This is a genomic window from Candidatus Eisenbacteria bacterium (assembly GCA_018831195.1).
In the GTDB taxonomy this organism is placed as follows: Bacteria; Eisenbacteria; RBG-16-71-46; order CAIMUX01; family JAHJDP01; genus JAHJDP01.
The window spans coordinates 57,672-115,342 of sequence record JAHJDP010000119.1; the positions used below are offsets into that span (position 1 = coordinate 57,672).

A 57,671-nucleotide genomic window follows, 5' to 3' on the forward strand; every position below is an offset into this window, starting at 1 on the left:
GGGAATATTCTTGCAGGATCAGTTGATCGGCCAGCGTTTGCAGGTCCACCTTTGATTCCCGCCACCGGGCTGGCGGGTCATATTTGGCGGAAGCAAGGTGTATCGGAAACTGGATTGGATGAGCCGGCACGGCGGAATCGATCCGGCGGAACAGCCGCCTGTTTCCGGTCAGTGGTGTGAACAAGTTGCTGGAGCCGCCTATGGTCTCCGCGTTCCCTAGAAACAAGAAACCACCTGGGTTCAGGCTATAATGAAAGAGCGGTAAGAGTTTCTCTTGCAATTCAGGCGTCAGATAAATGAGGAGGTTGCGGCAACTCACGAGGTCGAGTTTTGTGAAGGGGGGATCCATAATAACATTTTGCGGGGCAAAGAGGATCATCTCGCGGATGCCTTTTGCCACCCGATAGCCATGTGTGACTCTATCGAAGTAGCGGTCCAATCTTTCCTCCGAAACATCGGTGGAAATGTTGGCCGGGAACAGGCCTTCGCGCGCTTTATCCGTGGCCTGTTGATCCAGATCGGTGGCGAAGATTTTCAGGCTGACGTTGTTTGCCGGTCTTATGTCTTCCAGCATCTCTCTGAAGAGGATCGCCAGGGAATATGCCTCTTCGCCGGTTGAGCAGGCAGGCACCCACGCCCGCAGCGTTTGATTCGAGCTGCAATCAGCCAACAGCGCCGGCAGCACATCGGCCTTCAACTGATTCCAAGCCTCCGGATCGCGGAAAAAACTCGTCACCCCGATCAACAATTCGCGGAACAGCAATTGCACCTCTTGCGGATTCTCCCGCAGAAGATGCACATAGTCGGCGATCTTGTCGGTTTGATGCAGCCCCATGCGCCGCTCGATGCGGCGATAGAGCATGTTCTTTTTATACAGTGAAAAATCCTGGCCCGTCTTCTCGCGCAGCATGATCACTACTTTATCAAGGGAGCCTTGCAGTGCCCCCCGGTGGACGTTTTCGGGTTTGATGATGAGCGACGCATATTTGAGATAGGCGATGATCTTGCTCCCCAATGTCTCCACCGGGGCGACCACATCGGCGTATCCAGCCTCAATGACGCTGCGCGGCATGCTGTCGAATTTAGCGGAAGCGGGATCTTGCACAAAGGCCGCCCCCGCATTTTCCTTAATGGCGCGCACACCCAGCGTGCCGTCCGAGCCCATGCCCGAGAGGATGACGCCGATCCCTCTCTCCATCTGGTCATCCGCAAGCGAACGGAAGAAGAAATCAATCGGCAGGCGCTGGCCGCGTGCCGCAATCGGGCGCAGCAGGTGCAGCACTCCGCGCAAGATGGACATGTCTTTATTGGGCGGGATGATGTAGATGCAGTCCGGCTTGACGCGCATCCGATCCTTAACTTGTACAACATGCATGGCGGTCTTGCGTTGGAGCAACTCCACCAAAATGTTTTTGTGCGTCGGGTCAAGGTGTTGGATGATCACAAATGCCAGCCCGCTGTCATTGGGCATGTTGGCGAAGAACGATTCCATCGCCTCCAAGCCCCCCGCCGAAGCGCCGATGGCGACGATGCCGAACGTGCAGCGCGACCAGCGCACTGCCTTCAGTGGGTGGGAGGGTGTTTCATCCCGTACAGGGTCGGCTGCTTTTGATTTGCGGCGGGAGGGTTTGTTGAGTTGCTTCATGGCTCAACCTCTCACAGGGGACTTCTATTTCCGCTGAATTGACTAACCTTTTGATTGTTAATGGGATAGGCGGGCTAACATTCGGTTCATTTGCAATGGCATACGTAGTAACCCTTGCCCACCAGCATCTTTCAATGAACCACGTTCTCACAAAAACGAAAAGGGATCCAAGAAAATCGCGGCGTAAAGCAAAAATCGGGGCGATGATGGAGTTAATCGGCGGTGTTCCCCAGCTGATCCCCTTCCAGCCGCCCGCCCTCGAGTTGAAGCAGCGTTTTCTTGGCCGGCAGGCCCCCGCCGTACCCTGTCAGACGCCGATTCCGACCGATCACCCGGTGGCACGGTATGATGATGGAGATGGGATTGGCTCCATTCGCCGCGCCCACGGCCCGCGCCGCTTTTGCGCGTCCCACACGTCGGGCCAACTCGCCATAGCTGACGGTTTCTCCGAACGGAATCTCGAGCAGGGCGGACCACACCGATAACTGAAACGCCGTTCCACTCGGGCTCAGCGGCAGATCGAACGCGCGGCGCCGGCCGCAGAAATACTCCTGCAATTGCTTCTCGGCATCGGCCAGGATCCGGGCGGCGGCCAAGGTGTCATCACCCATAGGCGCCGGCCGGCGCTGTCGATCGGCGAAGAGCAAATGTGTAAGTTCCCCTTCACGGGCGGCGAGGAGGATTTTTCCGACAGGGCTATGAATCAGCAGGGTTCCATGGCGGTTGATCATTGGGGGTCCTTTCGCGGAGGTGGTGTTAATGTGCGCCAGAGCAGCATGGCGGCATAGGCCCGCCAGGGCCGCCACACTTCGGCGCGTTCTCTCAGGGAGACGATACTCGGCCGTTGTCCAGCGGATCTGTCGCCGGCCCGATCGAAAGCGGAGGCCAGCGCCTTCTGCAATCCCAGATCGCCGGCGGGAAAAGCATCCGGCTCCCGCAGGGCCCGCATGGCGATGTACTGGGCGGTCCAGTCGCCGATGCCGGGCAGGGCGGTCAATCGCTCGATCGCCGTGTCCAGGTCCGGCGCCAATTCCAGGATCGGCTCACCGTCGCAGAGGGCTCGGGCCAGGGTCCGGATCGTCCGCGCCCGAGCGGCCGGCATCCCGATGGCGGCGATGTCGGCGTCGGCGAGGTCCTCGGGGTGGGGGAAGAATCGGCAGGGATAACCGGGCGAGCGAGCGGGCACATCCTGACCTTTGTATAACCTGGCATGGGAAAGCCCGAACCGACTTACCAATTTGCCGGCAAGCCGCGTGGCGCCGGCGACGGTGACTTGCTGGCCCAGGACGGCCCGCACGGCCAGCTCGAACCGGTCCCAGCAACCGGGAACGCGCAGCCCCGGATACCGGTCGGCGGCATCGGCAAGAAGCGGGTCGGCGCTCAACTGGGTCATGATGAGGGTGGGATCGGCGCTTAGATCGCAGAGCGCGCGCGCCCGATCGGCCATGGGCAGCAGGATCGGCGCCGCCTCGACCGGCGCGCGCAGGATGAGCGCCGCCGCCTTGCGCGGAGCCGGCTCCAATTCAATCACCCCGTGAAAGGGATCCATCGACACGCTCCGGCGATAGACCCGGCCCTCCACCTGCTCAACGCCCGGAATCGCCCGCGGCCTCATCCAGTCCAGCAGGCCGTTCCAATCGAAGGGTTCTCGATACGATAGGCGCAGCGCCACGGTTCCCTTGCGGGAGGAGGAACTGCCGGATGAGCCGGCGGTGTGGATGCGCCCGCGGATCTCACTCGGTGTGCTGTCGAAGGACTGGCGGATGGCGGCGTTGAAGCGACGTACATTTTGATAGCCCGCCGCGAAGGCGATGCGGGTCATCGACAAAGTGGTCTCCTCGATCATCCGTTTGGCGAAGTGGACGCGGCGCGTTTGCGCGATCGCCAGGGGGGAAGCCCCAAGATGCTCGGCAAAGAGGCGGCGCAGGTGCCGGTCGCCCATGCCGAGACGTCCCACCAGATCCTCCACACCCGCGTCGTCAAGCGCGCCATCCTCAATCAGACGCAGAGCGCGCGACACGGTCACGGAAGTTCCCCGCCAGGCGGGGGTGCCGGGCGCCGTCTCGGGACGGCAGCGGCGGCAGGGGCGGAATCCCGCCTCCTCCGCCGCGGCGGCGCAGGCAAAGAATGTGCAATGCGAGGCTTGTGGCGTGCGGGCCGGGCAGATCGGCCGGCAGTAGACGCCGGTGCTGGTCACGCCGGTGAAGAATCGGCCGTCGAAGCGGGCGTCGCGCGTGCGGAGAGCGCGATAGCAGATGTCGTGACTGAGTTCCATGAAGCACAGCATAGCATCTCCGCCAGGCGGGGCTGGACGTTTTCGGACATGTGGGTGAGCGGGGCGGGAGGCGGCGCATCAAGCCACGGCCTTTCCCCATCCGTCATGGCCTAGCGAATGAGGATGATCTTGCGGGAATCGAGGATGGTGCCATCGCGCAGTTGAACCCAGTAGACGCCGGGGGCGACGCCGCGGCCGGAAGTGTCCAGGCCGTTCCAAATCAATGTATGCTCACCGGCGTCGAAGCGCCGATGCGACAATGTTCTGATCCTGCGCCCTGACAGATCGAAAATCTCGACGGCGATTTTTCGCGGGTGATCAAGCGCAAAGGCGATTGCGGTTCGCGGATGGAAGGGGTTGGGCCTGTTCGGCAGCAGGCGGGCGTGGGCGGTCAAGGATGAGCCCGACGGACCGTTGGACAGAGGCCTTTCCTCGTAAGCGCCGATATCGACGCGTCCGCCGGCGACCCGCGGCCGGCCCGCGCGGTCAAGAGCGGGCAGCAGCAGCCCCGCCGTATCCGGCGCCGCGGCATTGATGCACGGCGAGCTGGATTGCAGGCTGTAAGGATCGTTCCCCGCCCCCGCAAAATCCGGGTCGAGGTCGATATTCCCCTCGCCCTTCCAGCCGCCATCGATATCCGACCAGGTTGTGTTGTAGGGCTTAACTTCCCAGAGTTGCGCGGGGATAAAATAATTCGTCGTGTTGTCCCACAGGATGCAATCGGTGATCCGGGGTTTTGAGAAGTATGAAAGGACGGCCGCCGCTTCGGTCATCGCCTCGGGATTCAGGTCATGATTATGAGCGATGGTACAATTGATGAGGCGGGGATAAGAATCGAGTGTGTAAACGGCCGCACCGCCGAGGAATGCATAATTATCGTAGATGAGGCAACCGGTCAATTGCGGCGAAGCGCAGTGAAAACAGAACACCGCCGCCCCGTAATCGGCGACATTGCGCCGAATCGTCGCGTTGACGACCCGCAATCCGGAATAATCATCGCAGACCAGCGGGCCCACGAAGATCGAATCGCGAATGGATTTAGCGTACTCGATCACGCAATACTCCAGCCGCGATGGATTATTGACCGCGCTGGTGCGCTCGAAGCGGAGTCCGTTCCAGGCGCCGTCGAGAGAGGCATCGATCTTGAAAGCGCCCGGGTCGCCGCTCGTCAGCAAAACGGGGTCTGATGCCGTGCCGAAGGCCAGCAGCCGGCCGCGCACATCAAGCCGGTAATGCCCCTGAAACTCTACTCGAACGCCGGCCGCTATCGTGAGGGTCACCTGATCGGCGATCTCGACATCGCCGACGACCCGTATCGTGTCCGCCTGCCAGCATGTGTCGACGGTGATCGGTCCGCTGACATCGACCCGCGCGCCGGCGGTGATGACGGCGGCCGGCTGTTCATCCTGTGGATGGCCGGCCCGCGGGTTGTTCTTATCATGGCTCGGGAATGTCTGGCAGCCATAGCCGGCGGCCGGCGATCCCGGTTGGAGGCGGAAGTCGCCGTTGCCGGGGTCGATCAGCTGCGGGTCGATCCCGATGACATTGTTGTAGGGTGGGTCCTCGGCGCCCGGCCAAGGTTCGGGTTCCGTTCAGGCGTATTCTCACAAGAAGGAGAAATGCGCGAGCATTTCATCATTGTCCTCTGGGTCGATGTGATAGCTCCAATTGTCTACGATATCCGCCCACCCAGCCGCCCAGCCTGTCGATATGTTGGTGCCGGTCGGCAGCCACTCCATCGAGATCCCCGTCGTGTAGATAAAATCGTTGCCGGTATCGACCGCGCTCACCACGAGGTTGCGTTCGATCGTAATCCCTGCGCCGGCCCGCTGCAGACGGATGCCGTAATCGTGCGGCTTAAACATTGTCACGTGGCGGACCGAACCGGTCGGAAGGATATTGACAATCCCCGTCAGGCCGCGAAACTTGATTGAACCGTTGATGACGACGCAATCATCGATGTCGAGTCTGTTTTCACAATATGAGATACACAGTTGCCCACCCTGCAGATCGATGATCGCCCCGTTGCCGATAATGCGGACATCCCGGCCCGGGCCGCCGGCGAGAATACCCGTGTACGGCACAAGGGAGGGGCCGATCATCAAGCTCCCGGTGTAGATCCGGCCGCTTTCCAATTCAATATACTTGTCATAGCCGGATGCGGGGCCTGCGGTCTCGTAAGCTTCCTGCAAGGTCGTCGCGCCGCCCATGGAGGGAATCAACGCCGCGGCCGCCAGCAGGCCAATCATTGCCCTGTGGATATTGCGTCGAATGAGCATCTGGACTCCTTGAATGGATTAAGCTCCCGAACGAGTTTCAGTATATCATGCTTTTGCCAGAACCGAAAACATCATCACGACATATCGAACGATTCAACAGGACGCTCCGGGAGGAGGCGCTGAACCACTTTATCTTTCTCGGTGTTGATCACATCCGCCGGGTTATTGTCAGTGACCAGGACAACTACGCCCTGCTTTTAGTCAGCTCCTGGGCCTTCCCCGAAGTTCCTACATGACGGATCCATAATCGAGAAACCAAACGACCGGGCAGCCCTTCGGAGATCGATCATCCCGGTCGGCGACCGGTGGTAGTGCCGATGGAGTTTTCGCGGATCACGGGCTTCCAGCTTCTAGCGGCTCCCCGGGTAGAACCGTTTCCTAAACATTCTCCATTTCAAGCTCAAACCTTCTCTCGCGGGAAGGGTATCTAATCACGATCACTTTACTTGTTGCCGAATTTTCACTTAAATGCGCCCCGCCTCGGTTGTCCCAATGCTCAGGTGTCCAATGCCGACAGTTGCTACTTCAGTGCCTTGATCCGCTTAATGTCCTCCGTTTGCCCCAGAATTAAGAGGATGTCGCTGTCCTTAATAACAAAGGTGGCCGATGGTACCAGGGTAAATCCTTGAGGTATCAGCTCCTTGATCGCAATAACGTGAACATTGTACTTGGCCCGTAGATTGAGTTCTCTTAGGCTTTTCCCGATGAACTCGTACGGTGGGCCAACCTGGACGAGGTCGAATCCCTCCGCAAGCGGGATGAAGTCCAGAATGTTCGGTCGGGACAGGGTCTTGGAAAGGCGCAGCGCCATATCCCTCTCCGGGTGAATGATCTCCGTCGCCCCCACCCGGCGAAGGACCTTTTCATGGTCTTCGTCGACTGCCTTCACCAGGATCTTCTTCACGCCCATCTCCTGAAGGTGAAGGCATATGAGGATGCTGGTACTGATCCTATTACCCGTTGAGACTATGACTGCATCCATGTTCTCCAGCCCGAGAGATCTCAGCGACTCATTATCCATCGCATCGAGGACCACCGCCTCCGAAGAGTACGTATCTATGCTCTGCACCCGGGACTTGTCCGTGTCTATTGCGACAACTTCATTCCCATCTTCGAATAGCGCCTTCGCCATATGAAACCCGAAATTCCCGAGACCTATCACTGCGAACCGTTTCATCTCGACTCTCCGTCCGACTATCCGACCATTAGATTCTCTTCGGAATATTCAATCCCGTTCTTCGGTCCCGTCCCTACTATGACGTATGCAAACGTCAACACGCCCACCCGACCGAGAATCATCATTCCAATTATCAAGCTCTTGCCCCACGCACTGAGCTCCGGCGTCACACCCATAGACAAACCCACGGTACCAAATGCAGAGACCGTCTCGAACATAAGGGCAAGAAAGCCCCGTTCCTGATCACCCACGCCGACTCCGCTTCCGTCTTCACTCGCCAACATCATGAACAGCACCACCCCAATGATCCCAATCGACACCAACACAAGTGCCACACTTCGGGAGACGGTTTCTGCCGGAATGCTCTTCTTGAACATATTGACTCGAGATTTTCTCCGGATGCGCCCAACGCTGAAGGCAACCAGCACCGCCAGCGTGGTCGTCTTGATTCCGCCGCCACACGATCCCGGCGACGCACCAAAGAACATGAGGACGATCATCATCGCAAGAGTTGCGTTCGTAAGCGAAGCTATGTCGACCGTGTTGAAGCCGGCCGTGCGGCAGGTAATCGACTGAAAGAGTGGAACCATCAACCGGTGGATCAGCGAATGTTGTTGGCTGCCGTGGGCCTGGCCCTCTAAGACCGCAAACATGGCCGCGCCCGCAATGATCAGAACCGCACTCGTAAGCAACACCGCTCTCGTCTGCACGGCGAGGCGGTGCTTTTCATTCCCGCGCCTTAGAACCTTCAGTTGAAGGTCATACAAAACAGGAAAACCGATTCCCCCCGCAATGATCAAGAAGCAGACCGTCAAATTTAGTAGCGCGCTGCCGCTGTACCGCACCATGCTATCCGGGAAGAGCGAGAAGCCGGCGTTGCAGAACGCAGACACCGCATGGAAGATCGCCGTGTACATCGCCCGCCACGTTCCGAGCTCTCCCGCCCAATGCACCGATAGAAGAATGGCCCCCACCACCTCCGCCCCAATCGTGAAGAGCAGTACGCTCTTGATGAGGCTAAAGATGTCTGCACGAGGTGTATGTGCGAACAGGTCCTGCATGACCATACGGCCGCGGATTGAGACACTCCTGCCGAGCCAACGAAAGAGGGCCACAGAGATGGTCATGACACCTAGACCGCCGATCTGAATCAGCGCGAGGATCACGCACTGCCCGAACATCGTGAAGTAGCTACCCGTATCCACGACTACAAGACCCGTAACGCATACCGCGGATGTGGCCGTGAACGCCGCATCCAGCCAATCGATATGCCCGCCCCTTGTCGACAATGGAAGCATGAGGATGAGCGCGCCCACAGTGATGGCCAGGAGAAAACTCGCCAGCACGATGCTTGCGGGGTGCGCTTTGAGGAGTCTCATTCGCAGCATCATGCTTTGACTCGCGGATTCAGGTAGTACTGGCAATCGCAATGGTCCTTTGTTTCACAGATCTTGCGCAGCCTGTGCCCGCCAAGGACCATTCGATCCAGATACGCCCCACACACGATCAGCTCACGATCCGCATCAATTTCCCTGTAGCGCAGGTAGGGACATACAGCCTCCAGCCGATGGGACAACCGATCATCCGCGCCCAATCCGTGAGAGATCTCAAGGGGTGTCCGCCGACCCTCGCTCTCATCCTCCGTGTATCTGGCGGAATCGACTCCAGCTATTTCCAGAGATTCAAGCAGCGAACGGTGCCTTGACGAAAGCAACGCCAGTACGGGACAGCTGGATGTATGGCTGTTGCGCTTCAACGCCTCGGCCAGTTCAACCAGCAATCCACGCTTGTCGATCGTCACATGCCCGAAATGAATCACGATGAGCTGGGGATGTCCGTCAACAGCTTGGTCAAGACATCGAATCGCGCTGGTTACGAATGTCACTCCAGGGCAATTCACTCCGGGGTCGCAGGCTGGGTCGCACCACAAAACCTGCCCCTGTGCGTCAGAGGACCCCTGATTCTGCGTTGCCTGACCGTCCATTGTCTCCTCTGCCTCTGCTCTTCATGCCACCGGAAGCGTGAATGTGAAAGTGCTTCCTCGACCAGGAACCGACTCGACCCAGATGGCGCCACCGTGAGCCCGCACGATCTCCTTACAGATGGCGAGGCCGAGTCCGGTTCCGCCCCCCTCCCGCCCCTTCACTTGGACGAACTTCTGGAAGATCTTTGATTGGTATTCAGCTGGAATGCCGGAACCATCGTCCCGCACTGCCACACGGACGTGCGGCCCGATCTTTTGCGCCGAGAGTTCGATATGGCCGCCCTTGCTCACATAGCGGAGGGCGTTGGAGACTAGGTTCGACAATACCCATGTGATCTTATTCGCATCCGCGCGGACAGGGACCAGTCCCTCCTGCAACGTCGTCTCCAGCGTCAGGTCTTTCATGTCCATCTGGCTTCTGAAGACAGAATCAACATGCTGAAACAGAGTCGATACCGGGACCGTTTCAAACTCCAAATCGATCTTCCCGGCCTCGATCCGCGACAGGTCAAGGAGGTCATTGACCAGTGTCTTCATCCTGTTGACTTCCTCGTGAGCCGCCCCCAGGAGCTCGCGCTCCTTCTCGCCAAGCCTGGGCGCTACATGCTCCAGGAGCAGGTCAACGCTCATTCCCAGGCTGGTTAGTGGGGTGCGGAGCTCATGAGACGCCGCCATGACGAACTCGCTCTTCAGCCTCTCCACTTCTTTCATGCGAGTGACATCCCTTAACAGGAGCAAAGCACCAGTGAGAGTCCTGTCCCTTCCGCGAATACCTGTTACGGATATGAGGAAGTGCCGGGTCCCCTGCTTGGATGGCAGGCTAACGATTCTCTGTTCGTCCGGGACGTCCGGCTGCGCTCCTGTCTCGATGGTGCTACGGACGAGATCCCGGATGCTTTGATCGGGTAGAATGTCCATACAGTGCAGAGAGGAACTCTCGGAGAACTCCAAGTCGAGTACGCGGCGGGCGCTGGGATTAATGCCGACGACCTTGAGTGCCGTATCAAACACTACGAGACCATCCTCAATGCTCGAGAGAATCGCTTCACCTTTGTTCTTCTCCGCAATGATCTGATCGATGTTCATCTCGTTATACCGGCCAAGCTGTTCGGCCATTGCATTGAACTCACCGGCTAGGTGCCCAAGCTCATCTCCGGTTTCCACTGGTATCTGAACGGTGTAGTCTCCCGAGGAGATCTTCCGAGATGCCTCCATGAACTGCCGAATCGGCCGAACAATCCGTCCGGCCAGCAGGAAGCTGAAGATCAAAGCAACAATCAGCGCGGATGCCGCCACGATCGCTGTAGACCAGATGGCTCGAGTCGCCACGGTCCGGGCCGTGAGGCTGGCGGCATACATCGTTTCCTCATTGAGATGACGAAGCTCAACGCAGAGATCACGGACCTGTTCGAAGAGAGGCTGTACCGACTCCTCGTAGATGGCGATTGGAGGATCCTGAGACGTCTTAGACGGATGGCGGATCTCCGTGAGTGTGGAAAACTGCTGTCGATATCCGGCATAATCCGCCTCAATGGATTGGACGATTTCTGCCTCGCCTTGAATTGTGATGTTGTCCTTCGCGCGGGCTAACCACTCCAGGAAGTCCGCCTCGTTGTCTCTGAATTGCGCGATTCCCTTCCCGGGATCACCCAGAAGCATGATGAGTATCCCGCTATCCTGCCGCTCCAAGACATCCACCATGTTCTCGGCAGCAAGGATGCTCCGATAGTTCTCACTCAGGATTGCGTCGGTTGCCTTGCCGAGAGACACCAGGTTCGCAACCGCCCACGCGACCACAAGGGCCATGAGTGTGAAGGCGACGCCATATCCAATCAGGATTCTCCTCTTCAACGTCATTATCCGTAGTCCTCCACTCGGTCACTGCAGCACCCATGCAGACTGCAAAGGTCGTGCCATGCTGCAATACCTGTAATATCAACTGGTTATGGTTATTGGGTCTGGAAGCGGCATTGAAAACTGAAAAGCCGGGGTCAAAGCGGCCTTGAAAACTGCAAGGCGCTAATCGATGAGGAGTAGGATCAGATTCCGTAGGTCCTCCTCCTGCGCCAAAGCGTCGCCTGGTCCATGCCCAGAACGTCAGCCGCTTCCTGGAGCGAGGAGGTGATGGCGAGGATTCTTCTGATATGCAACTCTTCGATCGTCGACATGGGCACCATCTCGCCGATGGCGGGTGTGCCCGTGGCCGGGCTCATTTTGTTAGGAAGATCGGATTTCCCAACCTGTTCGCCGCTGCCCAGGATCACGGCTCGCTCGATGGTATTGCGAAGTTCTCGGATATTCCCAGGCCATGGGTGATTGGTCAGCGCACTCTCCGCCTCCGCGGTGAACCCGAGCCGCCTCTTGTGGTTGACCCGGCAGAAATGGGCAAGGAAATCGGTAGCCAGCGGCATGATATCTTCCGGTCGTTCTCGCAGCGGCGGAATTGTCAGGCTGATGACGTTGAGGCGATAAAACAAGTCCTCACGAAAACGGCCCTCAGCCACTCGCTCTTCGAGGTTGGCGTTGGTCGCCGCGATGATGCGCACATCGGCCCTGCGGCTCTTGGCGTCACCGACGCGTTCGTACTCCTTGTCCTGGATGAACCTCAACAACTTCGCCTGAACCGCGGGGGCAATATCCCCGATTTCATCCAGCAAGAGCGTTCCGCCTTCGCAGGCGGCAATGCGACCCGGGTTGTCTCGCACGGCACCCGTGAACGCCCCCCTGATGTGGCCAAACAACTCGCTCTCGAGGAGGTCGGACGGCACCGAAGGACACGCCACAACTCCCAGGGGTTTCGACTTCCTCGGACTCCAGTGATGGATCGCCCTCGCAAATACCGACTTTCCCGTGCCGCTTTCCCCTTGAAGCAGGACAATCGCCTCTGAGGGCGCGGCTTTCCTTGCCGTCTCAATCACCCGTTGCATGCCGGCATTCTTGCTCTGAAGGCGATCCTCCGGACCGAGCCTCTGCATGTCTTCCTTGAGCGCGGCGAGCTCCGTCTCCAGTTCCCGGATCTTGCTTATGCGCTGGGTAAGGAGCTTGACTTGATCCGGGGTGAAGGGTTTGGCGATGTAGTCCGTGGCACCTCGCCTCATTGCCTCGACGACACTCTCGATGGATGCGTGGGCCGTGATAACCACGATCTTGGTCCAAGGTGAATCCGACAACAGCACAGGTATCAACTCCATGCCATCTTCAACGCCCAGCTTGAGATCCACGAAGGCCAGGTCGAAGGACCGTCTCCGGGCTTCCTCCAGAGCGTCGGCGGGATTGCTTACCGAAATCACGCTATGCCCTTCAGCCACCAGGCAGTATGAGAGCGTCTTTCGGATATTGGCCTCGTCGTCTACAACGAGGATGTTGAGGAGGAGACCCTTACCTTCAGTGTTCGTCGTCATCGGCTTTCTTGCCTTAAGATGGACATGCTCCTCCCTTTGCCCGCTCCTGGAGTCACACAGCCGCGGAAGTGCCGCGGTTCTATTTTCGTTCCCCCGGCATGACCGTCTCCGAAACTGTCTCTGTTTTTGGACTCAAGATCCAGGGCAAATATGAAGAGAGATATTGAGCTTCGTCAGGACATTCTGAGCTTCCGGGCATGAGGCGAGGATGCTCCAGGGTGGCTCGTAACAGCAAGTCCGGCAATGAGGGCGGGACCTACGTGAATGACAAGGGATCGGTCGACTTCCACCGGAATCGGTGGCCGGGTTGGAGCGGAACATGCGGTTACGGGTACAGCGGCCCAGTGTTGGCAAGCTTCGAGGTAAATCAACGTGGCCTGGAATGTCACTTTTCACCAATCTCATCAAGCGGCTTCGCTGTCCGCTGCCACCCAGCTTTCACCATATCTGCAAGTACCACGTATGAAGGTGAACCATGGTTCATCGTTGCTGCGAAATTATAATCTTTGACAAAGAGATCGAATACAGCGAGCAATTCCGGGGGCAGAGTATTTCGCGCCTTCTCATGCTTTTCGCTCCGGATTCCTTCCATGGAGTTTTTCTCCTTGCAGCAAGCGCAGACCTTTGTCTCAGAATCTTGACCGGCCGCGAGTGAGGCTGCTGTCAGTTATTGGCCGGAATCAACCTCCTCGCCGACTAAATCATCCTGGCTGTGATTGTTAACGCTGAGGCCCCAGATCCTTATAGATGTCATTCATTCTTTTTGGATTCTCGAAAGCTGGCCAGCAAATCCCTAAACGATTTCGGTTCATATTTCTCGAAGCCTTTTTGATCCACATAAACAAAGTCATATGCCACCCCCGAGTGCAACCGGTTGATGTCCTCGCACCACAGTCGCAACCGGTTCATCTTAAGTGGCACATCCAGATTCTCCTGCCCCTCAGCCTCGACAATGATAATGCGCTTGTCCGATAGTTCGACTATAAAATCAGGATAATAGTTGGAGATTTCGCCGTTGGCGTTCCGTTCACGTAGTCGAGCTAGAAATGAACCGCCAGGTAGTTCTTGACGTATGAGACTACATCGCCGCAGTCCTCCAAAAAGCCCACAAACTGAAGTTCGAAGTGACTGTCGCCGATGATGCGGTTGAAAACGCTCTTTTTCGGAATAAAGTAGCTCTGATCCCTGATCACAAAGGGGCGAGTCTTGCGCAGTTTGATGGTGTCGTAGATTTTTGCGTCACCCTTGTCCCGCACGGATGTCACCTGCAGCGGCTGATCGTACGGCTACTCTTCCTTCTTCTTCGACGCCGTCTCCCGCGTGATCGTCCGGCCGATGACCAGGCGCTGTATCTGGTTCGTGCCTTCATAGATCTGCGTGATCTTTGCATCGCGCATATACTTTTCAATCGGATAATCTTTCATATATCCGTTGCCGCCGTAGATCTGAACGGCATCGGTCGTCACCTTCATCGCCGTGTCGGTCGCGAAGACCTTCGCCATCGCCGAGTATTTGCCGAGATTCTTGATGCCCTGATCGGCCGCCCGCGCGACGGAATAGACGAGCTGGCGCGCCGCTTCGGTCTGCGTGGCCATATCCGCCAGCATAAAGTTGATCGCCTGAAAGGAGATGATCGGCTGACCGAACTGCACCCGCTCACTGGCGTATTGCGCCGCCAGGTCAAGCGCTCCCTGGGCCAAACCGACGGCTTGCGCCGCCACGCCCGGCCGCGCCAATTCGAGGGTTTGCATCGCTTGTTTGAATCCGAGGCCTTCCTTGTCGCCGAGCAGGTTCTTCACGGGCACCCGGCAATTGTCAAATTCCAATTCGACCACGGGCACACAGCGGATGCCCATCTTATCTTCGATCTTGCCGATCTTGAATCCGGGCGTGCCCTTCTCGACGACAATGGCGCTGATACCGCGGCTGCCCCGCTCGGGATCGGTGGCGGCGAAGACGGTGTACAATTCCGCAATCCCGCCGTTCGTGTTCCATTTCTTCACGCCGTTGATGACATAATGATCACCGTCACGGATGGCCGTCGTCTTCATCGAACCGACATCCGACCCGGCCTCGATCTCAGACAATCCAAAGGCAATGAGCTTCTCGCCGGTCGCCACCGGTCTGAGCCATTTCTCTTTTTGCTCTTCAGATCCGCTGAGAATGATGGGGAAAGAACCGAGGGCGTTGACGGCGTAGGCGATACCCATGCCGCCGCAGGCGCAAGAGATCTCTTCCGCGACGATGCAGAGGTTTAACAATCCGGAGCCATGTCCGCCGTACTCTCTCGGAATCCAGACTCCGGTCAGTTTCTCTTTCCGCAGCGCCTCCATATATTCCCAGGGATATTCCTGCAACCGGTCATATTTCGCCGCGATGGGACGGACATATTTCTCCGCGAAATCCCTGGCTTTTTGCCGGTAGTCTCGATTCTCTTGTGTCAAAAGTTCATCCATGATGATCCCTCCCCATCCTCACTGATCACTGCCCAATGATCACGACACCATGACCGCGCACAATGATCACTAAAATAAAGGCTATACTCCACCTGCCGGACTTGATTCTAAAAGACAACAGAGACGATTCAAGACCTTATCCCTGACCTCAGTCAAAGATCCGCTCATTTCAATACCGCTCGCGAAAGGATGGCCGCCGCCTCCGAACTCGGCGGCGATCCCATTGATACTGAGAATCCCTTTGGATCGCAGACTGACCTTCACCTCTGCGGGTGAGGTCTCCTTGAAAACGACGGCGATCTCGACACCGGCGACCTCCAGCAGCAGGGTCACGATATCGCGCAACGCCTCTTGTGTCACACCCGCGCCTTTAAATAAATCGCAGGGGATGTCGACATAACAGAGCCGGCCGCCGCAAGCGAAGGCGGTTTGCATCAGCAAGGTCCCCAGCAATTTAATCTTCTCGGGCGGGTTTGAGGCGAATACGTGCCGGTAGACACGGTCCGCATTGGCCCCGGCGCGGATCAGATCGGCCGCGACCTCCAGGGTCCGCGGCTGATTGCGGATATACTTAAACATATTCGTATCATAGGTGAGGCTGACATAGAGACACTCGGCCATCGCGGCATCAAGGGGAATATCGAGCAGGTGAATCAGGTCGAAGACCAACTCGCCGGTCGAGGAGGCTTCAGGGATGCAATAGCACTCGGTTCCCGGCAGCGAGGCGCGCTGCGGGTGATGATCAAGAAAGATATGGGGGATGGGAGATGCGGCGATCGGTTCCTCCAACCCGCCCAGCATATCGAGATTGTGCGTGTCGAGAACAAGGATGAGATCCACTTCGGGGAGCTGTGCGCCCTCCCTCCAGACAACGATCTGCTTGTCGGCATCCAGATACTCAAACCGGACGGGAGTGGGATCGCTATTGATAAGAATGACCTTGATATGGAGCTGTTCGAGGGCGCGGCCGAGGGCCAGGATTGAGCCGATCCCGTCGCCGTCGGGTTGCGCGTGGGTTGTCAGCATCACCGATGTGACCGATTGCAGATGCCGCGCGACTTCTTGCAGTTGCCTTGATGGGTTCATCGACACGAAGTACCACCTTTTATGATCTTAAAATCAACCGAATAGATGATCTTATGATTCCAGTGGCGGAACGTCAACCTGAAGCATAGGTCAGGCGGGCGATGGGAAGGAGGCCGTCCTGATCGGCGGTCGAGAAGGCCTCCGGCGCATGGCTATCCAGATCAAGAACGGCGCGGAGACGGCCCTGGGAATCATGCACCGGCAGGACGAGTTCCGAGCGGGCGCGGGGGTCGCAGGCGATATGACCCGGGAAGGCGTGGACATCGGGGACCAAAACCGGTTGCTCTTTCCCGGCGGCGGCGCCGCAGACGCCTTGTCCCTTTGAGATCCGCAGGCAGGCGACCGGTCCCTGAAATGGGCCGAGAATCAGCTCGCCCGAGGGGAGGGAGCGGTAATAACCGACCCATGAACATTTGGGATGACGCTCCTTGATCAAGGCCGCAATGACCGCCATCCGCACTATCTCGTCCCGCTCTCCTTTGAGAATATTGTTAAGATCGTTCAAGTCCTGCTTATAATTTTCCGCGGCCATCTTGAATCCCTCAAACCGATGAATCGCTTGGCAAGATCAATCTCTCAGTAAAACAATTCGGGTGGCGCTGCGCAGGCCGGGGGCCGTGAGTTTCAACCAATAGGTTCCGGCCGCGGGAAGGGCGCCATGGCTGTTTCTGAAAGAAATGGGATGCCCCGTCAATGGCACCGGTCCCCGCGAAGTCCAAATGAGGCGGCCGGTGACATCGTACAAGGCGAGGGCTCCCTTTAACTCTTCAGGCGGCTGAAACCCTTCCATCCATTTCAAGGTGACCGATCCGTCGCGGCTTGGATTTGGATGGACCTCAAAAGATTGTTCGTTTTCCGCGAGGTCCTCCGGCGTCAATGGAAGAACGGCGACCCCCCAATCGACGGCGTTTTCATTCAGGACGATCGGCTCGGCCGCGCGTTGAAAGAGCCTGCGGATATCGTCGAGTGTCCAGATGATGCGGGACATCCCGCCCCGCGGCGCCGCGGCCTGAAGCAGCGCCGCCGCACCGGCGACGTGGGGTGAAGAAGCCGAGGTGCCGGAGAAGGCGCCCCCCGAAGTGGCGACATTGGCGCTTGAGAGGATCTCCGGCTTTTTGAGGCCGGACAGAGTTGGACCCCAGGAAGAGTAACGCTCCAACGCCCCGGTCTGCCAATCGACGGCGCCGACGGCGATCACGCCGGGCACATCGGCGGGAATGATCAAGCTGCCGGCGGGATCATTGCCTTCCGGAAAGGGCTGGCCATCCAAGCGAAAGAGCTCGATATGCAGATCGGATACCGGCTCCAACTCATCATCACCCCGGTAGATTTTCAAGGTCAGGAGATCGGTATCATGATCGGCGACCCAGGCGAGGCCCCGGATCGCATAGGGATAAAAGCCATACTCCGCATAGGAAGAGACTATAAAATCCATCCCCTCCCAGAGCTGAAGATCGAGATGGAGATCGGATGATTCGGGCCACCGGCTCCACCAGAGAAGGAGGCTGACAACCCGGCCCGTGCGGTACGACCCGAGCGCGATTGTTTCCGAATCGATGTCATCGAGTTCCAGAAATCCGTTCCGATTCTGGTCAAGATACGACCCATTCCAATGCCCTTCGCCGTAGTTTCCCGCCGAGTTGATCCAGATGACGCCCTGATCCAAAGCGGCTTGAGCGATTGAAGCGATCTCGCCGGTGCCGTCCCGCGGCCCGTCGAACCATCCCACCGAGTGATTAATGATCTGCGCCCCTTCGGCGATCGCCCAATCAACCGCTTGTCCAAGTTCGGTGAGTGTGCCGAAATTGGTCAGCAGAAGTTCGGCGCCCGGGGCGATATCATGGATGATCTCCGCCACCAGCAATCCATGGTCCTGGTGGTCCCCCGAAATATCGACGCCGCCCCCTTGGGTGTGATAAAAAGAACGGACTTTTACATTCTTTGGAAGCTCTGTTCCCAGCATATATGTATAGCCGTAGAAACCGACATCGACGACGGCGACGGAAACATCTTCGCCGTTGAAGCCCTTATTCCAGTAGGCCGGCGCTTTAAGGATCTCCACCCCTTGGCTCTGTGATTGTGGAAAGGGGGAGGGGGGACGGGCGATGATTTCCGCATCGGGGAAACCCATGAGCTGTTCAATATCATCGATCGGGCAGACAACCTGCGCCCATCGGCCCCAGGATCCTTCCCAGAGGGCGTTGGGGATCCTTTCACTCAACCAAGTTTGAGCTGATTCGGGATCCGCAAGAGGCGCCGCGAGCTGGATCCGGCAGCGAACCATGCCCTGCTTTAACAATGCGGTGTCGTCCGCCAGTCCCGGCGGGGCGTTCCGGTGGCGGGCCTTCGCCAGATGGGTTTTAGCGAGACCGGGATCGAGAATGACATCCGCCGGCAGCGGGCCCGCGAGCAAGACCATCCACAACCCCGGGATCAGACCCATCAGGAGGGCGATGATCCGGTTCGATCCTCTATGCGGCGCCCTCAATGTTGAAATCCTCCTTAAAAGGCCACACCGAGACGGAAGCGAAGACCGCCAAGATTCATATCGCCGCTTTTTCGCGTTTCATTTTCAAGGATCTCAATCCGGTCGCCGGGCAGCCAAGACCATTGAAGATCGGAGAAGAGGTTGAACGCCCGGCCCGAGGAAAGAAAACCCAAGCCTGCGGCGAGTCCGAAACACCATTGCGCCGCCGACCGATCGATCTTGAGATCGGCGACATCGACATTGAATGTCTCCCGGTTCCATTGTACAACAAGCCCGATCGTGCCGTACGGCCGGACCGGCTTGGAGGAGGGATCGAACCGGAAGGCAAGGGTCATCGGAACGGCCCGCCAGGCGGCCTCGGCGCTTTTGACAAACGGACCGGCGATGGGTTCCCCTGAACCCCAGCGATAACCTGCGTCGAATTCCGCCCCACCCCATTTTGTAACCGGAAAGAAATAGGCGAGGCCGATTTCAGGCGTTCCGCCATAGAGCTCCGTAAACTCGCCGTCATTGGGAAGGCTGTAGCCGCCCCAGACCTGGAGGGCGCCGGCCGGACCCCATCCCCATCCGGCCGTCACCACGAGGAGCAGGACCAGCTTTTGCAAGGCGGCCCGGCTATGCGCCGCATGCCTCAAGTGATAATTCCCCTGGCGGCCGCCTCTTTCCGGATCGCTGTGAAGCCGTCGTCGAGATCGTTGAGAATATCCTGAGGATCTTCCAGTCCGACGCTCAACCGGACGCCGCCGGGATCGATGCTGGCGCCCTTCTGGCATTCGACCGGAACCGCCGCGTGGGTCATCGTGCTTGGTTTTTCAACCAGGGTTCGGATCTGTCCCAGGGAGACGGCCAGCGTGATTGTATAAGCATGCGTCGCCAGGTGATCGACAAAGAGATCACTGAGACGCTGCCGGACCTCTTCATCTCCCTTGAGGATGAAGTAAATCATGACGCCGGGCGCGAACTTTCCGTTCGGCGTCAGCATCTGTTTGCGGGCCAGCGCGCCCTGCGGGAAAGACTCCAAACCGGGATAAATGACCCGCTCGACGAGGGGGTGCTCTTCGAGGTAGCGGGCGATCTGCAGGGCGGAGGACTGCTCACGGTCCATGCGGATCTCAAGCGTGGGAAGTCCATGCACAAGGATGGACCAGGCTGTCTTGGCGCTCAGCGCCCCGCCGAAATCCTTCCGGAACATGAGGAGATCGCCTTCCAGCTCCTCGGAGGGGAGGATAACCACGCCGCCCATCTCGGTGCCGAATCCGCAAAGGTTTTTTGTTAAACTATGCAGAACGACATCGACTCCGAAGGAGAGCGGCCGCTGGCCGTAAGGGGAAGCGAAGGTGTTGTCGACGACGATCCGGATCTTATCCTCGAGGGCCCGCGTTTTATTCTCCTCCGCCACACAATCGACGGTCGCCTGCAGATCAATCAGATCGAGCGTCGGGTTGACGGGGGTCTCAAAATAGATGCAGCGGGTGGCCGGTGTGATCGCCGCCGCCAACCTATTGGTGTCGGTCAAATCGATGAACTGTGTTCCGATCCGCCAGCGCGGCATCCAGGTGGTCAGGAAGCTGTAGGTGCATCCGTAGAGTGTCTTATGCGCGATCACTTCATGTCCGGAAGAGAGGATCGTGCCCAGCGCGCCGGAAACGGCCGCCATTCCGCTGGAAAAGGCCACCGCCAGCTGCCCGCCCTCGGCCATCGCTATCTGATCCTCGAGCATCGCCCGGGCCGGTTCATCCAAACGCTCATAAATGAGAACCGAGCGGCGTGTATGGCGGTGGGTCGCCGGATCGGCGAATCCGACAAATCCCTCAGCGCCCCGCGCCGAACTTTCCAGACGGAATGTTGAAGAACTGCTGATGGGGGGGACGACATGATGCGTGTAATCCCACTTGGCCGTTCGAAATCTTCCATGGATCAAGAAACTCGAGAGGCCGACATTGTGCTGTCCTACCTGAATTTTGGGGTGCCGATCGTATGCGGGCTCCGGGGGGAGCTTCTTCGGGTCATTCTTGGATGAGGATCCATCGACGCTCATGACAACCTCCATTGGGATCGAAATCTGATTGCTCCAGCTCTCCATACTCTATTCTGGTCCGGGGCGTCTCACAAGGTCGGCGAGCCGGGGGCGGCCCAAGTTCGGCGAGACGGGGCGCATCGGATGTCGGGTGAGGGGCTCACGGCGGGAGAATGTCACGACTTTCTGAAGAGCGTCTCAGATTCTTGAAGGATTTTCCGCACGTTCGGATCGATCTTGGGCCGGGTTGGAATCGGGATGTGTCCCTAACGGCCTTTTATTCAAGCCGTTATCGCAAAGAATCAGTTGGATGCCGAGACAACGGTTTTTGGCACGTTCGCTGCATTATCAATGACCAGTTCCGGCGTTTACCGGAATACGAGGAGGGGGGTGGGGTGGCACTGCAGCTCTCCGTGGGCCCTCATACATGGGAGGCCGCCCCGCCAAAACCCAACCTCAAGGTGAGAAGTTTGGAGGCTCAACCTCATGTTTTCTGCCAGAAACAGATTGTAGGCTGGGTCGGTACTGTCGGGAGTCGTGCTGTCCAAAAAGTGAAGATACAGCACAAAAAAGCGGAGCAGCAAAATCCATAGACGGCAGGCCGACCTGGCCCCATTTTGGGACCAGGTCTTCATCTTTAACAAACATTCCATCCATCCCGCGAATCGGCGTATCTCGAAGGCTTCTTTCTGCAAACCCCATAAGCACATCAAGCGAAGGCTTCATGACCTGTTAAAGCCGCGCCGACGATCAATCCCTGTATATCGTGTGTTCCCTCATAGGTCAGAACCGATTCGAGGTTCGTCATATGCCGGCCGGAATGGTATTCATCGGTGATGCCGCCGGCCGCAAGAATCTCCCGCGCCGTTCGGGCGATCGCGCGGGCATGATAGACATTGTTGCGCTTCGCCAGGGAGACCCGGGCCGGCGTCGCCTTGCCCTGGTCCTTGAGTCGTCCCAGTTGCAGGGCGAGAAGCTGGCCCTTGGTCAATTCCGTCACCATCTCGGTCAGCTTGGTTTGAATCAGTTGGAAAGAGGCGACGGGCCGTCGAAACTGGATCCGCTGCTGTGCAAAAGCCATCGCTTCTTCGAGGCAAGCCGCCGCGGCGCCCAGCGCCCCCCAAGCGATCCCATAACGAGCCTGATTGAGGCACATGAGCGCCTGTTTCAAGCTTGAAGTGCCGGGCAGCATATTCTCCGCGGGGACGGCGCAATCCTGGAAGACCAATTCGCTGGTGACCGAGGCGCGCAGCGACCATTTATGACGGATCTCAGGGGCCGTGAAACCCTCAAACCCTTTCTCGACCAGGAAGCCGCGGATGCCTTCATCCGTCTTTGCGAAGACAACGGCGAGATCGGCGATCGAACCATTGGTGATCCACATCTTCGCCCCATTGAGGATCCAATGGTCGCCCACCCGGCGGGCCGTGGTTTCCATGGCGCCGGGATCGGATCCATGATCGGCCTCGGTGAGGCCGTAGCAGCCGATCGCTTCACCGCGCGCCAGTCGGGGGAGCCATCTTTGCTTCTGTTCTTCAGAACCGAAGGTCGCGATCGGGTACATGACGAGGCTGCCTTGTACGGAAGAGAAGGAGCGGAGCCCGCTGTCACCCCTTTCCAATTCCCGCTGGATGATGCCGTAGACGACATGGCTCATGCCGGGGCAGTCGTATCCCTCGATATTGGAGCCGAGGAGGCCGAGCTCGCCCATCTGGGGGATGAGCTCGACGGGGAATCGACCGGCCCGGTAATCCTCCCGGATTCTGGGCATGAACTTTTCCGTCACAAATTGACGAACCGTGTCCCGAACGGCGCGTTCCTCTTCGTTGAAAAGGGCGTCGACTTCGTAGAAATCCGAGAGCTGATGACTTTTCATATCGTCCTCATTAATGGGGGTTGGTTTGGGATTTTTTAGACTTCAACTGAAGCATCATGACGGGTCAAAGCGAATCTGACAACGGTGACCCGGGACTCAGGCGTTGGATAGGTTTTTAAGGAACTCTAAGAGGTTGACAGCCAACGCCTCCGCCGGTATTCTGCGTTCAGTATGTGAGGCTCTCGGAGCCCGCGCGGGTCTGTAAGGGCTTGTATTCCAGCGTGTTCCGTCGAAATGTCCATCACAATCAAACTTTGGAGAGGGGGTCGGGACACCTATGCCCGGTGTTCGGGTCAAAGAAGGCGAATCTTTCGAGAGTGCACTTCGTCGATTTAAGAAGAAGTGTGAAAAGGCCGGTATCTTATCAGATATCCGGAAGCACCAGCACTTCGAAAAGCCCAGTGAGCGGAAGAAGAGAAAAGCCAATGCCGCTCGTCGCAAAGTGGCGACCATGAGGGCCAAAGAGAGGCGAATGTAGCCCACTTAGGACGATTGCTGTCCAAAGTCCACATAAATCCTCCCGGTCAGCTTTTCCGGGGAGGTTCGTGAATAGCCATACGCTTCAAGCACTGGATTTCCAACGTCTATTGGAAATTCTGTCGGAGGGGGTTCATTCCTCTGCCGGACGCCGGGTTATCCTCAATCTGGCGCCTTTGGGGGATCATTTTGCCATTTTGGAGAGACAAACCACTCTCTCCGAGATGATGGGGTTGCTTCTCCAAACCCCGCAATGGCCGGGTCTCAATCTCGGCGATCCCGATCCCCTCTTGGAACAGCTCTCTGTGGCCGGATCGATTCTCGAGGCGGATGACCTTATACAAATCGCCCGGATCGGCGAGTTATCGCTGACCTGCCGGAAGCTTCTGTTACGGCAACCCGTCCGTGAAAAGTATCCGACCCTCAGTGAACAGATCGAGTTTTGCTGGGATGATGCGGAGCTGGTCAAAAGGACCCAAGATACATTTGATGAATCAAAAATGGTCAGGGACAGCGCCTCGCCGCAGCTAAAAAAAATCCGGCGCCATCTTCATTCGCTGCAGCAGGAGACCTCGATGGGAGCGGAGAAGGCGATGGGCCGTCTGGGGCCGGTACCCGATGGGGCGGAGGTTTATGTCACCCTGCGATCGGGCCGGTATGTTGTCGCCGTCCCCGCTTCGCAGTCGAAACGTTTTCCCGGTATCCTGCATGACCGGTCGGCCTCGGGGAAGACGCAGTTCATCGAGCCGATGGATCTGGTGGCCGCGAATAATGGGCTGACCGATTTGGAAAACGAAGAAAAGGCTGAGATCCGCAAGATCCTCGCGCATCTTACGGACGCCTATAGAGGGAAGCTGGAGAATCTGCGGATGACCTGCCGCGTTCTCGCCCGCTTCGATGCATGGGGCGCGATCGCCCGCTGGGCCTTCCGTCTAGAAGCGACGATGCCGGAGATCACCGAAGCGACCGATACCTTCCGCCTCGTCGGGGCCCGCCATCCTCTCCTCTGCAAGGCGCTCGGTTCGACCGAAGCGGTGATCCCTCTCGACCTCGAGCTGGATTCAAAAATGCGCTGTCTTGTTGTCAGCGGTCCCAATATGGGGGGAAAATCAGTTCTTCTCAAGACGGCCGGTGTCGTCTCGATTCTGGCCCTCTGCGGCTGTCCCATCCCGGTTAAGTCGGGATCCATCGTTCCCCTTTGGGATGACATTTTCGTCGATATCGGCGATGAGCAATCGATGGAAGCCGATCTTTCGACCTTCGCAGGGCACTTGAAAAATCTGAGGGAAATCGATGAAAAATCGACAGATAGCTCATTGGTGCTTGTGGATGAGCTGGGATCCGGCACCGATCCGCAGGAAGGCGCCTCCCTGGGGATCACCCTCCTGGAGGATCTGACCCGGCGCGGCAGCTTTTCGATCGTGACGACGCATATGAGCGCCTTTAAGGAGTTTGCCGCGCGCACGGAGGGGGCGGCCAATGGTTCGATGGATTTCGATCCGGTGACCCTGCGGCCACGATACCGCTACCTGCCGAATATACCGGGCCGCAGCCACGCCTTCGAGGTGGCGGCCCTTCAGGGGTGGCCGGAGTTTCGCTTGAAGGCGGCGCGCAAGCGCATGGAAGAGGCGGCCCGCGGCGCGGATGATTTGCTCCGCGATGTCGAGGAGCTGCGGGAGCAACTCCGGCATAAAAAGGAAGAGCTCGAGCAGATGACCGAAGAGCAGACGCGGTCGAAAACGCAATACCAGGAACTGACGGGCCGTCTGAGAGAGCGAATTGAGAAGATTCGCGTTGAGAAATCCCTCGAGGAAGATAAAAGGCTTCAGGAGATCCGGGAGCTGAATAAAAGATTGCAGGAATCGCTAAGAGGGGATGGGGGGAATGCTCCGGTGTCGCGCGAAATAAAAAAACGCCTGGTGAAGGAAACAAATGAGGTTCTGAATCGTCCTCCGATGAAGGTGCGTCAAAGGAGGAGCCAACCCGCCGTCACATGGAACCTGATTGCGAGTGGGCGGGAATTCTGGTGCGAGGATTTGAAATCCCGCGTGAAAATTGATACCAAGTCCAAGCGAAAAGATTGTTTGTGGGTGTGGGTCGGCCCGATGCGGGTCGAGGTCTCGATCAGCGCCTTGTCCGAGATCGAGAAACCGGAGGGGGGTGAGGGAGCGACCTATCAGGGAGGATCTGTTAATCCAAAAATCAACAAGTTCTTAGCCGAATCGCTTAATGTTGAGCCCGAGGTCGATCTGCGCGGCATGGCTCGGGAAGAGGGGATCGAGAAACTTGATCGGTATCTTGACAAGGCCCGCCTGGCGGGGTTGCAAAGGGTCCGGATTATTCATGGTTTTGGACGCGGCATCATGATGAAAGAGGTCGGAAAATATCTCAAGTCGCTTTCATTTATTGAGAAGACGCGGTTCGGCGAACCGGGCGAGGGAGGAGATGGTGTGACGATCGCATTCCTCGGTGAATCCGGTGGTGCATCCGGCGGTGCATCCGGCGGCGCACCGGGTGGCGGCTCCGGTCGCGGTTCCGCCGGCAGCTCCGGAAAAGACCGGCGGGGAGTGTGAGATGTCCGATCCGGTAGTGGAAAGGGTTCGAGCGGCGACCGACATCGTCAGTGTTGTAGGCGCCGTTGTCGAACTCAAAAAGGCGGGAGCCAGCTACAAAGGCCTCTGCCCTTTCCACCAGGAAAAGACCCCCTCCTTCACCGTAAATCCCGAGCGGCAGGTCTATCACTGCTTCGGGTGTGATACCGGCGGCGATGTTTTCAGCTTTTTAATGGCGACGGAGGGTATGACCTTTGGTGAGGCTCTTCGCCATCTCGCCGATCGCGCCGGGATTGAAATCCCTAAAAAGGGGATTTCTTCGGCGGCGGACAATCTACAAGAGATTATCGAGCTCGCACAAAAAACGTTTCAAACAACATTGGCCGGAAAATCGGGCGAGGCCGCGAGAAAATACCTTAAGTCGCGCTCGTTATCTGATGAAATAATAAAAGATTACGGCGTCGGTCTCGCGCCGGGTGGGTGGTCCCATTTGACCGATGCGCTCCGGCGCCGTTTTAAGGATGAGGAGCTGATTGAAGCCGGTGTCTCTGTTCGATCGGCGCAGGGAGATCGTATATATGATCGTTTTCGCAATCGGATCACCTTCCCGATTGCGCGCCCTCGCGGGAAGATCGCCGGATTCGGCGCCCGGGCCCTGGGTGACGACGAGCCGAAATATCTCAATAGCCCCGAGGGGCCGCTCTACAAAAAAAGTGAGATTCTTTTCGGTCTTCCGCAAGCTCGGGAGACCCTTCGCCGCGAGGGGATCGGAATCCTTGTGGAAGGTTACTTTGATGTCCTCTCTCTGGCGCAGGCCGGAATGCGAGCGGCACTCGCCCCCTGCGGGACCGCTTTCACAAAAGAGCAGGGTTGGCTGCTGCAGCGCAATGCGCCCAAGTGGATCCTTTTCTTTGATAGCGATCCAGCCGGGCAGAAGGCGACCTGGCGGGCGCTCGAGGTACTCCTGGCGTTCGAATTGCAAATAACGATCGCCATGGCGCCAGCCGGGAGTGATCCCGCCGATGTGGTCACCCAAGCGGGATACGAGGCCGCGGCAGAGATATTAAAGCAAGCGCAGGACCCGATTTCCTGGTTGGCCGGTCTGGCCCCGGGGGAGAAGCGCCGGCCCTGGCTTTTGGACCGGATCGCCACCCTCATCGCGCGGGCGCAGAATCCATTGACGCGCCAGCTCTGGGTTGAAGAGGCCTCCTCCAAAATCCGCATCCGGGAGGATGCCCTTTGGGAGGCGGTTCAGAATCGGCTGAAAAGGGGACCGGACCGGGCGGATGACGCTGGGGAGGCGGCCGCGCGAAAGAAAATCCGTCTCTCCCCTTTGGAACGGGATCTCATTCTGCTGGTGGCGGAGCAACCCCATGCGCGCGGTGATGTGGTGCGGGCGGTCAAAGGGTCGCCGGGGATTCAGTCTCCCGTGCGGGATTTCCTTGAATGGGTGGCGGGATCTAAAACAGCGCCACAGGTGTCAGAGATTGTTCGCCGGCTTGAAGAGATTCCCGGGATGGGTGGGATGACATCCTTCCTTCTCGATCCGCCGCCGGCCAGTCAGTCGGAAGGATTCCGGGATGATGTTCTTTATCGTTTGGGGCATAATGCGTTAAAGGATGGACTTATGAAGATCACTGAGAAGCTGAAGCGCCTTGAGGCACAAGCCCCGGGGGACGAAGAAACCGTTCAAGCCCTACTATTGGAGAAACAGCGCCTCCTAATGGAACTGGAAGCATTCTCCAGACATTAGACAATAGGCAGTAGAATGAAGTAGGACTTGCAATTCTGAAGTGAGAGGCGTAGCATCGGGAATTTGGCTGCTGGAAGATTTGCCGTTGTCGCGCCTGAAAGGAGTCGCCATTGATGAAGGCAACGAAGGATCCCGAAAGTGTCCTTCAGGAGCTTAAGACTTTGGCCGTGCGTCAGGGCTATATCACAGAGCCCCAAGTTCTTGAGCAAATCGGGTCGGGTCTCGAGATTGATCAACAAATAGACCTCATGGATCAGACCTATGCGATGCTCAGGGAACTGAATATCGGTGTCTATTCCTCAGAGGGTGAAGCTCAAGAACATTCCCGCCGAAACCGTCTTCTCCAACAGGACCGCGAGCCGAGACCCGAAGAGTCGCAGCCCGCTGTCCGTTATGACGATCCCGTCAGGATGTATCTCCGGGAGATGGGGCGTGTCCCCCTCCTCGATCGCGAGGGTGAAGTCCGGATCGCCAAGAGGATCGAATCGTCGGAGCATGAGATCTCAGGTGCGATGTTCATCTGCGCCCTTCCCGTTCGAGACCTCTCGAGCTATATGGATAAGCTCAAAGAGGGGCGTGTTCGTCTGGAGGATGTGATCCAGATCGATATGGGGAACTGGAACGCGGATTACGGCAGCAAGAAAGAGATCCGGCGGGCCCTCCAATCGACGACCAAGATTCAAGCCCATTTCAAGGAGCTGTGTGCCACGCGGGCGGACCTGGGCAAGCGAATCAGCCAAAAGAAACGGACTCAAATCGAAGCACAGGTCGAAAAAGATGAAAAGAAGCTTGTGGATGAAATCCATAAGCTTGGGATTTCAAGCAAGCTCAAAGACCGCCTGGTCGATCGCCTCAAGGTCGAGCAGCTGCGCCTGCGCGAGTTGGAACTCTCCATCAGCACGATTCAGGACGAGATTCAGAGGACCACCGACAAACTGGCGCGGCTCGGCGATACCAAACCGAGTAAGACCAAGACGAAGACGACCCTTGATTCAGAGGTCGAGCTTCTCAATGAGATTCAGGCCGATCGCCAGCGGGAATACCGCAATCTTCGCCGCCGCCTGCGACGGGTCGAGCAGGAAATCATGATGTCGGCGCCGCAGCTCCGGGATGTGATCCATAGGATCGAGCGGTCTGAAGCGGAGAGGGACCAGGCCAAGCGAGAAATGATCGAGGCGAATGTGCGCCTCGTCATTTCAATCGCCAAGCGTTATACAAACCGGGGTTTGGAATTCCTCGATCTCATTCAAGAGGGAAACAGCGGTCTCATGCGGGCGGTCGACAAGTTCGACTATCGCAAAGGCTACAAGTTCAGCACCTACGCCACCTGGTGGATCCGTCAGGCCATCACACGGGCGATCGCCGATCAAGCCCGAACGATTCGTGTGCCGGTCCATATGATTGAAGCGATCAATAAGGTCGTTCGGACATCGAGGAAACTAGTGCAGGAGCTGGGACGCGAGCCGACGGCGGAAGAGATCGCCGGTAAGCTTGATATTCCCCCTGACAAAGTCAAGAGTGTCTTGAAGGCGGCGCAAGAGCCGATCAGTCTGGATCGCCCCATTGGGGAAGACGACGACAGTAATCTTGGCGATTTCATCGAGGACACCAGCGCCATCTCGCCCGCGCATCAGGCAACTTATGCGATGCTGCGGGATGAAGTGAATGAAGTATTGGAAACGCTGACCAAGAGAGAGGCGCGGGTGATCCGGCTTCGCTTTGGATTGACCGAGGATGGATGTCCCCGAACCTTGGAAGAGGTAGGCGCCTTCTTCAACGTCACGCGGGAGCGTATTCGACAGATTGAAGCGAAGGCTCTTCGCAAGCTGCGCCATCCGACGAGGCGCCGGCGCCTTCAGTCATTTTTGGAGATGGTCTGATATGAAACCCATCGGGTTGTTGACCGGTGGGTTGGCACCGATTGGCTTGAGGAGCGGTTCCAAGGGAAGGATCAAAGGGCCCATAGCTCAGCGGTCAGAGCAACCGGCTCATAACCGGTTGGTCCTTGGTTCAAATCCAAGTGGGCCCACATGTTTTACATTTAATAACGGGCGAAATGAAGAAAGGGCGGGTAGCTCAGTTGGCAGAGCATCGGCATCACAAGCCGGGGGTCGCAGGTTCAAGTCCTGTTCCGCCCACCGAACGGATAAACCATAAGACAATCAGTGGGAAGGCCCGGATAAACCGGGCCTTTTCGTTTTAACCCTCATGTCCACTTGAGTGGGGGAAGGATGAGGTGCAATGGAATCTCAGATCCAAGTTCTTCAAAGCTTGATGAAGCTGGACAGAGACTACTTTCAGTATAAAAGCCGCATAGAGGAAATCCCTCCGGAACTGAAGGCGATCGAACAATACGAATCGGCGCTCCGGCAAGCCCTTCTTGGTGAGGAGGCTCAGTTATCAGAGCGGCAGAGAGAACGCCGGCAGATTGAAATCCAAATTCAGGACCAGATAACGATCAAGAAGAAATACGAAAACCAGATCTACGAAATAAAAGAGAACCGGGAACTCCAGAGTCTTCAACGCGAAATCGATTTTCTGAAACGGGGTCTCACTGAGTTGGAAGAAAAGGTCCTGACGAACCTGGAAGAAGAAGAGGAGCTGCAAAAGAGACTCGGAATCTTACGGGAAGAGACCACCAGGAAACTGGAAGAATTAGCGTTCAAGCAGAAGCGTCTCGCTGAGAAGAGCATTGAACTGGCCGCCTCGATGGAGGATATGGAAGAAGGGCGCAAGATGTTGATCGATTTGCTGAAGCCCCCGACCCGTTCCAAATACAGGCGGATTGTCAATGCCAAGGGACATGAGGCGATCGTATCGGTCAATGACGGCAGCTGCGGCGGATGCTTTTACAAGCTTCCCCCTCAGAAGCTGGCGGAAGTGAAGATCGGCCAACAGATGGCTCTATGTGAGGGATGCGGGAGAATCTTGGTCTGGGAAAACAATCATTAAAGAGACGTTTTAAGAATGGAGCCGGTGAATGGTCGCGGGGTCCTAAAGGGTCCTGAGGAAAGTCCGAGCTCCAAAGGGCAGGGTGCTGGGTAACCCCCAGTGGGAGCGATCCCAAGGAAAGTGCCACAGAAAATATACCGCCTCGCCGGGGTTCGCCCCGGCGTGGTAAGGGTGAAAAGGTGAGGTAAGAGCTCACCAGTACTGGTGGTGACACCGGTAGCTTGGTAAACCCCACTCGGAGCAAGACCAAATAGGGGAGGAGAGGCGGCCCGTCTCGTAACGACTCCCGGGTAGGTTGCTTGAGGCGGACGGCAACGTTCGTCCTAGATAAATGACCATTCAAGGGCTCGCGCCCTGGACAAAACTCGGCTTATAGCCGGCTCCATTCATCGACTTAGCAGCGCCCCGGCCCCGGCGGGGGAGGGTCGCCGGAGAGACGGATCTGATACCGGAACGCTGGAGACAGTTATCCCGCACCATGGCCTTCCTCGTGGGGGGGATCTATCTCGTCCTGGGCGTTGGACAGGTTCTCTCTCCATCGGCCGAACAGATCCCACTTACCGGCGATTCCCAAAGCTACCTCCGGACCGCTTCCGGCATCTCGCATTGTATAACCCACCCCGGCTGGACCATCGACCATCTCTTCAGCGGCGGTTTCAGTCCCGAGGAGAAACAGAACCTCGGTTTTGACGGATGGATCCTGCATCATGCCCCGCTCTATCTCATTCCCTTGGGGATCTCCCAGGCCATGGGGACGGGAGAGACCGGCGCCCGCATCGTCACCATTCTTTTTCTCGCCCTCCTCGGCGGGTTTGTCTTCGATTTGGGGCGGAGACTTTTCTCCCCACTCGTCGGCCTTTGCGCGGCGCTCATCACTCTTCTCGATCCGGCCACGCTGCTCTACGGAACGGCCGTCCTCACCGAAATCCCCCTCGCCTTCCTCGTCGTCCTCATTGGATGGATCTTTGTCCGCTGGGTTGAACAAAAAAATCCGCGCTGGTCTCTGATTCTGGGTCTGGGCTTCGGACTGCTTTATCTCGGCAAGATTACGTTTCGACCTCTTCTTCCCATCCTGGTTCTAATGGCCGCCGCCTATCTCTGGAAACGGCAGGACAGGGTGCGGCTGCTGGTTTTTCTTGGATTGGGTCTCGCGATCATCCTGATCCCATGGTGGCTTGGCCTGCTATCGCTCGATCTGCCGCTCAATCCGGTCGCCGAGAGCGGCGAGGATATGCTGTGGCTCTTCCGTGGGAATAATGTACACCTGCAGGGCTGGGAGACGGTGGGAGCCGGCGATGCCTCCACGCCGGAGCTTCAGCAGGCGGTGGCGGAGATCGCCGGTCAGAGCGATGTGCTCATACGAAAGGCGTATCAGCGGGCCCTCTTTCTTGGTATTCAACATCAGCCACTTCAATGGGCGGCGCTGGTGGGGCGCAAACTTGTCCTCTTCTGGACCCATCCGGCGGTTAAAAATTATACGTCGCATCCCTTCTGGACGATGCCGCCTTGGCTGATCCTTTTCCCGCTTCTGATCCTCGTCGCCTGTTTCGGCTGGCTCCTTTCCTTTGATGGACCAAGGCGGTGGATCCCGGCTGTTCCCATCCTTTATCTCTCCGCCGCGCATGCCTTGTCACATCTTGTCTCCCGATACAATGTGCCGACGCTTCCCATTGTCTATCTTTATGCCGCCGCGGCGCCCTGGATCCTGCTGCGGGCGCCATGGATCGGCACCTGGCGGAAGGCGGATTGGAGACCCTCGGCCGGATGGTTTCTCATCGGCGGGACCCTCGCCGCCTTGGCCCTTGGATTTTTCACGGCCCATCCTCTATGGCGTCCCTCGGCGGCCGATGTTCGGTCTCTCTCCTGGCTCGCATCACTCTTCAAGGCCCTGGGATTGGCCCTGGCCGGCTGGGCCGGGGCTTGGATTCTGAAGAGATCCACTCATGTCGGTCACCGGACCCCTTGGGGATTGATCTCAGGTGGAATCCTGGGGGGGATCCTGATTCTGTCGTGGAGGGGGAGCGATCCCGATTGGGATCTATTTTCCGTGCGCTTGGAGAAATCCGGCGATCGTGTGGTTCAAAGGATAGCCATTCCGCATACGCTGCCTCTTTCCCGGATCGAGAGCGGACATCTGGAGATCGATATGCTGCGATCGATCTCCTCGGAATTCACGCTGGAAGTCTGGGTCAATGGGCGGTTGGCGCATACTTATAATGGTGGCCTGGGCGCGGAGCCCTATGATTTCACCCTGAGTCCGCTGGTGCATGGTTATCAGGAGCGCTATCTCCGCATTATCGAAACATTGACCGATCATATGGAAGGGGATTTGGAGCCCCGGTATAAGGACCGCAATCCCGGTCTGGATGCCTATCGCCGCTGGGTCAGGGTCCCCCTGGAACCCGGTGATTATATGGGGCGGGATACGCTGAGTGTCAGCCTTGTCCTACAACGGGCGGGCCCCGGCGCCTATATCGAGATTTTTGGGGATCAGGTGATGGAATCGAGCCCGGGCCGTGTTCTGAGGGGGCCGGCCTTTTTCACCAACGCCTACCTCTTGTCGAATTATCGCTTCCGCGTTCTGGCCGGCGACCGGCGGGAGGCCGATGTCCGGCTGACGACGGATATCCCGCTCGACAGCTCCTGGTCCGAGTCCTCATTCTGGAAGGGGGATAGACCGAGCCGCGACCTCTCCCGGGATTTCGGAGTTCAGCGGGGGGAATACCGAATACGCCTCCGCTTAAGAATGCCGGGGAGATATGTTTGGAGGGAAGAGAAGGGGCAACCGCGGCTGAAATGGATCGCTAATCCCACAGCGGAGGACCGCAATCCGACCGGTGAGGAGGTGCGTCAGAAGATGATATACATCCAGGGTTATTTTGATGGGTTTGCGACGCTTTAACATTTTATTGATAGTCTTCCTGTTCTGCGCGCTGACGGCGGGCTCCGCGGCGCAATTTATAACTTTTGGGAAAAACAAGGTTCAGTATTCCCGGTTCGACTGGCAGATTTTGGAATCGAGCCACTTCCGTCTTTACTATTATCCCGAGGAAGCCCGCCTGGCGGAGAAAACGCTGGTTTGGGCTGAGGAGAGTTATGAGTCGCTGAGGAGATTTTTCGCCCGGGATGTAGGGCAGCCGGTGCCATTGATCATCTACAGCAGCCATCAGGATTTCGAGCAAACAAATGTGACCCCTTCCTTTCTGCCGGAAGGCGTGGCCGGGCTGACCGAGTTCACCCGGGGGCGGATTCTTCTGCCCTTTAACGGATCGATCAACGATTTTCGCGAGACCCTCCAGCATGAGCTGGTCCATGCCTTTCAGCTGTCGATTTACCGGGAAGCCTCGCGCTATACATCAAATCAATACGCCGTCAGTCCGCCGCTCTGGTTTACCGAGGGCATCGCCGTTCACTGGTCCGAATTCCGGGACGCCCGCGCCGACATGATCCTTCGCGATCTTTGTATCAACGGCCGGCTGCCCGGCATCGAGGATTTCTGGAGGTATCAGGGCTCGTTCATTATGTACAAGCTGGGCCAATCGATTCTTGATTATCTCGGCGAAACGTATGGAGAAGACCGGATAAGGGAGTTCTATTTGCGCCTGGGCGAGGTCCGGACTTTTAATGAGCTCTTTCCGCTCATCTACGGAATCTCGGTCGGGGAGATGTCGGATCGCTGGGAGTATTGGGTGCGGCAGCGATATTACCCCGATGTGGAGCTTGAAATACCGATTCTCTTTGATTCCAAGCTTCTGACGACGTCCGGCCAGGATTTCAAACCGACTCCGGTGCCGGGCCATATCAAGGGCTTTGAGCACCACTTCATTTTTATATCCGCCCGGACAGGGTATTCAAATATCTATGCGGCGGATGTCGACGCCGAAGAGAAGGATCTCGTAAAGATTTTGACCGGGCAGCGCCAGCCCGAATTCGAGAGCTTTCACGCCTTCTCGAGCCGGATGGATGTTTCCGCGGACGGAGAACTGATTTTTGTTTCAAAGCATGATGAGAAGGATGCGCTTTTCACATTAGATCTCGCGACCCACAAAATCAAAGATCGTTACGGGTTTGAGAATCTCATCGCGCTCTCGTCGCCTTCTTTGTCTCCCGATGGCCAACGGATCGTTTTTTCAGGCCTGTCCCGCGCGGGGCAGAATGATCTTTATCTATTTGATCGCCGGGCCGGTATTCTCCATCAATTGACGGATGACTTATACGATGACATCTCTCCCGACTATCACCCCGGGAGCGATCAAATCGTCTTTGTTTCAGATCGCGGACCGGACGGCAAGACCGGCGCGCGCAATCTCTTTCTGATGGATCTGAACTCGCGGGAGATCCGTTTTCTGACCTGCGGCCCCTGGGAGGATCTCTCACCGTCGTGGTCTCCCGATGGCCAGCAGGTTCTCTTCGCCTCAAGCCGCGCTGATGGTTTTGATCTTTTTACCGTTGATCTCACCGGCCGGGGACGCCGGCGGACACAAGCGTTGGAGGCGTTGTTGGATCCCCGCTGGCTGCCGGGAGGCGAGGAGGCCCTCTGCAGCGTCTATACAGAAAACAAATTCCGTTGCGCGCGGATCAAGCTAAAAGACGATCTCGAAGAGATCGAACTCGAGATCCCGCCCGATTGGGATACCTGGCCGGCGGAGACTGAAATGGCTCAGGTTCAATCGCGGCCTTCTAAATACGATTCGCGAATGAGCCTTGATGTGGCGCAGGGAGCCGTTGTCGCCGATCCGGCCTTGCGATACGGGGAGGGGATTCAAGCGGTTCTATCCGACCTGATGGGGAACCGGCTGCTCTACCTTCAATTGGGGAACTCCACCATCTCGACGGAGGATTTCCTGAGGAATTTCTCAGCCGGCGCTTCCCTTATGGATGTCGGCAGACGGCTGAACCGCGGAGTGAGCGCCTATTACATTTCAGGGGACTTCTACGATGCAGAGGGGCTGCCTTATTTCGAGCGGCGCAGCGGCGCCAGCTTCCTGTTCTCATATCCCTTTGACAAATTTCATCGCGTGGAGACATCCGTCGGCCTGGCCTACTCTGAAAAGGATTGGCCCCGCCGCGACTTGGCGCGCCGGGGACCGATCGCGAATCACTACCTCTCGTTTATTCGCGACAATAGCTTATGGCTCCCCACCGGACCGATTGATGGGGAACGGATGAATCTCACCGTCGGGATAACCATGAATCTGAGGCGCCAAAATACGGAGAATGCCCTCGCCATGTTGGATCTGCGCCGCTACTGGCGGATCCGTTTCCTCTCCGCCTATGCGGTCCGGTTTCAGGCCCGGATCTCCGAAGGTCCCGACCCCCAGCTCTTTGTTCTGGGGGGGACAAACTCGCTGCGTGGCTATCCGTATCGCCACTTCAGCGGAACCCGTTCGCTTCTTCTCAATCAGGAAATCCGCTTCCCGCTGGCCCGGGGCTTTGCTATCGGGTTGCCGATGGGCGTGATCGAATTGCCCGGTGTTCAAGGGGCTCTCTTTTTCGATGTGGGCAAGGCCTGGGAGGAGGATCAGAAACAGGATCTCGCAGGAAGTTACGGTATAAGCTTCCGGATGGGGTTGGCGGGTTTCATCGTTTTTCGTTTTGACGTGGCGGGGCGGACTGATTTCAAATCGGGGTCGAGCGGTACTCACACGGATTTCTTTGTAGGATGGAATTACTAGGTCCTATGCCGGTTCACAATCAAACAAGAGAGACATTCCCAAGACCTGAGAAAAACAGGGGGTCTCAAAACCGCACGGCTTTTCCGCTCGCTGTCTCGACGGCTTTATCAATCCTGTTGTTTTTTTGCGCTTGCAGCGGTGGACCGCCACTCGCGACCACGCCTCCGGAGATGGAACTTCAACCGGTCCGCAGCTGGAGAGTCGATCCCTCGCAGACCTTGGTGCTGCCACCCTTTCAGCGGATTTGGGAAGGAGGGATTGGGGGACGCATCGAGGGGGGCATGACGCATGCCGGCCGGCTGGTTATCGTGACCAGTCTCAACAGGCGGTGCGCGGCCTTTGACTTCCTCACGGGCCGGCGCGTGTGGCGCGTTAAACTTCCCGACCGGCCGGTCGGCCCCCCCGAGGTCGCCGGAGGTTGTGTTTGGATTATTGTCGGTCCCCAAAAATCGAGGCTGCTGGCCTTTGATCTCCTGACGGGCCACCGGATTCTGGAGCAGAGTATTCCTCCCAGCCTGGGCCCGGCCGTCGTCCAGGACAGCGTGGTGATCACGACAGCCTTATCCGGAGAGATCTTGGGATTTCGAAGAAGCTCCAATCGCCGGGGGGAATCCGACGGAGAACTTCACCTGCTGTGGAAGAAGACCCTTGAAGGCGGCTTCCGGAACGGACCCCTGGCTTGGAATGATTCCCTCCTCATTGCCGGCGCCCTGGATGGATCTATTGCGGGCCTACGGATTAAAGATGGCGAAATCCTCTGGAAGCTCCCGGTCGGCGGAGCTGTCTATGGTTTGACTCCCTATCGGGATGACCTGGTGGCCACCTTATACAATGGGGAGATCGTTGGATTCAGTCCCGAGGACGGGGAGCTTCTTTGGAAGCGTTCGGTTCAGGGTCCTCTGCTGACGCCGGCCGCCACCTCTGAAAATATTATTGTGACGGCCGCCACCGGCGGTGAGATCACGGCGATCGATCCGTATCGGGGAATACTCTGGGAAACGACGATGAAGCAGGTTGTCGTGACACGCCCGGTGATGACCTCTGAAGCTGTTCTGATAGCGACACGCCGCGGCGCGCTCGTCGGTCTCAACCGCTGGAAGGGCACCCGGGATTGGTCTTTAACATTTAAAAATCCTTTGCTGGTTCCTCCCTGTGTCACCCCGCAGCGACTGCTTATCGCCGATGGGCGGGGAGGGCTGCGGGCCTTTCATCATGGGGGTTCGACGGGAACGGTCATCAGTGAATCGCGCCAGAATGATATCGAGATGTCCCAGCTCGGTGTTCCGGCCGATTCGGCTTGGCTATCGGTTCAATCGATTCCACAGGGCCGCGGGATTCTCATCGATGGGGCGTTCGCCGGATGGACGCCGCTTGATTCGGTGCATGTCGCCTCCGGCTTTCACAGGATCGCGCTTCGCGACTCGGCGGGGCGATCCGCCGGTTTGCCTCTTCGCGCAAGGGACATGCAGCTGAGCGCCGACAGCCACGAGAGGGTCACATTTTATCCCGAGCTCACGATCCGGTTGGAAACATCCCCGACAGGTGTCTTTGTTTCTGAACAGGGCAATCCCATCGGTTCAACGCCGCTGGCCGTCCGTCAGAGAGAGGGAATGCCTCTGCGTTTAAGCTACCCTGGTTTCCAGGACACCCTGCTGACCATCGGGCCGCAAACATCATCGCCCCTCAGAATTCGCATGAAAGCATCCGATGATGCGGGACCGGGCTCCGGATGGAATGCTCTCCGCCGGAATCAGGCCGAGAGGCCATGGTATACAAAATCATGGGTGCGCTGGGGCGCGCCGGTGCTGGCGGTGGCCGCCGGCGCCGCGGCGGTTTATTTGCGGCGGCAGGGGAATGACGCCTACAACGATTATCGCGGGACCGGCGATACCGATGCGATGCGCCGCTATTTTGACAGGGCGGAACGTTTTGACCGGGGATCTATTGTTTCATGGGTTACGGCGGAGCTCTTCTTTGGTCTGAGTTTTTACAGCTGGATCCGGCATGATGAAGAATTGGAGAAGGCCGCCGATCTTCCCGGTACGCTGTCGCATCCGCCGGATTTCCGTCGACGGAAAGGCGGAATGCCATGAGCCGGCGCCGTGGAATCCTTCTTCTGCTGGTCTTCTGTTCGGCCGGCCTCCTGCTGCTGGGGTTCGGGTGTGAAAGCCGCGATCATGACAATCCGCTGGATCCTGAGAACACGGAAACACAGGGCGTGCCCGACATTTTAACAATTATTGCCGGCGATCATTCGGTCCGTTTGCTCTGGGATGATCTCGGTTATAGTGATCTCGAGTCGCAAATGATCCGGCGCCGCGAGAATGGCGGACCGGAGCACTCCATTGCCGAGGGATTGGCTCCATCCGTCTTGAGTTATGATGACACCTCTCTGGTCAATGGGTGTACATATACATATCGCCTCGAGTGGGATTTTACGGATTCCGATGCGCCGGTGATTTTGTCGCCCCAGAGCGCGCGTCCCGGTCCCGGTATTGTTTGGTCCATCGATGGGAACGGCGGAGGCCTCCTCCGTATAACCCCTGACGGCCAGCACGCCACCCAAAGGATCGGCGCGGGAAGATATATTTTGGATTTGGCCGTCGATCCGGAGACAGGCAGGGTGTGGGCGGCCGACTTTGATCGGGAACAAGTCCTCTCTTATGAGCCTCAGACGGATGAGGTGAGGACGTGGAATCAGGAGGGCGTTAATACGCTTTCGTATGATCCTGTTTCACGCATCTTGTGGGCCGGCGCCTATTACGCGGAAACCGTTTCCGCGCTGACACGCGAAGGTGAAGAATCCGTCCTCCTTTCCGAATTGGGCCATATCGAGGATGTCGATGCCCGCCCGGGAATCGGCGTTTACTATGCCGCCAAGGAAGGAACGGTCGGGCGGATATCACTCACCGGTGAGTGGGACGAGATTGTTGTCACCGGTTGGCCGGTTGCCGTCCAGTGGGATTCCCTTTCTTCCGGTCTTTGGATTCTTGACCGGGGGACGCGACAGGTGCTCTTCGCGCCCGATGATGGCTCGGCCCCCGATACGATTCTCGCCGGTCTCGGCGATCCCATCGATCTTGGACTCGATGGCGAAGGCCGGTGCTGGGTCGCGGACCGCGCCGGGCGGACGCTTCGATGTATCAGAGAGGGCGGAACCGACCTTGTGTTAGACCTAGACATAATACCCAGCGGCGTCACCGTTGATACGGCCACGGGCGAGGTATGGATCGCCTCGGTCACGCATCAGACACTGCGTCTGGTGGATCGGAATGGGGTGGAGCGCTTCCGTCTTCAAGGCTCCTTCGGGACAAAGAAGGTGGAAGGTGCCTGGAACCCCGGCGCCGGCCCGGCCATCGGGCGCCGGCCGCTTGACTTCACCACCCGCAAGGGACCCATACTTCTCACAGATTGATCAACCGACAGCGGGGAAATGTATGCTGGAAAAATGTGTCGATTTACGAAGTGATACGGTGACAAAACCGACGCCCGAGATGCGCCGGGCCCTGGCAGAGGCCGAAGTCGGCGACGATGTCTTTGGCGACGATCCAACCGTCAGACGGTTGGAAAGCCGGGTCGCGGAGATCTTGGGAAAAGAAGCCGCGCTCTTTGTCCCCAGTGGGACCATGGCGAATGAGGTGGCCGTTGCGGCCCACACGGAGAGGGGCGATGAGATCATCCTCGAAGGGCGGTCCCACATTTTTCTCTTTGAGGGAGGTGGACCCGCCCTGCTTTCGGGCGTACAGGTTTATCCTCTGCCGGGCGACCGCGGTCTCCCGACAATTGATGCCGTGAAATCCGCAATCCGTCCGGATAATTGTCATTTTCCGGTGAGCCGGCTGCTCGTGCTGGAGAACACGCACAACCGGGCCGGCGGAGTGGTTCTCCCGTTGGAGGCGCAGAATAAACTCTGCCGGTTCGCCCATGAAAACAATCTGAAGACACATCTCGACGGCGCCCGGATTTGGAACGCCGCGGCGGCCAGTGGAATTCCCGAGAAGCAATGGGCCGAGTCCTTCGACTCTGTGGCCGTTTGTCTCTCGAAGGGATTGGGCGCTCCCATCGGTTCTCTTGTCGCCGGTGGCCGCGAGTTCATCCGCAAAGCTCATCATTACCGCAAGCGCTTCGGCGGGGGGATGCGCCAAGCGGGGATTCTCGCGGCGGCGGGTTTGTATGCCGTCGATCACCACCGGAAACGTCTGACGGAAGATCATCGGCGGGCTCTCAAGCTGGCGACAAGCCTGGCGCCCCTTGCGGGGATCAGCGTCGATCCATCGCGGACGGAAACCAACATGGTCATGCTGCAGATCTCGAATGACGCTCCACCGGCGGACGTCTGGATCGAAAAACTCAAAGAGGAGGGGCTTCTCATTATCGCCATGGGTGAGCGGGCGATCCGCCTGGTCACCCATTTGGATATTGATGATGAGGGGATAGAGCGGGCCGTCACAGCCTTCACCCGCGTCGCCGGCGGTTTCGCTTCCTAGGGAGTTTCGGGGGAGACTTTCCGCCAGGTATGAGTGAGATTGTGCACGCGGCAATTCTCCATCGCCGCATTGCAGGTGGTGAAACACTCCATACAAATCGGATGCTGGGTTTTGGGCAACCCGAGGGAGTTTTCGCGGAATTTTTTGTACAAGGCTCCGTACCAGATTTCTGAAAAGGTATTATCGTGAATATTCCCCAGGATCTCTTCTTCGCAATAGCAACACGGAACAACAGCGCCGTCAGGGCCTATGACGCAGAAAGTCCATCCTTCATAGCATGGGATTTTTCTTTGCAGGGGATTGTCCTGCATTGTCTGCTGAGGGGCGAGCCGCGTCGTCAACTCCTGCTGAAAACGCTGGAGGTTATGGGTCACGCCGGCGGCTCTGAAAATCGATTCCCATTCCGCGCGATGCGACCGAAACATCTTTTCGTCGTCCGCGTTTAATTGAAGCTCCCGGGTCCCCGGCAACTCGCTCATTACAAGGAAGGTGATCTCGTTGACGCGATGGTCGGCGGCAAATTGGACCATGGCGCCGAAGTCACAGATATTTTCCCGTGTGATGACGTGGCTCAATATGATCCAGGGGTAGGGCGTCTGCAGGCGGTCCCGCTCCTTGAGCACGAGGTCGAGGAAGCGGACCATATTATCCCAAAGATCCTTGCGGCTGCTTTTCTGGAAAATCTCCCGGCTGCCCGCGTTGATGGAAAGGGTCAGCCGCGAGAGGCCGTTTTGTACAATAGCGGCCGGGAGATCAGGTTTCGCCAGGGTGCCGTTCGTCACCAGCGCACCGATCAAGCCGGCCTGGCCGATCGACTTGACGATTTCCGTCAGGTCGGGATGGGCGATGGGATCCCCTTTGCCGGACAATTCAACAATATCGACGCCGGCTGCGGCAAGCTCGCCGGTGAGCCGCTGAATCGTGGCCAAATCCATCATGGAGTTATTGTCGCGGTACGTGCGGGTGGCGGTAATCGGGAGTTTCTGCAGATGTCCATGCGATTCACAGAAGGAGCACTGAAGGTTGCAGTGGTGTGTCGTCTCCAGGCTGACCGTTTGCGGTCCCGTGAGGGGTTTCCCAAGCGCGGCGCCGAGATAGCGGCGGATGCGATGAGCCCTGCTCTTTGTTCTGAATTTTTCCATCCCATTCCTCCCGAAGGACGCGACACCTCATCCTACTTACCCTTTAAATCGTTGGAAAGATGGAACTTCATGAGGGAGAAAGGTCATGCGGCGCCTGATGTGGTGGATCTGGATCGAAGATAGGACCAGATCGCAAGGATCGAAAGACCGATATTCCTCAGAATCAGGAGGGGACCGACATGCGATGATCCCTCCCCAAAACACCCGCAATCGACATCCAGACCCCGGGCCCAAGCCGAAGCGATGGCGATAATAAAGACGATCAGTAGGCCCAGAAAAATCAGGGAGGCCCCCTTTTGAAGCGGTTTGATGAAGAGGGCAATGGATGCAATCGCCTCCAGTACGGGGAGGCCGATCGCAAGGAAGGGAATCAACGGCTCCGGAAGCATTCGGTAATTATAGAGGGCCTTGGCAAAGGCTTGGGGGTCGGCGAGCTTTCCAACCGCCGCCAAAATAAAGATTCCGGCCAGCAAAAGACGGCCGATCCAGACGAAAAATCGATGCATCTTCACCGGGCTTCCTCCGCATCCTCTTCCGACTCATCCCCCCCATACTCTTCCGACTCATCCCCCTCATACTCCTCCCAAGCCGGTTCGAGGACACCATCCGCCCCCGACTCGATCTTTCCGCCGTGATGCACCCAGGCATCCCAGCCATACGGGAACGCAGTCAGAGCGGTATGGCCGAGATCCTCCAGCTCCAAGAGAGCCTCATCGAGATCCGCGGCGTTTTCGACCTCTCCATAGAGACAGAGGCGCTGTCCCTGAGCCCAGGGGAGGAAGGTGTCATAAAGTTCACGCAGTCTTGAAACCGGCAGATTGATCGCCCCCGGAATATGGCCCTCACGGAAAGATTCTTCTTCACGAATGTCGACGAAGAGAAGATTGCCCTTGTTGTACAAATCAACGGCGCGGGAAGGCGACACCCATACGGCGCTGGACTCGATGGTCCATGCCTCAGAAGGAATCCGGGTGGGCAGCGGCTCGGCGCGCATCCGTTGCAGAAAGTAGGAAGCCACAATAGTGAGGATAACCAGGACGAACAGCTCCAGGAAACCCCGCCGGAGGTTCAAGTGCATGCTTTTACTTTTCCCCCCGGGCATATCCGATCACGGGCACCGTCAGGGTCGGTTGCGCCGGATCGTTCGTTTTAACGAGTATTTCCCCTTTGATCCTTCCCGGTTCGATATCAGGAGAGACATCGAGGAAAATTTCATAGGTGCCCGCGACCCGTCCGTCCGCCAGGCGGATTCTGACCTTGGGATTGTCCGACTCCGCCCCGACGACCTTGAATGCTTGCGTTCCTACAGGCCTGATGACGATAACCGGCGCCTGGACCATCCCGATTTTGAAGCTGCCGAGATTCAATGATGAGGGGGAGATTTGGAAATGATGAACGAGCTCGCCGCGGATGGGAATAATGATCGGTTTCATATCCTTAAAACCCGTCACGATCTTGATCTGTCCGCGGATCGCTCCCAGCGGCGCGCTTTCTTTAAGTTTGAATTTAATAACAACGACTTCACTATCCGGATCGGCGACATTCTGTATCTCCCAATCGAAAACATCCACTGAGACCTGGACATCCTCAACGGACAAATCCTGCCCCTTCTCTGAAGCCAGTCGAATCGTGGATTCGGCCGTCTTGCCGAATCTGACAAGACCGATATCAATGCGCTCGGGGGTGATGTTCACCAGGGCCTTGATAAAGGCTTTTATCCTTAACATTGTTTCCGGTTCGCCGGGATCGTTGCTCTTAACCGTGATGGTCTTTGTAACGGGGCCCTTGAATCGTTTGGTGTCGAAGCGGACATCGATCGTGCCCTTCCCATGGACCGGTATCACCGATTCCGTTGCCAATGCGGCGGTGCAGCCGCAAGAAGTTTTGACATCGAGAATCGCCAGCTCGCTGTCTCCGGCGTTCTGGAATGTAAAAACCGTATCCCGGTACGTCTTCTGAGGCAGAATTCCGAAATCGACCTCACGATAGTCAAAGCGGATGGCGGGACCCCCGAAGGGATCCGCCGGGACCGGCGCTGTTTCGAACAAGAAGATGACGGCAATGATGAGCATGCCAAGATTCAGAAGACGCTGATCCCTGACCATGTTTTTCCCCCTCGATCCTTGGTGGTTCCCCGGTGGGAGGATTCGTTTCCTCTGACAACGGATTCCCGCCGACGTAAGCCCATGTTACCCGAAGACGGATCCTTCGAAAATCTTTCCTTCATACACTTGGCCGCGGATCGAGGTTCTCCCCTTTGTCCGGTTTCTTCGGTACGCTCAGGGGAAGAGCCCCGCAGGATAGGGGGGATCCTATGAAATGGAAGGAGTTTACCGATGCCCGTGAAGATCGGCCCCTACGAGGTCCGGACGGTGATCACCAGCCGGTTCGGTCTTGACGGCGGGGCCATGTTTGGATCGATTCCCCGAGGGGTTTGGACTAAAGAGATCACGCCGGATGAAGACCACCGGATCCCCATGGTGGCCCGGACTCTGGTGATTCAGGGTGAGGGGATGACGATTCTGGTCGATACCGGCGTCGGTCATAGGTTCTCCGATGTGATGAAGGCGCACCTTAATTTGGATGCAGAGGTTCAGATCGGTGCGGAGCTTCGAAAGGCCGGTATTGAACCCGAGCAGGTGACCCATCTTTTCCTGACCCATCTCCACTTCGATCATTCAGGCGGGCTCTTTCGAGGTTCGATCGAGAAACCGGAGCCCAATTTTCCCCATGCGAAGATTCTGATCCAACGGGAGAATTATGAGCGCGCTTCCAATCCCGGGCCCAAAGAACGGGCCTCCTACCGCGCCCTCGAGCTGGAGCCCCTTTCAAAGAGCGACCTTGTTCTGTTGGATGGGGAGGCGGAACCTTTGCCTGGGATACGGGTCCGCGTCACGCATGGACACACCCGAGGACATCAGTCAGTCGAAGTCTTCTCTAAAAATGATTTTTTGCTCTATCCGGGCGATCTCGCCCCTACGATCTCGCATCTCCGGCTGGCCTTCTCCATGGGATTCGATATGCATGCCGAGGACCTCGTCCAGGACAAAGAGAGGTTATTGGATCTCTGTTTGCAGAGGGATGGGATTCTCGTCTTCGATCATGATCCCCGCGTCCCAGCCTGCAGACTGGGACGCACGGAGAAGGGTTTCCATGCAAAGAAATCTTATGATTTCTGAGATCGGGTTTCCTACTGGAGCCTGATCAATTTTTCCTGAACGCGATGATCGAGGCTCTGCAGGACGGCAAAATAGATCCCGCTGGGAACCAGGCGCCCCGACCGATCCCGTCCATCCCAACTCAAGGTCTGACCGCTGCTTCCGGCGGGGCCGTCGAAGAGGGTCCGGATTCTCCGGCCGGAGATGTCGACGATCTCCAGCTGCAGTTTCCGCCCGACCGCCGCCCCCGGAATCCTATAGGTTAATTGCGTTTGCGTTCCAAAGGGATTGGGGTGGCTCTGAAGCGAGATGCGGCGGAAGGGTCCCGGGTTTTCCGGCGCGGACGAGCCATGCGGGGGCCAATCGGGGAAGGCGCCGGTGCCGACCAAGGCGTAGGGCTGCCGGCCGCCTTGCGGTACATTGTGCGCGATGACGCGAATTGTATAGGTCAAGGCGCCGGGTGAATTGAGAAGAACCACTTCTTCAACATTAAGCCGATCCGCTGTCCCTCCCATGCCGGACTCGCCGTTATAAAAGACATTGCCCCGGAAAAGGCCGCCGCCAAGCACCTCAACCTCCAAATCAAGATCATTGACCAACTTTGTTCCGCTGCCGGTCGCAGCGGGGTAATCGGTCCAAACGAGAACGATTTCGAATGGTTCGCCGTCGTTCACCGTATATGAATAAATATCCACTTCACCTGTTTGAAGACCCACCGTTTCATCCTCAATCCGGAGGAAGCGGCTGTCGCCGGGGAAGTAAAGGGCGTTATCAAGAAGCAGGCGCCCCCATCCCTCGGTGTTATTGGGTATATCCGCCGCGCCCATATCCGCCGCCGAATTGATCATGGTCGCCTTGATCAATGCCGCCGACGGGATGAAGCCATCCTCGGAAACCGGGGCGCCCGAAGGGTACCATCCTTCGCGGTAGTATTGTCTCACCAAGAGTGCGCTTCCCGAGACGGCCGGAGCCGCCATCGATGTGCCCTGGAAGGGGCTTCCGACCACAGAACAGGTTGGACTGGGAGGGTTTCCCGTGTTGTTGTCAGCTGAAAATATAAAGTTGGGATCTTCTCCTCCCGGAGCCGTCAGTGTTGGTTTGTATCTGTTGTCGTCGGCCGGGCCGCGGCTGGAATAGCCGGCGATCGTCTCCTGTTGTGGGGCTTGCCGCGTGGCTCCAACAGAAATGCAGTTCTTGGCGGTCGCGGGGCTGCCCACGGTGCCCGATCCGGGGCCGTAATTCCCCGCTGCAAATACGGCGAGAAAGTCTTTATTGCTCCACATAAAATTATCGACGTCCCGCGCATGGGTGTCATAGCTGTTGGAGGATGACCCCCATGAATTGGTGTGGATACGGGATCCTAATGTATAAGCATCGCTGAAGGCGGACGTCAGGGACGAGGGAACCGAGAGAAGGCCGAGAAGGCAGGAAAAGAAGTCGTCATTCCCCACATCCTGAACGGTGATTCTGGCACGATAGGCCAAGCCGTTATAGTTGTCATTTCCGGGGTTTATGTAGGATTGGTCGCCGGTGCAGGTGCCGGCGACATGGGTGCCATGACCGGTTCCGCATCCGTCATAGGCGCTCCCGCCCCATGTCTTGTAATCGATGACCTTGCGATGATTCGGGTTGGGCGCTGCGTTCCCGTTCTCGCGAAACCAACAGCTGTTGTAGTCGAGACCGGTGTCCATCATCGTGACTATTTCATTTTCGCCGTGGAGATTGTGATCCCAAAGGGGTGTTTGTCCGGAGAGGTTGGACTGGACGACCCAGCGGGTGTTGTTGTTCTGCGTTGTAAAGTCCGGAACTTCTTCGATCCACCGCACCAGGGATTGCCGCGCCATAACCGGGATCATTTCGGGGAGGGCGCGGACCACCAAACGCGGTGTCCATAAATCGTCGACAACTTCAATAACCTCGAGGCCCAAGCCCTCTAATTCAACGGCGGCGAGTGATGGGTTTCCGAATACCTGAACGGTCAGCTTCTTGAACGGGTCATCTCTCCGCTCCGGATCCACAAGTTCGAATCCGCCTATCCGTGGACTTATACGATACGCCGGATGATAGGGTCCGACCCACCGAACGAAGGGAAGATGGGGCATCAGATCACCGGCCTGTTGATCCATCGTCACGAGATAGGCGAATTCCGGAATGTAATCGTGGATTGTGACGCCGATGGATTCGAGTTGCTCTCTCCATTCCGGAACGATCGGTCCCTGAAGCTGTACGAGGGCCGGCTGGGCTTTATCATTTGGGTCGATGGTCAGATCGGCGGGGAGCGGCGGCGCGCCGCCTTGCACCGGGTCAAAACGGTATCCGTTGAGATCGATCACCAGCCCCTGATCCAGGGCGACGCCGCCGCCGGCCAGGATCTGGATGACCAGCACCAAAATCAAGGAACCCCATCGGCTTATCTGACAATGGTCTTTCATCTCTCTCCCCCTCTTCCAACGCCCCGGCGCGACCTGTTCAGGTGAATGGATCAGATATCATAACGCATTTCATAACTTCCCGTTAGAGGATATCAATTCTGTGGCGGGAATTCAAGGTCTCTCTTCCGTCGGCGGGGCGGCCTTTGTCTCAAGAAGTTACGCCGGATCAGCCGATATGTGAGAAAAGAGCTGGTGCCTGAATTGCAACACACGGCTTCCCGAACGGCCACGGTTCCGGGGTTGGAGGAGTCTTGCTTATCCACATTATCCAAAGGCATTTATCTTCCCTGCACGGGAGGGTGGCGCTGCTGGTCTGGTCTGTTTGTGCCGCCAGCATGGCTCTCTATGTCGGTTTTCATTTGGCCTCCGAACAAAAAGTCTCACTGAAAAACGCCGCCCAGGAAATTGAAAGCCTGACAAAGATCATGGCCTCCAACGTCGGCGACGGTTCCAATCCGATGGCCAAAGAATCGATTCGTGAAACCCTTGAATCGGCCTTTCTCATGCCGGGGATTACCTATGCGGCCCTCTATGACGGCAGGGGGCTCCAGACGGTCATCCTGGGTGAAACCCCGGGAGAGATTGTCGTGAATCCCGGGAATCTCAGCGGCACCGAACTTACCCGGGAGGATGACAGCTTCCTCGTCCAATCGCCGGTGAGGAATGCGCACGATGAAATCATCGGCGCCGTCGTACTGAGACGATCGCTCGAGGATGTCAAAGCGCGCACGCATCATGTCGTGTCTAGAAATATCGCGCTGCTGCTGGCGATTCTGACAATCGGTCTTGCCGCCGCTATTTGGTTTGCCAAGGGTATATCAAAACCGATTATGGGACTGGCTCGCGCCGCAGAGATTTTCGCCGGCGGTGAAAAACCGACCGAGATGCCCGCCAAACAGGGAATTCTTGAAATCGATGTTTTGGCTGAAATGTTCAAGAGCATGATGAAGAGAATAGAGAAGCACCGGCTGGAAATCGAGGAGCAGAAACGGACCCTGGAAGTCAAAGTACAGGAGAGGACGGAGGAACTTAAACAAAAGAACATGGAGCTGGCCTTTCAGAATGAAAAGGTTATGGAAGCCAATCGCTTGAAGACGAGGTTTTTGGCCAATATGAGCCATGAACTGAGAACGCCTCTCAATGGTATTCTGGCGATTTCGGAGATGCTGAAAGAGGGAATGAGCGGGGAGTTGGAACCGGAGCAACAGAAACAGGTCGAAATCATCCACCGCAGCGGGACAACCCTTCTGACATTGATCAACGATACACTGGATTTGTCCTTGGTCGAGTCCGGCCGAATGGAATTCCGCCGGCGCAATGTAAAGATTGTGCAATATCTTAGAGAAGAGGTCGAGGCATTCCGTGTCCTTGCCGAAGCCAAGAATTTGATTTACGAAGTCGTCGAACAAAACGCCGGTGATGAAGAGGTTTTTGTCGATCCCGACCGCATACGCCAAGTCCTCATTAATATGATCAATAACGCCATCAAGTTTACCGATTCGGGTTCGGTTCGTGTCGTATTGGAACAGATTCGAGGCGGGCGCGTGCTTCGAGCGACGGTTCAGGATACAGGCATCGGTATTTCATCTGAAGACCAAGCGACGATCTTCCAGGAGTTCAGGCAACTGGATGCGACAGCAAGCCGCCGCCATGGCGGGACGGGGTTGGGGCTGGCTATTTGTAAGAGGTTGCTCAATTTAATGGGTGGGGAAATTTGGGTGGATAGTGAGGAGGGGATGGGTACGACCTTCTCCGTAGTCATCCCTCTGACTCAGGAGGAGGAGCGGGCGCCCGGAAAGGGTTACGCGGTGTCTCCGACAAGAGATGCCGTGCTCAGTTCCGTGGCGGGCCGCATACTGATCATCGATGAGGACCAAATCGGGTCCTCCAGGATTTCATCAATGTTTCGCAAACGAGGGATTGAAGTTGTTCTGGTATCCAACGGGGAAGAGGGCTTGCGGGCTCTCCGAAACTCAAAGTTTCATGCGCTGCTGCTGAGTCTCTCGCTTCCGCAGATGGATAGCATAACAATTCTAAAAGCGATTGAATCCTATCCTGACATCTCAAGCCTTCACATTGCTGTGACGGCCTCGAGAGATTTGACGAATGAAGAAAGTGAGTATCTAAAAAAACGTTCAATTGCGGTGTTCCGAACAGGTCAGATTGGATTGGATACCTTGATGGATGAGGTATGCAATTCACTTCCGGGAGTTCAGGCTCAGCGACCGGCCAAGAATGCGGCTTGAACAACTGGATAGATAGGGGAAAAGGATATGATTGAAACGAAAAAAGGGAAATACATCCTTGTGGCTGAAGATGATCCCACCAACCAGTACGTTTTCCGGAAGATACTTGAAAGGGCTGGTTATGATGTGGAGATTGCGGAACATGGTCAGAAGGCTTTGGAAGCCTGCAAGGCCAGGCGTCCCGATCTGATCCTGATGGATATGATGATGCCGATCCTTAACGGTTATGAAACCGTGGCCATCATGGTTCAGGATCCGAACCTTGATGATATCCCGATACTGGCATTGACCGCCAACGCCATGCGGGGCGATGAGATTAAGACAAGAGAAGCGGGATGCGACGATCATATCGCCAAACCGGTTCAAATGAAGGAGTTCCTCGATAAAATCGAGAGTTGGCTGAAGAGGGATCCCAAAACCTGGATGCCGGCGAGAATCGCGGGCCGTGAACCGCCGCTATCCGCTACCGGATAGAGATCGCTATATTATTGTCTTTCGAAGAAGGGGTTTCCCGTCCAGGGTTGGGAAGCCCCTTCACCATTTTTCGTTTATGCTGTACAAGTTAGAAGGGTGGCGGCATCGATTGAAAACGGGGAGGATGGTCCGACATTGCTTAAGGTGCACCAGCTCGCCAAGTCGTTTGGCGGGCAAATCCTTTTTAATGAGATTTCCTGGACTCTCGGTGGGTCGGACCGTGTGGGATTGGTGGGGGCCAATGGTTCCGGTAAGTCGACACTCCTGCGGATCCTGCTGGGCCAGATCGAGCCGGATAACGGAACGGTGGACCGTCCGGCGGCTGGATCGATGGGTTACCTGGCGCAGAATGATTTCACATTGACCTCGGGCCTGGAGGGCACCCCGGAAGAGGAGGCGTGGTCGGCTTTCCCTGAGATCTGTGACATCGAGAAGCGGCTGGATGAACTCCGGCGCGATGAGGGAGGCGATGCGCAGGAGGAGATGGATCTCATCCACCGCCGGCAAATTCTCGAGGTCGATGACGTCACATCCCGTATCTCCCGAACGCTGGCCGGCCTGGGATTCAGACAGGAAGAGATCCGGCGCCCCTTGCATACCTTCTCCCACGGCTGGCAAATGAGGGCGGCGCTCGCCAGATTGCTACTTATGGAACCCTCCCTGCTCCTGCTGGATGAGCCGACAAACCACCTCGATCTGGAATCCCGTGAATGGCTGGCCGAGTTTCTCGGCGCCTTTAAAGGCTCCCTGGTCGTGGTATCCCATGATCGCGATTTCCTGGATCAAACCGTAACGCGGATCACTGAAATTCTGGGCGGGGGATTGGAGGATTATCGCGGGGGATATTCCGATTACGAGCAGCAGAAAGTGGAACGCCACGCTCTGCGCTGGAAGGCGTACAAGCGGCAGACCGAGGAGATCAAGCGCACCCGCGATTGGATCGCTCGTTATCATGCGCAGAAACGACTGGCTTCCCGTGTTCAGAGCCGGATTCGGATGCTGGAGAAGATGGAGCGGCTGCCCTCGCCGGAAGCCCCGCCCCCTGAAATGAAAGCGCGCTTTCCAGATCCCTCCCCGACACCCCGTTTGATCTGCCGCCTGACCGGTATCAAGAAGAGCTATGGAGAAAAGAAGGTCCTCGATCATCTCGATCTTGAGCTGCACCGGGGTGACCGTCTGGCGATCGTCGGCTCCAACGGTGTTGGAAAATCGACCCTCCTGCGGATTCTGTGCGGCAGAGAATCCATCCAAGAGGGAAAGATTCATATGGCTCCCGAGGTCTCCCTCGGTCTCTTCTCCCACGATCAGATACAGGCTTGGGATCGCAGCACCACCGTCTTGGAAATGGCCGTCCATACGAAGCCTGATGAAGCGACGCAACGCCTCCGGACCCTGCTGGGAGCCTTTCTTTTTCGAAAGGATGATGTCGATAAACCGATCGGCGCCCTTTCGGGCGGTGAGAGAAGCCGGCTGGCCCTCGCTTGTCTTTTGTTAAAGGCTCCGAATTTGCTCGTGTTGGATGAGCCGACGAACCATCTCGATCTTGTTTCGATAGAAGCCTTGCTGAAGGCGCTGGAAGAGTATGCGGGCACCATTATTTTTGTCGCGCATGACCGGTATTTTCTCAAACGACTCGCGACCAAAGTCGCCTGGCCGCTCGACGGCCGATTCCAGATCTATCCGGGCCGGTATGAAGAATACCTTTGGGCTCGGCGGAACAGGCCTCAGTCTTTCGAAGCCGGAGGGGAGGAGGCTTCCGATCCCGCACCGGTCCCGGATGAGGATGCCGGCCAGCCCGGGCGGGAGGCCGCCGCTGAAGCGCCGGCCCCCCCTGATCCCCGCAGCGAAGCCAAACAACGGCAGCGTCTCGCCACCCGCAGAGCGAAGCGTCTCAAAGAACTGGAAGGGAAGATTCAGGAGTTGGAAGAACGAAAACGCCGCTACGAAGAAGCCTTTGCCCGGCCGGATTTTTTTGATGACGCCGACCGGAGCCGGCCCTACCTCGAGAGCCATAAGGAAACGGTGGCTGCGTTGGAAAAGCTTTTTGAAGAATGGATCGAGATTGAGAACGAGGAGATCGACGAGCCCCGCGACGAGAGGGGCTAGACGGCCTTCCCGGTAAGGAGCCGCAGGGTTTCCGGGCCGGAAAGATCGTGAAGCAGAAGGTCGGGTTTCAGGGCGGCCAGATCATCCGTTGAATAAGGGCCTGTCGCCACGGCGGCGATATGAACTCCGGAGATCCGTGCCGCTTCAATATCCTGGGGTGTATCGCCCACAAGCCAAACCGTCGACGGAAGCCATCTATGCGACCAATGCCTTTCAGCTCGTTTGACGGCGATGCCGACCAATTCGTGCCGGTGCAGGGAATGATCTCCATAGGCCCCGATCGGGAAATAATGTTCAAGTTGAAAATACTTCAGTTTGTACTGAGCGCCCTTTTCGGCATTTCCGGTCAATAGACCCAGGCAGATTTCAGGATCATCGCTGATTTCATCCAGCAAGGCCGGGATACCGGGACAAACGGTCAGCAGGTTGGCGTGCGGCACCTCTTCCGCCAGAAAACCGACATAGGCGTCGAGGATCGCCCTCATCAATAGCGGGTCGGGGGGCATCGGGTGTTCAAGCAGTCGAAGGGTCTCCATGAGGATAGAAAGATCCGTCCGTCCCGCATAATTGACATGAACCTGGGGGATTTCTTCCCCCAGGTATTTTTCCAAGGCCCGCCTGAAGGCCTTTTGCCCCGCTCCGCGGGTATGCAGAAGGGTACCGTCAATATCAAAGAGCAGCAGACGGCTGTATTCCGGCATATCAGTAGTGTTGTCTCACCTGCTGGGGAGGTGTGGGGACGGGCAAACCGGCCAATCGCAGGAGTTCCCTGTATTCATCCGGGTTTTCCGCCGTCCGGAGAAAAGATGTTTCGTCGAAATGACTATCGCTGATCGCTTCAGAATGGGCCAAGAGAATCGAACGATAATTATCTTCATCACCCAGGGCCCGCAGGGCCTCCAGATGCTCGGCGGCAAAAATGACCGGGTGGCCCGGGATACCTTGGGATACCGGAACCCCGATGGTGCCCTTGCCCTCTTCGAATTTCTTGAGGAGGCTCTGAAGAAGTTCCTTGGTCAGCAGAGGCTGATCACCGAGACCGATCATCAAGACTTGGGGTTCACTTTCAAGGCGTTCCAATCCCAGCTTGATCCCGAGACCGACTTTGCCCCTCGCATCGGGCACGGAAATAAGGTTTATAGATTCGACCGCCTTGCCGATCGATTCCTCGATTCTTTCCGCGCTATCAGCCGAGACGACAATGATCTCCTTGGGTTTCAATCCTATATAAGCTTGAAGCGTCCGCCCCAGGATCGAGGTATCGCCGAAGGGTAGCAGCGCCCGGGGTGTCTTCAGCCTCCGGGGATCAGTACTGGCCAACAATAGCACGCTGAATCCTTGCGCCATTGTCATTGCTCCTTTCTTCTCGCGGAATACGGGTCCGGTTTCGGACCGCCGGCATCTCGCAGTCTTTATCTCACGGCCTTTATCTCGCGGCCTTTATCTCAATGAGCTATAGAGGCATACCATAAGCGTCTGCGCGGGTTTTTTGCAAGCGGAAGGGAAAAAATCTTTCGGACCCCGCTTAACAGCATGACACCATGATGGTTCGGACGCCGGGCTCCCGCTTACAAGAAGGTCCGGTAGGCTCTATAGGTATCCGGATAGTAATCCCTGAAGAGGCGATCCATCTCATCGATCGCCTGATGAAGGACGGCGACCTTTTCGTCGTGGGGAATAAAAGCGCTCTTGAATCCGTTAATCAGGATCCGCCGCAGGTCATAAATCGAAAATCCAAAGGTCCGGCAGGCAAGATCCAACTCATTGGTCATTGTGGTCCGGGAGACGAAACGATTATCGGTGTTGAGGGTCACGCGCAAAGCGCTGTCGAAATAGGCCTTGAAAGGATGCGTTCCAAAGCTCTCGGTGGCTCCGGTATCGACATTGCTTGTTAAACACATCTCCAGAGGGATTCTGTGATCCCTGACGTAATTGTGAAGATCCGGATCTTCCATCAGACGGGTTCCATGTCCGATCCGGTGCGCGCCGCAGTAGTGTATCGCCTGGTTGATTGAGGCCGCTCCGAATCCTTCGCCCGCATGAACCGTGCAATTCACATTATTATTGAGGATTGTATAAAAAGCCTTCAAATGATCCTTCGCCGGATAATCTTTCTCTGCGCCGGCCAGATCGAAGGCGACTACGCCGCGTCCTTTGTAATTGACGGCGTGCCCCGCCAGGCGAAGGCTTTCTTCGGGGCTGATGGTGCGGATTCCGCAGAGAATCACGCCTGAGCGGATCCCCAGCTTATCTCTCGCTTCATTCATGCCCTCCACGACCGCGTCGATTATCTTTGTTGTCGTGAGCCCGGCATTGTGATGAAGGGTGGGGCTGAAGCGGACCTCCAGATATCTGACATTCTCATTATGCGCATCTTCGGCGAGTTCATATGAAACTCGTTTCAGGGCATCCGGCGTTTGTAATACTTTGAGAGTGGTTTCAAAAATCTCAAGATAGGTTGGAAGCGAACCATGCGCCGCATCGAGCCAACTATCCAATTCATCGAGTGAATTGACAGGAAGGGAAATCCGCTGCTCAGCCGCCAATTCCAGCAAGGTCGTCGGCCGCAGACTGCCGTCGAGATGCACATGCAGATCGGTTTTAGGGAGTTGCGCAATCAGGGATCGCGGAACACTTTGCTTTGTCATCCTCTTGCTCCTGCCGGGGGATCGCCCCTGTAATGTATGCCGCCGGTGCGGACCGGAATTGATGAAGGTTTCCAACCCAAGCGTTGAAGCAGGGCGCGCCTTTCCTCATCCGCCTTACCTATAATATCGGCCGGATTAAAACCCGGGTACTCGCCTTCACAATAAATCCGACGGCCCGCCATATAAACCTGCCGCACCCGGAGGGGATCGCCCTCTTGAACAATAACGTCATGTGGATCTGTATGATCCGATGGATCGCCCCAGGGCCAGAGAGCGATCAGATCCGCCCGGCGTCCCTCTTCAAGGCGGCCGATCTCATCATCCCAACCCAGCGCCCGCGCGCCGCCGAGGGTCGCCATCTCCAGGGCGTGTCTCGCCGTCAGGACACCGGGACCGGAGCGTATCGAGGAGACCAGAAGCGACCGCCGCATCTCCTCAAACATGTTCAGGCTGTTGCTGCACGCGGCGCCGTCGCATCCGAGTCCCACCGCAACGCCGGCGCTCCGGAGAGTTCCAATATCTGCAAGGCCCGAGCCCAGTTTCAGATTGCTCGAGGGGCAATGGGCGACGCGTGTTCCCGAGGCGGCGAGCCATTCCACCTCCCGCCGGCCGATCCAGATAACGTGCGCCAGAGTCATGCCGGTTCCCAGAAGACCCCGCGACTCAAAATAGGCGATGGGGGTGCGGCCGATCATTTTCCGGCTTGTCTTATTCTCCCACGGCGTCTCGCAGGCGTGGGTGTGAATTCTCCAACCCCGCCCTTCCTGGATTTCTCCGATCCTTTTCCAAGCCTTGCGCGAGACCGATAGGATGAATCGCGGGGCGAGGGAGGCCCGGATCGTTCCATTCCCGCGGCCATCCCATGCCTTCCCAATCTCGACCGCGCTGCTGATCGCGGCGTCGGTGGTCTCAATGAGCCCCTCAGGGACACCCTCACCCGTATCCATGAGCGCCTTGCCGATGACACCGGAGAGCCCCATTTCCTCCAAGACCAAACCGATCCGCTCTGTGTGATGGACGGTGCCCATATCCAGAACGGCCGTGGTCCCCGAACTGATCAGCTCCAAGGCGCCGAGGCGGGCCGAAGCCTCCAAGGAAGCCTCTGTATGAGCGGCTTCGAGGGGCCAGATGCGATTCTTCAGCCAATGGTGGAGGGGAAGGTCCTCAGCCATACCCCGGAAGAGGGTCTGGCAGAGGTGGATATGGCTCTGAACAAAACCGGGAAGTACCCAGGCCCCTTCAAGATCCATGACCTCGGTTCCCGGCCCCGGCTCGGGGAGATGGGATCCGATCGCCGATATCCGGCCTGCATCTATCTCAAGGTCGCCATGGATGACTTCCCAAGTGGGGCTCAGGTGAAAGATATGGATGTTCTTCAGACGGAGCAATGAAACCTCATCCGGGTGTCAATGAACCTTAGTATCGGGGCGGAATATTCTCTATATTCTTGTAGGACACCATGGCAATGTCAACCCGGGCAAATTCTATGAGAACTCTAATAAATACGGAAAGCATCGCCATCCGCACCCGTCAGCTGGCGGAAGAGATCTCGAGGGATTATGAGGGAAGGGTTCCTGTCCTCGTGGGGCTTCTCAAGGGATCGGTCTACTTCTTGTCGGATCTGATCCGCTACATGAGCTGCGAGCATGAGGTCGACTTCATCTCGATCTCGAGTTATGGAAGTTCCACCGAATCGAGCGGGATTGTGCGGATGCTCAAGGACTTGGAACGGGATGTCAGCGGCAGGGATCTCATCATCGTTGAGGACATTATCGACAGCGGTATCAGCCTGGACTATATCTGTCGGAATCTGGCCTCAAGAAATATCCGCAGTCTCAGGATTTGCACCCTGCTCGATAAGCGGGATAGGCGGGAGCGGGAGGTCGACGTCCATTACGTCGGGTTTATCATTCCCAATGAATTCGTCGTCGGGTTTGGGCTTGATTTTGCGGAACGTTTCCGGCATCTCAGCGAGATCGCCGTGATGGAATCCGAGGACCTCGAAAATATTTCGGAGTGAGGCATGCGCACCGGGCTTGTTTTAGGTAATCTGGTGGCGGAAATCCGCCATCCCGACCTGGCGGGACTCAAGCTGCTCTGGGTCGAGGGGCTGGATATCGATGGCCGTGCGACGGGCAAGCGGGAGCTTGCGGTCGATTGCGTTGACGCCGGCGCGGGTGACAGGGTTCTTATCTTCGATGAGGGGAACGGCGCCGCGCAGATTTTAAAGAGGTCGCGCGGAGCGATCCGGACTCTGATCGTCGGTGTGGTGGATGCGATGGAACGGACCGCGGAGGTTCCGGAAATCAACTCTTCGCCTAAATAGGGGGGGATGGTGGCGAGACGCATTCTAATCGGTATCGCCGGAGGAACAGCCTCCGGGAAAACTTTGGTGGCTCAGAGACTTGATGACGAGTTGGGTTCCAAAAAAGTCCGGATTCTAAAACTCGATTCCTACTATCGCGATATCTCTCATTTGTCAAAGGGAGAACGGAGCCGGCAGAACTTCGATCATCCCGATGCGTTCGAGATGAGCCTGCTGAGAGAGCATTTGAAAATCCTGCTCGAGGGCGGGAAGGTTCAGGTTCCCGTCTATGACTTTAGCAAGCATATGCGACTGAAAAACACCGTCGTCGCAGGGGGCGAGCAGATCTTTATCCTCGAGGGGATCCTGGTGCTGGAGGATCCCTTTCTGCGGCAATTGATGGATATCAGGGTTTTCATCGACGCCGACGCCGATATCCGATTGCTGCGCCGTATCCGCAGGGATGTGAAACTCCGCGGCAGGACGATCACATCGATCCTGGATCAATACGAACAAAGCGTCCGGCCGATGTATATGCAATTTATCGATCCATCAAAAAGGTATGCCGATATCATCGTGC

General features: G+C 57.2%; 47 protein-coding genes, 2 tRNA genes and 1 other RNA gene (2 of these 50 cut by a window edge). 21 read left to right on the forward strand and 29 right to left on the reverse strand.

All coding sequences use genetic code 11. The features are described from left to right. From KJ970_20855 to KJ970_20875, 5 genes are all read right to left on the reverse strand, one after another. A protein-coding gene (locus KJ970_20855) for a PAS domain-containing protein (GenBank protein MBU2693377.1) crosses the window boundary here: on the reverse strand, positions 1-1,645 show its 5' portion. The gene continues 974 nt to the left of window position 1, outside the view; 1,645 of the gene's 2,619 nt are visible here — the first part of the coding sequence; the start codon lies at positions 1,643-1,645; the stop codon falls past the left edge of the window. 212 nt (positions 1,646-1,857) lie between these two features. Further along, entirely contained in the window at positions 1,858-2,376 is a 519-nt protein-coding gene (locus KJ970_20860; protein ID MBU2693378.1) for a methylated-DNA--[protein]-cysteine S-methyltransferase, read from the reverse strand. Then, entirely contained in the window at positions 2,373-3,920 is a 1,548-nt protein-coding gene (locus KJ970_20865) for a helix-turn-helix domain-containing protein (GenBank protein MBU2693379.1), read from the reverse strand. The genes KJ970_20860 and KJ970_20865 overlap by 4 nt, the downstream gene beginning before the upstream one ends. A gap of 110 nt (positions 3,921-4,030) precedes the next feature. Next, positions 4,031-5,200, reverse strand: a complete 1,170-nt coding sequence (locus KJ970_20870; GenBank protein ID MBU2693380.1) for a T9SS type A sorting domain-containing protein — start codon at positions 5,198-5,200, stop codon at positions 4,031-4,033. 324 nt (positions 5,201-5,524) lie between these two features. Further along, positions 5,525-6,199: a hypothetical protein gene (locus KJ970_20875; GenBank protein MBU2693381.1), complete on the reverse strand. Its 675-nt coding sequence runs from the start codon at positions 6,197-6,199 to the stop codon at positions 5,525-5,527. Between the two features lie 47 nt (positions 6,200-6,246). Here KJ970_20875 and KJ970_20880 point away from each other — a divergent pair, with 47 nt between their 5' ends. Next, positions 6,247-6,435, forward strand: coding sequence for a transposase (locus KJ970_20880; protein MBU2693382.1), 189 nt, complete (start codon positions 6,247-6,249; stop codon positions 6,433-6,435). A gap of 284 nt (positions 6,436-6,719) precedes the next feature. Here the strand turns inward: KJ970_20880 and KJ970_20885 are convergent, their stop codons facing one another. The 15 genes from KJ970_20885 to KJ970_20955 all read right to left on the reverse strand — a co-directional run bounded on the left by KJ970_20885 (position 6,720) and on the right by KJ970_20955 (position 22,684). After that, positions 6,720-7,376, reverse strand: coding sequence for a TrkA family potassium uptake protein (locus KJ970_20885; protein ID MBU2693383.1), 657 nt, complete (start codon positions 7,374-7,376; stop codon positions 6,720-6,722). Between the two features lie 17 nt (positions 7,377-7,393). Continuing rightward, on the reverse strand, positions 7,394-8,767 hold the full coding sequence (locus KJ970_20890) for a TrkH family potassium uptake protein (GenBank protein ID MBU2693384.1): 1,374 nt from the start codon (positions 8,765-8,767) through the stop codon (positions 7,394-7,396). Beyond that, positions 8,764-9,360 (reverse strand): hypothetical protein, encoded by a 597-nt coding sequence (locus KJ970_20895; protein MBU2693385.1) that lies wholly within the window; start codon positions 9,358-9,360, stop codon positions 8,764-8,766. Before KJ970_20895 ends, KJ970_20890 begins: the two co-directional genes overlap by 4 nt. A gap of 21 nt (positions 9,361-9,381) precedes the next feature. Next, positions 9,382-11,217, reverse strand: coding sequence for a cell wall metabolism sensor histidine kinase WalK (locus KJ970_20900; GenBank protein MBU2693386.1), 1,836 nt, complete (start codon positions 11,215-11,217; stop codon positions 9,382-9,384). Between the two features lie 182 nt (positions 11,218-11,399). Then, positions 11,400-12,761: a sigma-54 dependent transcriptional regulator gene (locus tag KJ970_20905; protein MBU2693387.1), complete on the reverse strand. Its 1,362-nt coding sequence runs from the start codon at positions 12,759-12,761 to the stop codon at positions 11,400-11,402. Positions 12,762-13,146: 385 nt separating this feature from the next. Then, on the reverse strand, positions 13,147-13,353 hold the full coding sequence (locus KJ970_20910) for a hypothetical protein (protein ID MBU2693388.1): 207 nt from the start codon (positions 13,351-13,353) through the stop codon (positions 13,147-13,149). 448 nt (positions 13,354-13,801) lie between these two features. Beyond that, a complete protein-coding gene (locus tag KJ970_20915) occupies positions 13,802-14,017 on the reverse strand; it encodes a hypothetical protein (GenBank protein ID MBU2693389.1) in 216 nt (71 codons plus the stop codon). 30 nt (positions 14,018-14,047) lie between these two features. Then, positions 14,048-15,217 (reverse strand): acyl-CoA dehydrogenase family protein, encoded by a 1,170-nt coding sequence (locus KJ970_20920; GenBank protein ID MBU2693390.1) that lies wholly within the window; start codon positions 15,215-15,217, stop codon positions 14,048-14,050. A gap of 81 nt (positions 15,218-15,298) precedes the next feature. Further along, positions 15,299-16,303, reverse strand: coding sequence for a bifunctional oligoribonuclease/PAP phosphatase NrnA (locus KJ970_20925; GenBank protein ID MBU2693391.1), 1,005 nt, complete (start codon positions 16,301-16,303; stop codon positions 15,299-15,301). Positions 16,304-16,376: 73 nt separating this feature from the next. Then, positions 16,377-16,835, reverse strand: coding sequence for a GAF domain-containing protein (locus KJ970_20930; protein ID MBU2693392.1), 459 nt, complete (start codon positions 16,833-16,835; stop codon positions 16,377-16,379). Between the two features lie 36 nt (positions 16,836-16,871). Continuing rightward, positions 16,872-18,791, reverse strand: a complete 1,920-nt coding sequence (locus tag KJ970_20935) for a S8 family serine peptidase (GenBank protein ID MBU2693393.1) — start codon at positions 18,789-18,791, stop codon at positions 16,872-16,874. Positions 18,792-18,805: 14 nt separating this feature from the next. Next, positions 18,806-19,426, reverse strand: coding sequence for a hypothetical protein (locus tag KJ970_20940; protein ID MBU2693394.1), 621 nt, complete (start codon positions 19,424-19,426; stop codon positions 18,806-18,808). After that, a complete protein-coding gene (locus KJ970_20945; protein ID MBU2693395.1) occupies positions 19,423-20,829 on the reverse strand; it encodes a PLP-dependent aspartate aminotransferase family protein in 1,407 nt (468 codons plus the stop codon). The genes KJ970_20940 and KJ970_20945 overlap by 4 nt, the downstream gene beginning before the upstream one ends. Positions 20,830-21,264: 435 nt before the next feature. Further along, positions 21,265-21,534, reverse strand: a complete 270-nt coding sequence (locus KJ970_20950; protein ID MBU2693396.1) for a hypothetical protein — start codon at positions 21,532-21,534, stop codon at positions 21,265-21,267. Beyond that, positions 21,518-22,684: an acyl-CoA dehydrogenase family protein gene (locus KJ970_20955; GenBank protein MBU2693397.1), complete on the reverse strand. Its 1,167-nt coding sequence runs from the start codon at positions 22,682-22,684 to the stop codon at positions 21,518-21,520. The genes KJ970_20950 and KJ970_20955 overlap by 17 nt, the downstream gene beginning before the upstream one ends. A 277-nt stretch (positions 22,685-22,961) precedes the next feature. Between KJ970_20955 and rpsU the strand changes: the two genes are divergently transcribed. The 13 genes from rpsU (at position 22,962) to ltaE (ending at position 40,580) form a co-directional block, all read left to right on the forward strand. Then, entirely contained in the window at positions 22,962-23,162 is a 201-nt protein-coding gene (rpsU, locus tag KJ970_20960; GenBank protein ID MBU2693398.1) for a 30S ribosomal protein S21, read from the forward strand. A gap of 67 nt (positions 23,163-23,229) precedes the next feature. After that, positions 23,230-25,734, forward strand: a complete 2,505-nt coding sequence (locus KJ970_20965; GenBank protein ID MBU2693399.1) for a Smr/MutS family protein — start codon at positions 23,230-23,232, stop codon at positions 25,732-25,734. Between the two features lies 1 nt (position 25,735). Next, positions 25,736-27,466: a DNA primase gene (gene dnaG, locus KJ970_20970; GenBank protein MBU2693400.1), complete on the forward strand. Its 1,731-nt coding sequence runs from the start codon at positions 25,736-25,738 to the stop codon at positions 27,464-27,466. Between the two features lie 113 nt (positions 27,467-27,579). Next, positions 27,580-29,346, forward strand: coding sequence for an RNA polymerase sigma factor RpoD (rpoD, locus tag KJ970_20975; GenBank protein ID MBU2693401.1), 1,767 nt, complete (start codon positions 27,580-27,582; stop codon positions 29,344-29,346). Between the two features lie 76 nt (positions 29,347-29,422). Next, positions 29,423-29,495: transfer RNA gene (locus KJ970_20980), tRNA-Ile, on the forward strand. 36 nt (positions 29,496-29,531) lie between these two features. Beyond that, positions 29,532-29,604 (forward strand) — tRNA-Val (locus KJ970_20985). A gap of 103 nt (positions 29,605-29,707) precedes the next feature. Then, entirely contained in the window at positions 29,708-30,418 is a 711-nt protein-coding gene (locus KJ970_20990) for a hypothetical protein (protein MBU2693402.1), read from the forward strand. A gap of 16 nt (positions 30,419-30,434) precedes the next feature. Continuing rightward, positions 30,435-30,807, forward strand: an RNA gene (gene rnpB, locus KJ970_20995) — RNase P RNA component class A. A gap of 89 nt (positions 30,808-30,896) precedes the next feature. Then, on the forward strand, positions 30,897-33,320 hold the full coding sequence (locus tag KJ970_21000; protein MBU2693403.1) for a glycosyltransferase family 39 protein: 2,424 nt from the start codon (positions 30,897-30,899) through the stop codon (positions 33,318-33,320). Beyond that, entirely contained in the window at positions 33,301-36,093 is a 2,793-nt protein-coding gene (locus tag KJ970_21005; protein ID MBU2693404.1) for a BamA/TamA family outer membrane protein, read from the forward strand. Before KJ970_21000 ends, KJ970_21005 begins: the two co-directional genes overlap by 20 nt. 170 nt (positions 36,094-36,263) lie before the next feature. Continuing rightward, positions 36,264-38,186: a PQQ-binding-like beta-propeller repeat protein gene (locus KJ970_21010; protein MBU2693405.1), complete on the forward strand. Its 1,923-nt coding sequence runs from the start codon at positions 36,264-36,266 to the stop codon at positions 38,184-38,186. Further along, positions 38,183-39,508 (forward strand): hypothetical protein, encoded by a 1,326-nt coding sequence (locus KJ970_21015; protein MBU2693406.1) that lies wholly within the window; start codon positions 38,183-38,185, stop codon positions 39,506-39,508. Before KJ970_21010 ends, KJ970_21015 begins: the two co-directional genes overlap by 4 nt. A gap of 22 nt (positions 39,509-39,530) precedes the next feature. Next, entirely contained in the window at positions 39,531-40,580 is a 1,050-nt protein-coding gene (ltaE, locus tag KJ970_21020) for a low-specificity L-threonine aldolase (GenBank protein MBU2693407.1), read from the forward strand. On the opposite strand, the gene KJ970_21025 is transcribed toward ltaE, so the two are convergent. The 4 genes from KJ970_21025 to KJ970_21040 all read right to left on the reverse strand — a co-directional run bounded on the left by KJ970_21025 (position 40,577) and on the right by KJ970_21040 (position 43,827). Beyond that, positions 40,577-41,722, reverse strand: a complete 1,146-nt coding sequence (locus tag KJ970_21025) for a radical SAM protein (GenBank protein ID MBU2693408.1) — start codon at positions 41,720-41,722, stop codon at positions 40,577-40,579. The two genes, ltaE and KJ970_21025, sit on opposite strands and share 4 nt — an antisense overlap. A gap of 83 nt (positions 41,723-41,805) precedes the next feature. After that, positions 41,806-42,234 (reverse strand): DoxX family membrane protein, encoded by a 429-nt coding sequence (locus tag KJ970_21030; protein ID MBU2693409.1) that lies wholly within the window; start codon positions 42,232-42,234, stop codon positions 41,806-41,808. After that, positions 42,231-42,800 (reverse strand): rhodanese-like domain-containing protein, encoded by a 570-nt coding sequence (locus KJ970_21035; protein MBU2693410.1) that lies wholly within the window; start codon positions 42,798-42,800, stop codon positions 42,231-42,233. The genes KJ970_21030 and KJ970_21035 overlap by 4 nt, the downstream gene beginning before the upstream one ends. Positions 42,801-42,804: 4 nt before the next feature. Further along, the gene (locus KJ970_21040; GenBank protein MBU2693411.1) at positions 42,805-43,827 is read right to left on the reverse strand and encodes a DUF1573 domain-containing protein; all 1,023 of its coding nucleotides are present in this window, start codon (positions 43,825-43,827) and stop codon (positions 42,805-42,807) included. 231 nt (positions 43,828-44,058) lie between these two features. On the opposite strand from KJ970_21040, the gene KJ970_21045 reads away from it, so the two are divergent. After that, entirely contained in the window at positions 44,059-44,901 is an 843-nt protein-coding gene (locus tag KJ970_21045; GenBank protein ID MBU2693412.1) for an MBL fold metallo-hydrolase, read from the forward strand. A gap of 11 nt (positions 44,902-44,912) precedes the next feature. On the opposite strand, the gene KJ970_21050 is transcribed toward KJ970_21045, so the two are convergent. Next, complete coding sequence (locus tag KJ970_21050; GenBank protein ID MBU2693413.1) at positions 44,913-47,312, reverse strand: S8 family serine peptidase; 2,400 nt, start codon at positions 47,310-47,312, stop codon at positions 44,913-44,915. A gap of 251 nt (positions 47,313-47,563) precedes the next feature. On the opposite strand from KJ970_21050, the gene KJ970_21055 reads away from it, so the two are divergent. The 3 genes from KJ970_21055 (at position 47,564) to KJ970_21065 (ending at position 52,138) form a co-directional block, all read left to right on the forward strand. Continuing rightward, positions 47,564-49,558 (forward strand): response regulator, encoded by a 1,995-nt coding sequence (locus KJ970_21055; GenBank protein MBU2693414.1) that lies wholly within the window; start codon positions 47,564-47,566, stop codon positions 49,556-49,558. 27 nt (positions 49,559-49,585) lie between these two features. Continuing rightward, positions 49,586-50,032, forward strand: a complete 447-nt coding sequence (locus KJ970_21060; GenBank protein ID MBU2693415.1) for a response regulator — start codon at positions 49,586-49,588, stop codon at positions 50,030-50,032. Positions 50,033-50,167: 135 nt separating this feature from the next. Next, positions 50,168-52,138: an ABC-F family ATP-binding cassette domain-containing protein gene (locus tag KJ970_21065; GenBank protein MBU2693416.1), complete on the forward strand. Its 1,971-nt coding sequence runs from the start codon at positions 50,168-50,170 to the stop codon at positions 52,136-52,138. On the opposite strand, the gene KJ970_21070 is transcribed toward KJ970_21065, so the two are convergent. From KJ970_21070 to KJ970_21085, 4 genes are all read right to left on the reverse strand, one after another. After that, positions 52,135-52,839: an HAD hydrolase-like protein gene (locus KJ970_21070; GenBank protein MBU2693417.1), complete on the reverse strand. Its 705-nt coding sequence runs from the start codon at positions 52,837-52,839 to the stop codon at positions 52,135-52,137. The genes KJ970_21065 and KJ970_21070 overlap by 4 nt on opposite strands. 1 nt (position 52,840) lies before the next feature. Further along, a complete protein-coding gene (locus tag KJ970_21075; protein ID MBU2693418.1) occupies positions 52,841-53,485 on the reverse strand; it encodes an NTP transferase domain-containing protein in 645 nt (214 codons plus the stop codon). A gap of 221 nt (positions 53,486-53,706) precedes the next feature. After that, on the reverse strand, positions 53,707-54,786 hold the full coding sequence (gene add / locus KJ970_21080; protein MBU2693419.1) for an adenosine deaminase: 1,080 nt from the start codon (positions 54,784-54,786) through the stop codon (positions 53,707-53,709). Continuing rightward, the gene (locus KJ970_21085; GenBank protein ID MBU2693420.1) at positions 54,783-56,174 is read right to left on the reverse strand and encodes an amidohydrolase family protein; all 1,392 of its coding nucleotides are present in this window, start codon (positions 56,172-56,174) and stop codon (positions 54,783-54,785) included. The genes add and KJ970_21085 overlap by 4 nt, the downstream gene beginning before the upstream one ends. A gap of 77 nt (positions 56,175-56,251) precedes the next feature. Here KJ970_21085 and hpt point away from each other — a divergent pair, with 77 nt between their 5' ends. The 3 genes in view from hpt to udk are tightly spaced (at most 9 nt apart) and all read left to right on the forward strand, a layout consistent with a single transcriptional unit that may run on beyond the window. After that, complete coding sequence (hpt, locus tag KJ970_21090) at positions 56,252-56,806, forward strand: hypoxanthine phosphoribosyltransferase (protein MBU2693421.1); 555 nt, start codon at positions 56,252-56,254, stop codon at positions 56,804-56,806. Between the two features lie 3 nt (positions 56,807-56,809). Next, positions 56,810-57,112, forward strand: coding sequence for a EutN/CcmL family microcompartment protein (locus tag KJ970_21095; GenBank protein ID MBU2693422.1), 303 nt, complete (start codon positions 56,810-56,812; stop codon positions 57,110-57,112). Between the two features lie 9 nt (positions 57,113-57,121). Continuing rightward, positions 57,122-57,671, forward strand: the 5' portion of a protein-coding gene (gene udk, locus KJ970_21100; protein ID MBU2693423.1) for a uridine kinase. 182 nt of this gene lie beyond the right edge of the window; only the first 550 of its 732 coding nucleotides appear in the window; it begins with the start codon at positions 57,122-57,124; its stop codon lies off the right edge, out of view.

Coding starts and splice junctions, on each gene's coding strand:
- add (MBU2693419.1), bottom strand. CDS start 54,786: ATGACAAAGCAAAGTGTTCCGCGATCCCTGATTGCGCAACTCCCTAAA.
- ltaE (MBU2693407.1), top strand. CDS start 39,531: ATGCTGGAAAAATGTGTCGATTTACGAAGTGATACGGTGACAAAACCG.
- KJ970_20900 (MBU2693386.1), bottom strand. CDS start 11,217: ATGACGTTGAAGAGGAGAATCCTGATTGGATATGGCGTCGCCTTCACA.
- KJ970_21015 (MBU2693406.1), top strand. CDS start 38,183: ATGAGCCGGCGCCGTGGAATCCTTCTTCTGCTGGTCTTCTGTTCGGCC.
- dnaG (MBU2693400.1), top strand. CDS start 25,736: ATGTCCGATCCGGTAGTGGAAAGGGTTCGAGCGGCGACCGACATCGTC.
- KJ970_20990 (MBU2693402.1), top strand. CDS start 29,708: ATGGAATCTCAGATCCAAGTTCTTCAAAGCTTGATGAAGCTGGACAGA.
- KJ970_21025 (MBU2693408.1), bottom strand. CDS start 41,722: ATGGAAAAATTCAGAACAAAGAGCAGGGCTCATCGCATCCGCCGCTAT.
- KJ970_20895 (MBU2693385.1), bottom strand. CDS start 9,360: ATGGACGGTCAGGCAACGCAGAATCAGGGGTCCTCTGACGCACAGGGG.
- KJ970_20860 (MBU2693378.1), bottom strand. CDS start 2,376: ATGATCAACCGCCATGGAACCCTGCTGATTCATAGCCCTGTCGGAAAA.
- KJ970_21060 (MBU2693415.1), top strand. CDS start 49,586: ATGATTGAAACGAAAAAAGGGAAATACATCCTTGTGGCTGAAGATGAT.
- rpoD (MBU2693401.1), top strand. CDS start 27,580: ATGAAGGCAACGAAGGATCCCGAAAGTGTCCTTCAGGAGCTTAAGACT.
- KJ970_20865 (MBU2693379.1), bottom strand. CDS start 3,920: ATGGAACTCAGTCACGACATCTGCTATCGCGCTCTCCGCACGCGCGAC.
- KJ970_20950 (MBU2693396.1), bottom strand. CDS start 21,534: ATGAAGCCTTCGCTTGATGTGCTTATGGGGTTTGCAGAAAGAAGCCTT.
- KJ970_21040 (MBU2693411.1), bottom strand. CDS start 43,827: ATGGTCAGGGATCAGCGTCTTCTGAATCTTGGCATGCTCATCATTGCC.
- KJ970_20920 (MBU2693390.1), bottom strand. CDS start 15,217: ATGGATGAACTTTTGACACAAGAGAATCGAGACTACCGGCAAAAAGCC.
- KJ970_20945 (MBU2693395.1), bottom strand. CDS start 20,829: ATGAGCGTCGATGGATCCTCATCCAAGAATGACCCGAAGAAGCTCCCC.
- KJ970_21075 (MBU2693418.1), bottom strand. CDS start 53,485: ATGGCGCAAGGATTCAGCGTGCTATTGTTGGCCAGTACTGATCCCCGG.
- KJ970_20930 (MBU2693392.1), bottom strand. CDS start 16,835: ATGGCCGCGGAAAATTATAAGCAGGACTTGAACGATCTTAACAATATT.
- KJ970_21035 (MBU2693410.1), bottom strand. CDS start 42,800: ATGCACTTGAACCTCCGGCGGGGTTTCCTGGAGCTGTTCGTCCTGGTT.
- KJ970_20880 (MBU2693382.1), top strand. CDS start 6,247: ATGCTTTTGCCAGAACCGAAAACATCATCACGACATATCGAACGATTC.
- KJ970_20875 (MBU2693381.1), bottom strand. CDS start 6,199: ATGCTCATTCGACGCAATATCCACAGGGCAATGATTGGCCTGCTGGCG.
- rpsU (MBU2693398.1), top strand. CDS start 22,962: ATGCCCGGTGTTCGGGTCAAAGAAGGCGAATCTTTCGAGAGTGCACTT.
- KJ970_21010 (MBU2693405.1), top strand. CDS start 36,264: ATGGAACTTCAACCGGTCCGCAGCTGGAGAGTCGATCCCTCGCAGACC.
- KJ970_21095 (MBU2693422.1), top strand. CDS start 56,810: ATGCGCACCGGGCTTGTTTTAGGTAATCTGGTGGCGGAAATCCGCCAT.
- KJ970_20910 (MBU2693388.1), bottom strand. CDS start 13,353: ATGGAAGGAATCCGGAGCGAAAAGCATGAGAAGGCGCGAAATACTCTG.
- KJ970_21005 (MBU2693404.1), top strand. CDS start 33,301: ATGGGTTTGCGACGCTTTAACATTTTATTGATAGTCTTCCTGTTCTGC.
- KJ970_20890 (MBU2693384.1), bottom strand. CDS start 8,767: ATGATGCTGCGAATGAGACTCCTCAAAGCGCACCCCGCAAGCATCGTG.
- KJ970_21045 (MBU2693412.1), top strand. CDS start 44,059: ATGCCCGTGAAGATCGGCCCCTACGAGGTCCGGACGGTGATCACCAGC.
- KJ970_21000 (MBU2693403.1), top strand. CDS start 30,897: ATGGCCTTCCTCGTGGGGGGGATCTATCTCGTCCTGGGCGTTGGACAG.
- KJ970_20905 (MBU2693387.1), bottom strand. CDS start 12,761: ATGACGACGAACACTGAAGGTAAGGGTCTCCTCCTCAACATCCTCGTT.
- KJ970_21070 (MBU2693417.1), bottom strand. CDS start 52,839: ATGCCGGAATACAGCCGTCTGCTGCTCTTTGATATTGACGGTACCCTT.
- KJ970_20885 (MBU2693383.1), bottom strand. CDS start 7,376: ATGAAACGGTTCGCAGTGATAGGTCTCGGGAATTTCGGGTTTCATATG.
- KJ970_20955 (MBU2693397.1), bottom strand. CDS start 22,684: ATGAAAAGTCATCAGCTCTCGGATTTCTACGAAGTCGACGCCCTTTTC.
- KJ970_21050 (MBU2693413.1), bottom strand. CDS start 47,312: ATGAAAGACCATTGTCAGATAAGCCGATGGGGTTCCTTGATTTTGGTG.
- KJ970_20925 (MBU2693391.1), bottom strand. CDS start 16,303: ATGAACCCATCAAGGCAACTGCAAGAAGTCGCGCGGCATCTGCAATCG.
- hpt (MBU2693421.1), top strand. CDS start 56,252: ATGTCAACCCGGGCAAATTCTATGAGAACTCTAATAAATACGGAAAGC.